This is a genomic window from Peribacillus sp. NPDC076916, from assembly GCF_050269675.1.
In the GTDB taxonomy this organism is placed as follows: domain Bacteria; phylum Bacillota; class Bacilli; order Bacillales; family DSM-1321; genus Peribacillus; species Peribacillus aracenensis.
The window spans coordinates 1-57,671 of the sequence record NZ_JBNNIU010000013.1 but is presented as its reverse complement, the minus strand read 5'-3'; the positions used below and the strand labels follow the sequence as shown (position 1 = coordinate 57,671).

Annotated in this window: 42 protein-coding genes, 1 rRNA gene and 6 pseudogenes (1 of these 49 running past the window's edge); 37 read left to right on the top strand and 12 right to left on the bottom strand. The window is 35.5% G+C overall.

Going from position 1 to position 57,671, the window contains the following annotated elements; translation table 11 throughout:
* The 4 genes from ACQKFG_RS23820 to ACQKFG_RS23805 form a co-directional block, all read left to right on the top strand.
* Nucleotides 1-1,259: the 3' portion of a VirD4-like conjugal transfer protein, CD1115 family gene (locus tag ACQKFG_RS23820; RefSeq protein ID WP_427563449.1), read on the top strand. It extends 331 nt beyond the left edge of the window; only the last 1,259 of its 1,590 coding nucleotides appear in the window; its start codon lies beyond the left edge, outside the window; its stop codon occupies nt 1,257-1,259.
* A gap of 1 nt (nt 1,260) precedes the next feature.
* Nucleotides 1,261-1,752 (top strand): hypothetical protein, encoded by a 492-nt coding sequence (locus tag ACQKFG_RS23815; RefSeq protein WP_427563447.1) that lies wholly within the window; start codon nt 1,261-1,263, stop codon nt 1,750-1,752.
* A gap of 13 nt (nt 1,753-1,765) precedes the next feature.
* Entirely contained in the window at nt 1,766-2,608 is an 843-nt protein-coding gene (locus ACQKFG_RS23810; RefSeq protein ID WP_427563445.1) for a conjugal transfer protein TrbL family protein, read from the top strand.
* 390 nt (nt 2,609-2,998) lie between these two features.
* Nucleotides 2,999-3,487: a hypothetical protein gene (locus tag ACQKFG_RS23805; RefSeq protein WP_427563443.1), complete on the top strand. Its 489-nt coding sequence runs from the start codon at nt 2,999-3,001 to the stop codon at nt 3,485-3,487.
* A gap of 1,481 nt (nt 3,488-4,968) precedes the next feature.
* Here ACQKFG_RS23805 and ACQKFG_RS23800 read toward each other — a convergent pair.
* From ACQKFG_RS23800 to ACQKFG_RS23780, 5 genes are all read right to left on the bottom strand, one after another.
* A complete protein-coding gene (locus ACQKFG_RS23800) occupies nt 4,969-5,613 on the bottom strand; it encodes a YczE/YyaS/YitT family protein (RefSeq protein WP_427563441.1) in 645 nt (214 codons plus the stop codon).
* Nucleotides 5,614-5,863: 250 nt separating this feature from the next.
* Complete coding sequence (locus ACQKFG_RS23795) at nt 5,864-7,330, bottom strand: sodium:solute symporter family protein (protein WP_427563439.1); 1,467 nt, start codon at nt 7,328-7,330, stop codon at nt 5,864-5,866.
* Complete coding sequence (locus ACQKFG_RS23790; RefSeq protein ID WP_427563437.1) at nt 7,327-7,527, bottom strand: DUF3311 domain-containing protein; 201 nt, start codon at nt 7,525-7,527, stop codon at nt 7,327-7,329. The genes ACQKFG_RS23795 and ACQKFG_RS23790 overlap by 4 nt, the downstream gene beginning before the upstream one ends.
* Nucleotides 7,528-7,544: 17 nt before the next feature.
* Nucleotides 7,545-8,906 (bottom strand): dihydroorotase, encoded by a 1,362-nt coding sequence (locus tag ACQKFG_RS23785; protein WP_427563435.1) that lies wholly within the window; start codon nt 8,904-8,906, stop codon nt 7,545-7,547.
* Between the two features lie 15 nt (nt 8,907-8,921).
* Nucleotides 8,922-9,653 (bottom strand): IclR family transcriptional regulator, encoded by a 732-nt coding sequence (locus ACQKFG_RS23780; protein ID WP_427563433.1) that lies wholly within the window; start codon nt 9,651-9,653, stop codon nt 8,922-8,924.
* 958 nt (nt 9,654-10,611) lie between these two features.
* Here ACQKFG_RS23780 and ACQKFG_RS23775 point away from each other — a divergent pair.
* The 6 genes and pseudogenes from ACQKFG_RS23775 to ACQKFG_RS23750 all read left to right on the top strand — a co-directional run bounded on the left by ACQKFG_RS23775 (nt 10,612) and on the right by ACQKFG_RS23750 (nt 17,448).
* On the top strand, nt 10,612-11,112 hold the full coding sequence (locus ACQKFG_RS23775) for a hypothetical protein (RefSeq protein ID WP_427563431.1): 501 nt from the start codon (nt 10,612-10,614) through the stop codon (nt 11,110-11,112).
* A gap of 504 nt (nt 11,113-11,616) precedes the next feature.
* On the top strand, nt 11,617-12,267 hold the full coding sequence (locus ACQKFG_RS23770; RefSeq protein ID WP_427563429.1) for an AroM family protein: 651 nt from the start codon (nt 11,617-11,619) through the stop codon (nt 12,265-12,267).
* Complete coding sequence (locus ACQKFG_RS23765; protein WP_427563427.1) at nt 12,260-13,018, top strand: IclR family transcriptional regulator; 759 nt, start codon at nt 12,260-12,262, stop codon at nt 13,016-13,018. Before ACQKFG_RS23770 ends, ACQKFG_RS23765 begins: the two co-directional genes overlap by 8 nt.
* 16 nt (nt 13,019-13,034) lie before the next feature.
* The gene (locus tag ACQKFG_RS23760) at nt 13,035-14,267 is read left to right on the top strand and encodes a M20 family metallo-hydrolase (RefSeq protein ID WP_427563425.1); all 1,233 of its coding nucleotides are present in this window, start codon (nt 13,035-13,037) and stop codon (nt 14,265-14,267) included.
* 805 nt (nt 14,268-15,072) lie between these two features.
* Nucleotides 15,073-15,534: pseudogene (locus ACQKFG_RS23755) on the top strand (peptidase dimerization domain-containing protein); the annotation flags it as partial.
* Nucleotides 15,535-16,467: 933 nt separating this feature from the next.
* Complete coding sequence (locus ACQKFG_RS23750) at nt 16,468-17,448, top strand: DMT family transporter (protein WP_427563423.1); 981 nt, start codon at nt 16,468-16,470, stop codon at nt 17,446-17,448.
* 287 nt (nt 17,449-17,735) lie between these two features.
* Here the strand turns inward: ACQKFG_RS23750 and ACQKFG_RS23745 are convergent, their stop codons facing one another.
* Both ACQKFG_RS23745 and ACQKFG_RS23740 read right to left on the bottom strand, forming a co-directional pair.
* Nucleotides 17,736-19,268, bottom strand: coding sequence for a sodium:solute symporter (locus tag ACQKFG_RS23745; RefSeq protein ID WP_427563421.1), 1,533 nt, complete (start codon nt 19,266-19,268; stop codon nt 17,736-17,738).
* Between the two features lie 162 nt (nt 19,269-19,430).
* Nucleotides 19,431-20,300: an N-acetylneuraminate lyase gene (locus tag ACQKFG_RS23740; RefSeq protein ID WP_427563419.1), complete on the bottom strand. Its 870-nt coding sequence runs from the start codon at nt 20,298-20,300 to the stop codon at nt 19,431-19,433.
* A 237-nt stretch (nt 20,301-20,537) separates the two neighbouring features.
* Here ACQKFG_RS23740 and ACQKFG_RS23735 point away from each other — a divergent pair, with 237 nt between their 5' ends.
* From ACQKFG_RS23735 to ACQKFG_RS23710, 6 genes and pseudogenes are all read left to right on the top strand, one after another.
* On the top strand, nt 20,538-21,245 hold the full coding sequence (locus ACQKFG_RS23735) for a FadR/GntR family transcriptional regulator (RefSeq protein WP_427563417.1): 708 nt from the start codon (nt 20,538-20,540) through the stop codon (nt 21,243-21,245).
* The gene (locus tag ACQKFG_RS23730) at nt 21,232-21,903 is read left to right on the top strand and encodes a FadR/GntR family transcriptional regulator (protein ID WP_427563415.1); all 672 of its coding nucleotides are present in this window, start codon (nt 21,232-21,234) and stop codon (nt 21,901-21,903) included. The genes ACQKFG_RS23735 and ACQKFG_RS23730 overlap by 14 nt, the downstream gene beginning before the upstream one ends.
* 10 nt (nt 21,904-21,913) lie before the next feature.
* The gene (locus tag ACQKFG_RS23725) at nt 21,914-22,792 is read left to right on the top strand and encodes an ROK family protein (RefSeq protein ID WP_427563413.1); all 879 of its coding nucleotides are present in this window, start codon (nt 21,914-21,916) and stop codon (nt 22,790-22,792) included.
* Nucleotides 22,786-23,460, top strand: coding sequence for an N-acetylmannosamine-6-phosphate 2-epimerase (locus ACQKFG_RS23720; protein ID WP_427563411.1), 675 nt, complete (start codon nt 22,786-22,788; stop codon nt 23,458-23,460). The genes ACQKFG_RS23725 and ACQKFG_RS23720 overlap by 7 nt, the downstream gene beginning before the upstream one ends.
* Before the next feature lie 306 nt (nt 23,461-23,766).
* Nucleotides 23,767-24,297 (top strand): annotated as a pseudogene (locus ACQKFG_RS23715) (L-lactate permease); the annotation flags it as partial.
* A 752-nt stretch (nt 24,298-25,049) separates the two neighbouring features.
* Nucleotides 25,050-25,475 carry an aldehyde dehydrogenase family protein gene (locus ACQKFG_RS23710; protein WP_427563409.1) on the top strand — a complete coding sequence of 142 codons (426 nt, stop codon included), beginning with the start codon at nt 25,050-25,052 and terminating at the stop codon, nt 25,473-25,475.
* A 671-nt stretch (nt 25,476-26,146) separates the two neighbouring features.
* On the opposite strand, the pseudogene ACQKFG_RS23705 reads toward ACQKFG_RS23710, so the two are convergent.
* Together ACQKFG_RS23705 and ACQKFG_RS23700 are read right to left on the bottom strand one after the other, a co-directional pair.
* Nucleotides 26,147-26,359 (bottom strand): annotated as a pseudogene (locus tag ACQKFG_RS23705) (glutathione-dependent formaldehyde dehydrogenase); the annotation flags it as partial.
* Nucleotides 26,360-27,138: 779 nt separating this feature from the next.
* Nucleotides 27,139-27,786: a GntR family transcriptional regulator gene (locus ACQKFG_RS23700; protein WP_427563407.1), complete on the bottom strand. Its 648-nt coding sequence runs from the start codon at nt 27,784-27,786 to the stop codon at nt 27,139-27,141.
* A 625-nt stretch (nt 27,787-28,411) separates the two neighbouring features.
* On the opposite strand from ACQKFG_RS23700, the gene ACQKFG_RS23695 reads away from it, so the two are divergent.
* The 10 genes from ACQKFG_RS23695 (at nt 28,412) to ACQKFG_RS23650 (ending at nt 41,637) form a co-directional block, all read left to right on the top strand.
* The gene (locus tag ACQKFG_RS23695) at nt 28,412-29,581 is read left to right on the top strand and encodes an iron-containing alcohol dehydrogenase (protein WP_427563405.1); all 1,170 of its coding nucleotides are present in this window, start codon (nt 28,412-28,414) and stop codon (nt 29,579-29,581) included.
* 11 nt (nt 29,582-29,592) lie between these two features.
* Nucleotides 29,593-31,053 (top strand): aldehyde dehydrogenase family protein, encoded by a 1,461-nt coding sequence (locus tag ACQKFG_RS23690; RefSeq protein WP_427563403.1) that lies wholly within the window; start codon nt 29,593-29,595, stop codon nt 31,051-31,053.
* A gap of 220 nt (nt 31,054-31,273) precedes the next feature.
* Nucleotides 31,274-32,614, top strand: coding sequence for an MFS transporter (locus ACQKFG_RS23685; protein ID WP_427563401.1), 1,341 nt, complete (start codon nt 31,274-31,276; stop codon nt 32,612-32,614).
* A 315-nt stretch (nt 32,615-32,929) separates the two neighbouring features.
* Nucleotides 32,930-34,069, top strand: a complete 1,140-nt coding sequence (locus tag ACQKFG_RS23680; RefSeq protein WP_427563399.1) for an acyl-CoA dehydrogenase family protein — start codon at nt 32,930-32,932, stop codon at nt 34,067-34,069.
* Nucleotides 34,070-34,138: 69 nt separating this feature from the next.
* Nucleotides 34,139-35,734: an acyl CoA:acetate/3-ketoacid CoA transferase gene (locus ACQKFG_RS23675; RefSeq protein ID WP_427563397.1), complete on the top strand. Its 1,596-nt coding sequence runs from the start codon at nt 34,139-34,141 to the stop codon at nt 35,732-35,734.
* 4 nt (nt 35,735-35,738) lie between these two features.
* Nucleotides 35,739-37,481: an FAD-binding protein gene (locus ACQKFG_RS23670; RefSeq protein ID WP_427563395.1), complete on the top strand. Its 1,743-nt coding sequence runs from the start codon at nt 35,739-35,741 to the stop codon at nt 37,479-37,481.
* Nucleotides 37,482-37,597: 116 nt separating this feature from the next.
* The gene (locus tag ACQKFG_RS23665; protein ID WP_377392833.1) at nt 37,598-38,308 is read left to right on the top strand and encodes an RraA family protein; all 711 of its coding nucleotides are present in this window, start codon (nt 37,598-37,600) and stop codon (nt 38,306-38,308) included.
* Complete coding sequence (locus ACQKFG_RS23660) at nt 38,309-39,289, top strand: 2-hydroxyacid dehydrogenase (protein WP_427563393.1); 981 nt, start codon at nt 38,309-38,311, stop codon at nt 39,287-39,289.
* A gap of 213 nt (nt 39,290-39,502) precedes the next feature.
* Nucleotides 39,503-40,363 carry an NAD(P)-dependent oxidoreductase gene (locus ACQKFG_RS23655; protein ID WP_427563391.1) on the top strand — a complete coding sequence of 287 codons (861 nt, stop codon included), beginning with the start codon at nt 39,503-39,505 and terminating at the stop codon, nt 40,361-40,363.
* 95 nt (nt 40,364-40,458) lie between these two features.
* Nucleotides 40,459-41,637 carry a glycerate kinase gene (locus ACQKFG_RS23650; protein WP_427563389.1) on the top strand — a complete coding sequence of 393 codons (1,179 nt, stop codon included), beginning with the start codon at nt 40,459-40,461 and terminating at the stop codon, nt 41,635-41,637.
* A 519-nt stretch (nt 41,638-42,156) separates the two neighbouring features.
* Here ACQKFG_RS23650 and ACQKFG_RS23645 read toward each other — a convergent pair.
* A complete protein-coding gene (locus ACQKFG_RS23645) occupies nt 42,157-42,396 on the bottom strand; it encodes a hypothetical protein (protein ID WP_427563387.1) in 240 nt (79 codons plus the stop codon).
* A gap of 829 nt (nt 42,397-43,225) precedes the next feature.
* A complete protein-coding gene (locus ACQKFG_RS23640; RefSeq protein ID WP_427563386.1) occupies nt 43,226-43,408 on the bottom strand; it encodes a YolD-like family protein in 183 nt (60 codons plus the stop codon).
* A gap of 1,409 nt (nt 43,409-44,817) precedes the next feature.
* On the opposite strand from ACQKFG_RS23640, the gene ACQKFG_RS23635 reads away from it, so the two are divergent.
* The 8 genes and pseudogenes from ACQKFG_RS23635 (at nt 44,818) to ACQKFG_RS23600 (ending at nt 54,035) form a co-directional block, all read left to right on the top strand.
* Nucleotides 44,818-45,852 carry a site-specific integrase gene (locus ACQKFG_RS23635; RefSeq protein ID WP_427563384.1) on the top strand — a complete coding sequence of 345 codons (1,035 nt, stop codon included), beginning with the start codon at nt 44,818-44,820 and terminating at the stop codon, nt 45,850-45,852.
* Between the two features lie 630 nt (nt 45,853-46,482).
* Nucleotides 46,483-48,561, top strand: a complete 2,079-nt coding sequence (locus tag ACQKFG_RS23630) for an ATP-dependent nuclease (protein WP_427563382.1) — start codon at nt 46,483-46,485, stop codon at nt 48,559-48,561.
* Nucleotides 48,558-50,285, top strand: coding sequence for a UvrD-helicase domain-containing protein (locus tag ACQKFG_RS23625; RefSeq protein ID WP_427563380.1), 1,728 nt, complete (start codon nt 48,558-48,560; stop codon nt 50,283-50,285). The genes ACQKFG_RS23630 and ACQKFG_RS23625 overlap by 4 nt, the downstream gene beginning before the upstream one ends.
* Nucleotides 50,286-50,868: 583 nt before the next feature.
* Nucleotides 50,869-51,345: a hypothetical protein gene (locus ACQKFG_RS23620; protein WP_427563540.1), complete on the top strand. Its 477-nt coding sequence runs from the start codon at nt 50,869-50,871 to the stop codon at nt 51,343-51,345.
* A gap of 81 nt (nt 51,346-51,426) precedes the next feature.
* Nucleotides 51,427-51,516, top strand: a pseudogene (locus tag ACQKFG_RS23615) (helix-turn-helix transcriptional regulator); the annotation flags it as partial.
* A gap of 359 nt (nt 51,517-51,875) precedes the next feature.
* Nucleotides 51,876-53,039 carry a hypothetical protein gene (locus tag ACQKFG_RS23610; RefSeq protein ID WP_427563378.1) on the top strand — a complete coding sequence of 388 codons (1,164 nt, stop codon included), beginning with the start codon at nt 51,876-51,878 and terminating at the stop codon, nt 53,037-53,039.
* A 343-nt stretch (nt 53,040-53,382) separates the two neighbouring features.
* Entirely contained in the window at nt 53,383-53,532 is a 150-nt protein-coding gene (locus ACQKFG_RS23605) for a hypothetical protein (protein WP_427563376.1), read from the top strand.
* Between the two features lie 254 nt (nt 53,533-53,786).
* On the top strand, nt 53,787-54,035 hold the full coding sequence (locus tag ACQKFG_RS23600; RefSeq protein ID WP_427563374.1) for a hypothetical protein: 249 nt from the start codon (nt 53,787-53,789) through the stop codon (nt 54,033-54,035).
* Nucleotides 54,036-54,175: 140 nt separating this feature from the next.
* Here ACQKFG_RS23600 and ACQKFG_RS23595 read toward each other — a convergent pair.
* Nucleotides 54,176-54,459, bottom strand: a pseudogene (locus ACQKFG_RS23595) (site-specific integrase); the annotation flags it as partial.
* Between the two features lie 376 nt (nt 54,460-54,835).
* Here ACQKFG_RS23595 and ACQKFG_RS23590 point away from each other — a divergent pair.
* The 3 genes and pseudogenes from ACQKFG_RS23590 to ACQKFG_RS23580 form a co-directional block, all read left to right on the top strand.
* The gene (locus ACQKFG_RS23590; RefSeq protein WP_427563372.1) at nt 54,836-55,447 is read left to right on the top strand and encodes a hypothetical protein; all 612 of its coding nucleotides are present in this window, start codon (nt 54,836-54,838) and stop codon (nt 55,445-55,447) included.
* A 270-nt stretch (nt 55,448-55,717) separates the two neighbouring features.
* Nucleotides 55,718-56,920, top strand: a pseudogene (locus ACQKFG_RS23585) (IS110 family transposase).
* A 581-nt stretch (nt 56,921-57,501) separates the two neighbouring features.
* A 16S ribosomal RNA gene (locus ACQKFG_RS23580) occupies nt 57,502-57,671 on the top strand; the annotation flags it as partial.

The window sequence follows — 57,671 nt, the reverse complement described above, 5'->3', positions numbered from 1 at the left end:
CTTCCACGGTAGCGAATGCCATTATAGCTTCAAAAAATGATCCGAAACGAAAAGATTTTTGGTACAATGCCCAATTTAGTTTGTTAAAAGCACTTATCTTATACGCCGTTCATGAATTACCACCCGAACAACGTAACATGATGGGATTGTTAGATTTCTTACAGGAATTTGACCCAGAAGAAAGTAAAGACGGAGCAAGTGAGCTAGATGGACAGTTTTTAAGAATGGAAAAAACACATCCAGCTAGAAGGGCTTATGAGTTGGGATTTAAAAAATCCCAAGAAAAAACGCGAGCGAATATTATTATTTCCTTACTTACGACGATAGGTGACTTTACTTCAAGTTCGGTCTCTCGATTTACAAGCTTTTCCGACTTCTTTTTAGGCGATGTGGGAAAAAGGAAAATGGCCTTATATGTGATTATTCCCGTTATGGATTCTACATGGGAAGGGTTAATTAATTTATTTTTTAACCAAATGTTTCAGGAGTTATACAAAGTAGGAGCTCAACACAGAGCAAAGCTGCCTCAACCAGTGATTTTTATTTTGGATGAATTTCCAAACTTAGGAAAGTTCCCCGACTATGAAAAATTCTTGGCAACCTGCCGGGGCTACGGCATTGGCGTACTTACCATCGTTCAAAGCATCACTCAATTGCAAGAGAAGTATGGCCGGGAACAAGCAGAATCCATTTTAGGGAACTGTGGAACAAAAATCTGTTTAGGGAATGTCAATGAAACGACCGCTAAATACTTTTCAGGGTTAATGGGAAAAACCACCGCAAAAATGGAAACTGGTTCAATTTCAAAATCAAAAGGACAATCATCCAGTTCGTCTTCTTCCTCAAGCTTTTCTTATTCAGCACGCAACTTGATGAATGTTGATGAAATTTTAACGATGCATAAAGATGACGCTATCGTAATCATCACTGGAAAACACCCAATAAGGGTTAAAAAAGCCTACCAATATATCCTGTTTCCAAATGTAACGAGCTCATTACGTGTAAGCCAATTACATTATCAGAATAAACCATCACAAGAGGTGTTGGATTGGCTTGAAAGGAAAAGAGAGGCATATAACGAGTATGTTAAATCAACGGAACGGCAAGAAACAGTAGAAAAAGCGGACGTTGAAATGTATGAGAAACAGGTCGAAAATGCTGAAAAAGAGGCTGAAAGACAAGAGAAACTGGCCATGAGCTTCTTTTCTCAAATGAATGCTACTTCTAGTGCCAATCCATCAAAAAAAGGGGGATCTTAATTTGAAAAAAGTACCTTTGTTTATACCATCATTCATTTTACTTCTATTACTGGCTGCTTGTAATGGAGGCGGTGAAAGCTTTGATCCACGGGTTGAGCAAGAAAAGGCGACATCAGTGATAAACAGTGTGTTAACTTCATTTGAGGATCAAGAGAAGGTGGCTGAAGCAAAAACAAGTGATGAAGCAAATGTAAACGCTTGGAAGAAGTTAAAAGAAAAAAATATGGCTGCTCTCTCAGAAGATTTAGAAGTAGAGGATCAAAAGAGGTTACTTTATCTTTTGACGCTTAATAAGGCTGAAGATCTTAGTAATGGAGAAACAAAATCTAATATTTTATTTACGCATAATACAGAAATTAAAGATGTTTCACTTGACCAAGAAAAGAAGATATTTACTTTTGATATAGAGCGCAGTGGATTTGATCACAAATTGATTACCTTAGATAAACAGGAAGACGTTTGGAAAATCGTAACCGTTCAGGATTCTGAATAAGAGGTGAATCAATTTGTTTGATTTTAAGGAAAAGATTGTAGAAGCCATTCAGGGGATGCTAGAGGATTTTATTGAATGGGCTCTGTTAATGTGTAATGATCTTTTACTGAAGCAAAATGCTGAAGTAGAGTTCCTTTCATCCGTCAATAATCTATTGCTTGCCCTGACCTCAACGATAGCTGTAACGATCATTTTATATAAGATTATAGAGGTTATGTCAAGAAATGCGGCAGGAGATGCCGTTGCGTACGGACCTGTGATTGTAAATACGTTAAAAAGCGCCCTACTGATTCCAGCGATGCCTTTCATTCAGAAGATCTTATTAGAAGAAGTTGCTTATAATATGGGGAACTGGATGATTGGGGAAGGAAGTAGGGTTAGTAAGGAAAAAATAGCAGCTATGTTAGAACCCAGAAACTTTGAAACACTTCATTTCCAAGGGGCTGCTCTTCTTATATTGTTAGCTGTCTTTGCCTTAGCGTTCATTGCATTCTTATTTTCAGTAGCGATATTTCACGCGGACGTGATGTTTTTATATTTATTAAGCCCTTTGGCATGTGTGTCGGTTATTGCCGATGATAATGAATACTTAGGGGTTTGGTGGCGTGAATTACTAAGTCTGATCGTCACGATCCTTTCCAAAATCTTTTTATTCGTTATGGCTTTAAGTATATTAATCAATGAAAATCTTACATTTCTTAATTTTCTATTACTCATGGGATGCTGCATTCTTTTGATTAAGAGCCCATCCGTTCTTAGAAACATGTGGTATTCATCTGGTTCGGGCAGAGGCATGATGGGGGCAATGGGTGGGACAACCAAATTAGCAGCTAGAAGATTTTTATTAAAACGATAGAAAAAGGCGACTTAATTGTCGTTTTTATTTTGCCCTCAGAATAAAGGTGTTGAATTACATACTCTCTTATTCAACGGGCATCGTTCTTATTCTGAAATACATAAGTAATTTGAACAAAAAAACTACTCGGTATGAGCGTTTAAAGGAACCATCATCATAGATTCCAGGAGAAAAATTTATATTGTTGCTCTAGTGAGGTTTGTTTATAAAGTATTTTAGAAATTACCTCGATAGAATATATATTTAAATCTAAAATGCAAGTATACAAGGTGATTCAAAACAAATGTTTCAAAGTGATTTGTTATGATTCGAATTGTATACAGGATGAGTTGAAGGAAGTATGGTGATGAATACAGAATAAGTCAATAAGATGATTTAGGAGGGAATTGCATGACATACTTGGAACAATTTGCACGTAATCGGAGAAGAAGAGAAAAGACCGAGGTATTAACCGCACGCATTCCAGAAAGTTTGTACGGTGATTTCAAAGGTTACTGTGAAGAACTGAATTTATCTATCAGTGAAGCGGTTTGTCTGCTGGTAGAACGTGAAATGGCAGGGAATGAAAGGGTATCTGGAGAGCTAGCAATCACGGACGAATACAAAATGAATGATGATGTAGTCAATGTGAATACAGAGGTAGTCAAAAAGGTTGTAAAAAGAAATCAATCAAATACAAATAGATTCGTCACGACACAATGGCAAGTAGACGCACAACTTCCATGTCCATATTGTGGTCAGTGGCTGGCAGCGACGAACTTCTCCAGACATGCCAAGCGACACTTAACAACCACACAGGATATTTTCACGAATGAGAAATTTAGAGAGAAAATCAAAGAAATGATCCAGGTGAAAAAAGCTGAAAGTGAATCTAAATGAAGATATAATTTTGGATTAACAATAGTATATAAGGATGAAGGGAGTTTATTCCTAGAATGAGCAATCAAATAATTAATACACATTTTCAATAAGTTAAACGCAAAGGCTGGTGAAAGAAATTATAGAGTAACTCAAAGACGATGTTCTAATGATTGACACAATGGGTCTGTACGGATGTTCAATCTGGACACGTATTACTGTGTTACTCCAGCTATCAAAGGGAGGAATCCACTGGGAAAATATCGACCCTGGGCGCACCCTGATCCTTCCTCATATCATTGAGATCATTAAAACTTACTAAACATTGTAAATCCACATTTACTTATGCTACCCGAATTATGTTTTTACTTTTTAAAAAATCTTTCAATCTACACTATTTTTTTGGATGGTCTTATTAGGAGGTGATTTATGGTGAAGAAAAATGTTCCCTTTACGATAAATTACCGTTAGATTTATTAGCTGGGTTTTATTTTGAAATAAATAAGAACATTGAAAAGGGAATTTTGTCTGATGCCATGTATCATGAAATTAGATTAATGGAACAATCAGCATTAAGAAGGGGGATCTCACTCGAATACATACATGATAAGGGTCCCCGTATAATTGAAGCTTAGAAACTACTAAGAAGAACAACCAAGCAACACTAAATCGTAGAGTAAGAATTCTAAAAATGTTTTCTAGTAATCCTTGGTAATGTAAGCGCTTTCTGTTATAATAAAAATGGGTTGGATGGCATGTGTGGCTGTCATAGTATCTGGCGTAGGCGGGGCCGATACCGGAAGAGGGCTTAGAGAAAATATCCTTTTTTAATTGAATAAAATCATACATAAACAATAAACATGAAAGACGATAAACCACTTGGATCCCAAGAGGTTTATTTTAGTGTAAAGAAAGGCAGATAATAACGCAAAATGCCCCTATACAAACTTTTTAGCTGGTACAAGGGCATTGGTAATAGTTGCGTTTTATTGATTAACCTTAGGTTATAACTACTATGCCACTGGATTGTATTTTTTATTCACAATTATTTTTAATTTGTTATAAATCATAAGAATACCCCTGCAATCAACCTTGGGAAATAGGCGAGGAACAAAGGCCTTTCATTGTTTGTGTCTACTGAATTTGCAATAAGTAAGTATCTAACCATTATTTTTTACTTTTTTCTTTAAGTAGCAAGTGAATTCGTGCTAAGTTGTATCGTAAAAACATTAGGCAAAGTCTAGTGTTTTAATGGGTCCATGAATTCTTTACAGGTGGGCTGATATGGGACCATTCCCTAATGCTCCCTTCGGTCCGCTTACCATGGACAATCGCCAATTGTAGCAACTCTCCTTTTTACAAGGAGTATGCCTGTATTTATAAAAGAAAAAACACCGATCCAATTATACGGACGGTGTTAAAAATAACTCTTATTCCACAAACGCTCCCGTTAGTGGAATAAAAGCACAAAAGGAGGTGACCAAAGGACATCCTCCTTCCAATTATAACGGAATCTCAAATTGTCCCTTTCGCTTCTGCTTCAAACTAGCGATAAAGGAACGCATCAGCTTCATGGAAAACTGAAAGATCGGGCTTTGAATAAAGGTATATGCAAACGTCATAATAAACACTGGACCTCCAAGGATGAACCCGATAATTAAGATGAGGCTCTCGACAACAATTCTTGCCCAACTGACCGATAACCCGGTTTTTTCCGAAACGGAAAGCATGAAACCATCCCTAGGACCAGCCCCGATTCCCGCAGCCACATAGATTCCTCCGCCAATTCCGGTTATGATGATACCCATCAACAAGATGAGTATATTCAACCACCAATACTCCGTTTCATGAGGAAGAATGTTGAGGTGCAAAAAGAAATCCATGATCGGGCCGATTGACAAGGCATTTAGAAAGGTACCAATATTAATATACTTCCTATCCACGACAAAGGCGATCAACACAAGTACTAAACCACACATGACACTCCACGTCCCAATTGTGAACCCGAACCGTTCGAACAGGGCGACGTTTAAAACCTCCCATGGATGCAGCCCCAAGGATTGAACATTCACCGCAATCGCATTCCCTAATCCAAAGAAAGTTAATCCAAGAAAAAAAATAAAATACCGTAATAGCCGCAATTCCATCTCTTCACCTCTACATCTTATATATATCTACTTTAATGGAAGAAACTCGTCAAAAAAAGTAATCCTTTACTCATCAGGAGCAAAGGATTTTCAACTATCGGGAGAACACTTTACTAGTTTCACCAACTTTATAGATTTATATACATCTATTTTGTGAGAGAAATTAAGAAGTGAAAAAAGCATGTATACTTTTACAAATAGGGATATGATCGTAACTAGACCTGTTTAAAAACTTTCCTTCTTCAAGCTATTAAGAAATTTTCATCACAGACGAATCAAATGATTGTTTCTTTGTGAAAAAACTTACTATAAACATAACAACAATATTGGCAGCTAGTGCTATTATTCCAATATTTAAATCTTGAATCATAACTGGAAGTGAAGGAAATAATATTGCCATTGTTGTTTTAGTAAATGTTACGTAAATAACGATCGCTACACCTATAAACATTCCAAAGCCAGAACCATATTTTGTAATCGGATTGTTCTTACTTAAGCTTAAATACAATGAAGGAGCCATTTGAGTAATTAAACTGAATGAAGTCAAATATAAAGTAGCCAACGTATTACTTTCACTCATTGAGAAAAATGCACAAACTAATGATAACAAAACGACAAAACCTTTTGCATAGACAGCTTTATTTTTATCAGAAATATTAGGCTTTAGCGGTTCTATCACGTTGGTCGTAATCATTGTTGCCGCTGACATTAACATCATCGATCCTGGAACTAGCGTTGCTAACAATCCTGTTGCACCTATAATACCGACAAACCATGGATCAAAAGTTTTCATTGAAAGTTCTAACATGGCAAAGTCTCCATTTTTTAAATCAGGAAGCTCAACAATTGCTGTATATCCAACAAAGTAAACAAATAACACCATAATAGCGTATATCGGAAGCAATACTGCATTTAATCGAAAAGCTTTTGCGTTTTTAGAGGCAAATATTGTAGGTGCATTATGAGGCCACATAAAGTACGCAAATGCACTTATTGCAACAGTTGAGACAAACCATGGAACACTTAATCCTTTCTCTGGCAGGTTTAACGCTTGAGGCTTAACTTCACTAACCGCTTGAAATAATCCCCCAAAACTTCCGTGGTAGTGGATTGGTAAATAAATTCCCAAAAATAAGATAACAAAGAATATTAAGAAATCTTTAACTACAGAAGTCCATGCCGATCCATGTATTCCTGAAACCATAACGTAAACTAACAATGCAAACATTCCCACCCATACGGCTACATTCGAAGAGATAGCTCCGTATGATGTTGCTTCGACTAATATTCCCATTGATTTAAAGAGTAACGTGATATACGGGATTAGAGCAACTACACCTACCACCGCAACAAATACTCCAAGTCCTGTACTATTATATTTTTTTGAGAAGAATTGGGATTGAGATACTACGTTATTTTCTTTGGCATATTTCCAAATAGGAGGTAATATCCAATATGACGTTATTGTTCCTAGAGCAGTAAAAGCTAATAAATAAAAAGCTGCTGCACCATTATTAAATGCTAAACCACTCGTTCCTAGCAATGTAAAAACTGAATAGGTTTCGCCGGCTAATAGTAGGAATACAAATATCCCTCCAAAGCCACGACCACCTATGGCCCATTGTTCCATACTCATATCTTTCCCACGTTTGGCTAAAAGTCCCAATGTTATACTAATAATTAAAAATAAGGTGATAATTAACAGCGCTGTATTCATTCTTCCTCATTCTCCTTATTTATAGGATCTAAACGATAAATAACGAACATGATCATTGAACACAGAATCGCCCAAAGTATTATCCAAAACAAGAAAAATGGTATACCTAATACATATGGTTCAACTTTATTTACAAAAGCAGCCCCGCCTAAAATTGCTATAAATGGTAATATGGCTAATAAGTAATATACTTTCATATTACATCCCCCTTCAATTATGTTGCTGCTGATCCGGCAATAAATTTACCGTATCCAGGGCTTTTAGTTACATTTTCCCCATCGAAAACTTCTTCTCCACGTACAATTGTAGAAATAACTTTACAATTTAACTCTTGTCCATCAAATGGCGTTAATTTCGAGTAAGATTTAAATGATTGTTGATCAATAACTGTTTTTTGATTTGGGTCAATTACAGTGAAGTCCGCATCATATCCAATACTGATTTGACCTTTTCCAGGTATAGAGAATACTTCTGCTGGATGAGTAGACATTAAATTTGCAAAGTCATTGGGGGATAATTCACCATTTGAAACTGTACTATTAAACATTAACGGTGTCATAATCTCAACACCAGGCAACCCCGACGAAGCAAGGAAAATATTATCGTTTCCTTTAGTTTTTTGTTCTGCACCCCATGGAGCATGATCAGAGGATATTAAATCTATGTTTCCTTCTTTGATATGTTTCCACAAACCTCGAACTTCTTCTTTTTCTCTTAAAGGAGGATTATTTTTAGCAATAGGCCCATATTTATCCAAATCATCCACATCCATTAATAAATATGGATAACATGTTTCACAAGACACTTTTACTCCTTGAGCTTTGAATAGATTAATCATATCTATTGTTCTCGGATGACTAACATGAACAATATGAAGTTTTACATTAGTCCAATACGCAAATTCCAATAACTTCAATACTGCACTTGTTTCCGTAACTGGCGGACGAGTCTCGTTATGTGCTTTGGGGTAAACCTTTCCATCTTTCTGATATTGATCAATCATATCTACGATTATTTCATCGTTTTCCGAATGAAAAGCTGCTCGAAGACCTGTCTCCTCAATTAGTTTCATTGCCCTTAATATTTCAGGATCCGAAATTCTTGGAAAACGATACTCATCAGTTTCAAAGGTAGACATCTTAAATGCAACAGCACCTGCTTCTGCTAAAGGAATAATCTGATCGGTTCCACCCGTTTTTGAAATCGTTCCCCATAAACAAATATCTACAACTGCTTCTTTTTCTAACTGTTCAACTTTCTTTTTGAATTGATCAACATTATTAATTGGATTAGGTAGGTCATACGGCATATCTAAAAATGTTGTAATACCACCTGCTGCTGCTGATGTACTAGTGGTAACAAATCCTTCATCGGGATTACTAAAGCAGTGCACATGTACATCAATCGTTCCTGGAAATACATATGAATCACCAAAGTCCTTAATATTTTCAGAATCTAGATTTCCTGATTCTTCATGAATACTAACTATTTTCCCTTCTGTAATTCCCACTTCACCTTTGATTACTTTATCTTTCAACACAATTTTCCCTTTTATAATGCTATCTACTTTGTTCATAATTAAAAACTCCTTTTATAATTGATTCTCTATTTTTTCAACTGCTTTTTTCATTGCACTTACAATTTCATTCTTCTCTTTTTTCTCCATTCTTTCCTTTGGGCCTGCAATACTTAAAGAAGCAACTGGTTTATTATCACTGTCAAATATCGGCATGCCATAAGATATAACTCCCTCGTCAATTTCACTATCTGAAAATGAATAACCCTTCTGACGGATGTTCTCTAAATGATTTAACATTTCGTCCAAATCTAGAATAGTTTTTTTAGTATGTTTTTTTACAATTCCTCTTTTGAAAATATCCTCAACAATCTGATCACCCATATATGCCAATAGAGCTTTAGAGGAAGCACCACCGTAAATAGGAACAATATTTCCTTGTTCAGAAGAGACTTTTATTGGATGCCCTGATGGAACGGCTGCTAAACAAACAGCTTGTAAATTCGAATGTACTAATAAAATGGATGTTTCTCCTGTGGACCTTGTCAATTCCCTCATTGCTTCTTGTGATATTACAGGTAGATCAATATCCATTTTCACAATTTTAGCTAACTTTAAGAAAACATATCCCAAACTATACAATCCCGGAGAATGTTCAATAATATACCCTTTTTCTTTTAGAATCCTCATATGTCTATATACTGAACTTTGCGGTTGTTGTAATTTAGCCGCTAGTTCAGGAACAGAAAGTGTTCTTGTTTCAAAATCAAACTGTTCCAAAATTTCTAAAGTTTTTTCTGCACTCACTATAATCCCTCCTTTCACAAAATAATGAGACAATTTTAATGAATCATTATCAATATTAGATAATGCGTTATCTAATATTGATAAATATATATTATCTAAACGGATCTTGCAAGCGCTTTATTAATTTCATTTCATAACAAAAGTGAACTTGTAGTGTACATATTGAATCTTCTTTTTCACTCACTACCGGTACAATTAGGGAAATCCATAATGAACCAAATGAATTTGGTGATAATTTGATAAATTCTATTAACAACGATAAGAATACATCTCCCCAACGAAATTGGTAGGTCAGGAGTAGATGATAAGTTGATTTTGATGTTTTAAATACAGACTAGAGTGACCTTGTGAATCACACTAATTCGTGGAATTTCATTTGTGTTTTATCCTTCGGCTTTTCATTGGTTATCTGTTAGGTGACTTGGATAATGTATAGGAGTACTTCAAAAATGATTGTTTTAAGCTCTGATTTTAATATGCTAACCAATAAATTACCTTGTTTTTTTGGAAACTCTCTGAACAAAAAATCCAATATTTCCGTACTTTTATTACAACCATAAGGTAATCGTTAATATTCAGCAGTCCAATAAGAATGTGATAGAAATGGGGAATGATGAATGTGAATACAACGAAAGCAAAAGAAATCTGCGCCCAATTGATTAAAAACTATAATGATATTTATCTAGATCGGTCAGGGGTTAGTGGAAAACGCTTAAAGCAATTCGGATTCCATTTTATCAGAAATTGGTTGTACCGAATCCGGGGGTTCTAACCGTATCGGTTTTTCAAAAGAAGAGAAACAAGCAAAACTAATTGTGATGAAATGGATGGCGGAAGCGGGGATGGAGATAAAGGAGGATGGGGCCGGTAACGTGTTTGGAAGATTCGAAGGCAGAGATAAAAATCTCCCTATTCTTTTATCATAATTGCATATAGGCCTTACCCAATGGAGGGCATTTTGACGGTACGTTGGGTGTATTGGCTGCGATTGAAGTGGTTGAAGCGCGGAAAGAAACAAGTTATCTACCGGAACGTTCCTAACGAGGTGGTTATTTTCACTGACGTAGAAGGAGCGAGATTTAAACGGTTTTACCGGAAGGCGTGCAATGGTAGGAATCGTGAGAAACAAAAGGCGTTAACTGATTATAAAGGTAGCAGTTTTGAGCAAGTACTTAGCCAGGTCAGCCTTTCCTATGAACAATTTGCTTCTGCTAGACGAGAGTTAGGGGAGGTGGAGGCGTTTAATGAAATTCATATTGAACAGGGATTTCAACTTGAAAGTTGCGGTATACCTGTTGGCATTGTTAATGGCATTGCTGGTCCAAGCTGGCTGGAAATCACCTATCTGGGAACCGCTAGACATGCAGTAAGCACTCTGATGTATCATAGAAAAGATGCTCTTGCAGCATTAGGAGAACTTGTTTACGCCATTCAATCTCTTCCAGGGCTGGTGAGTTAAACTGCTGTCGCCATCGTTGTATCGTATTAGTAATAAATACGGCAATAAGCATCTCCAAAAAACACAGGCTAGAATTGAAGTGCAACGAAATCATCAGAAACGAACCCTTGCCAGTTAGTGAAAAATTGATGCTGAAATTAAAGAAATCTGTCCAGGCCAAACAGCATTAAACCTATTCTTTTGCCAAGCGGTGCGGGTCACGACTCCATGATTCTTGGGCGTTTTATTCCGACTTTTCGCGATAGATGTGTCGTTTTTTGAACTGCCTGTCACCTCCTAATGAATTAAATTAAGTCATTACCTACTTCCTTTCAGAACGCGAAAAAACATTCTGCAACACTTTTCATGTTTAATTACGATTACAGGCCATTTTGTGCATTTTAAATTTTTATTTTATTTCAGTAAATTGACAATGTAATCTACATTAGGTAATATTCTTACTATTCATAATATAGAAATGCAGGTTTCTATATTAGAAACAATGAATAAAATTGGTGGGATATAATGATTACTTTAATTACAATTGGTCAGACTCCTAGACATGACTTGATGAAAGCGTTTAATTTAGGAGGTGTTATGGATGTTCAACTAATTGGTGCACTTGATAAAGTTTCTCTAGATGAAATTAATATGTTAGAAAAACTGTCTGGTGAAGAAAAATTATACGTCGTACTGAAAAATGGAATGGCGAATATTAATCACGAAATTATTGAACAAAAAGTTGGAAAATTAATAAAAGAATATGCGGATTCTTCTGAGGCCATTGCGCTGCTATGTATGAGCGAATTTAAATGTACATCTAATCAAACTGAAATAATTTATCCAATTAATGAAATGAAGGAAAAGGTACAAGATATAAAGCATAATGATACAACAATAATATTTGTCCCTATTAAGGAACAGTTGGAATCAGCAAAAATTAAATGGGACAGTGTGGAGGGAAAAAAACATTTTGTAGCTGTTCATCCTAAATCTGAAAGTGTACTGGATGAAATAAACAGGGAGATTAATTTGTATAATTCAAACCATGTAATTTTGGATTGCTATGGGTATGAATATGAATTGGTAGATGAAATTGAAAAAGAACATCATTGTACTTGCTATAACGCTCAAGATTTAGTTGTTAAAAAAGTTAAGGATATTACAAATGAGTAGTCAGGATATACTATCAACTTTAGATAAAGGGTTACAAGTAATAACGTATCTATCGATAATAAACAGACCAATATCCATTGGAGAATTATCGAAGGAAATGAATATAAATAAATCAACCATGTTCAGAGTATTAAAAACCTTACAAAAAAGAGGCTTTGTTTTCCAACAAGACAATGGTGATTATAGCTTACGAGTTGAGGAATTTAATATAATTGTTGATCGTTTTGATCAAAACGAAGCTTTGCAGCGTATATTAAGGTCCGAACTAGAAAAATTATCTAAACAATGTGCAGAGACCGTGACACTATCTGTTCTAGTAGATGAAAAAGTGGAATGTATTGATAAAATAGATAGTCATGAATCCGTACATGTCACCCATATCATTGGAAGATATTCCCCTTTGCACGCTGCAGCATCTGGGAAAGTAGTTTTGGCTTTTATTCCTCAACCAAAGATAGATACTATCATAAATGGAAAGGAATTAGAAAAGTTTACAGATTCCACAATAGTATCAGTGAGAATACTTGAAAAAGAATTAATAGAAATAAAGAAGAATGGTTTTGCAGTTAGTCACGGGGAATTAGATTTAGGCATCAGTGCAGTTGCAGCACCTATATTCTCAAAAACCGGAAAAATCATAGGATCTGTAAGCATATTAGGAATAAGTCAAAAATTCACGGAAGAAATAATAAATGACTTTGCAAAAAAAGTTTTAGACGCATCAAGTAAGATGTCTTTATTATTGAAATAATTAATGAGGTGAAGAAATGGAATTAATAAACAAGGAAAGATTATGGGGAACAATTCATGAATTAGCGGCAATAACTATTGAGCAGCAACCTTGGACAAGAAGGTCCTTTACTGCAAAGTATAATGAAGGTCGAGAATGGTTGATAAATCAAATGAGAGATATAGGTTTAGAAGTAGAAGTGGATGAAGCATCTAATGTAATTGGGCGATTAATTGGAACAGAACCTAATCTGCCTCCTATTGTTATTGGTTCTCATACGGATACCGTTCCAAATGGCGGAAGATTTGATGGAATCGCTGGTGTTCTAGTAGGTTTAGAGATTGTAAGATCATTAAAGGAACAAAATATTCCAATTAAACATACGGTTGAAATTGTCGATTTTACCGCTGAAGAACCATCTGAATACGGGCTATCTACAGTTGGGAGTCGTGCGTGGTCTGGTAATTTAACAGAGGAAATGCTGTCTTACACCAATTCTGAAGGGCAATCATTAACAGACGCTATATCATATGCGGGGGGAAACCCGAAAGAAATACACAAGTGTAAAAAAGAGAAAGATTCAATCGCTTTATACCTAGAATTGCACATTGAACAAGGACCTGTGTTATTAAAAAAGAATGCCAATTTAGGAGTTGTGACAGGGATTGTAGGAATTCAGCGCTATAAGGTTTCTGTAGATGGAATACCAAATCATTCTGGAACAACACCAATGGATATGAGAAATGATGCGCTAACAGCAGCATCTGAAATGACACTTTCTTTGGAAAAAGAGGCCAATGAGAAATTTGAGCAGCCTGTTGTTGGAACTGTTGGCGTATTTAATAATTTCCCTAACGCTTCGAATGTGGTCCCTGGTAAAGTAGAATTTGCAGTTGAAATTCGTAGTATTTCTGAAGACGTTATTGACAAAGTAGCCAATGAATTTTTATTAAAGGTTAATTCAATAGCAGATAAGAGAAATGTTAAAGTGAGGACTGAAAATATTTCTCGTTCTAAATCAATAGTAGTAAGGGATGAAATTAAAAATTTATTAAATAAATCATGTAGATCTATAACTGATAAAGTGATTGAATTACCAAGTGGAGCAGGTCACGATGCAAATCAAATGTCATTGTTAGCACCAGTAGGGATGATATTCATACCATGTAAAGATGGTAGAAGTCACTGTCCAGAAGAATGGGCAGAGAAAGAAGATTTATATTTAGGAGCAAAGGCAATGTTAAATGGTGTTCTGGAATTTTCAAAATAGGTTTTTAAAAACCATTTTTCATTATTAAATGATTAATGGTTTTTTTGTTGTTTAGGTAAATGCATTTATTGTGAGAGGCAAGAAAAATTCATGTTAGTAACCGGTCAGTTACCCTCCCCGCCGGTGGGGCACTTGAATATTTTCGACAGTCAAACCAACGTTTATTACTTTAAAAGATGCATTTTTAACATAGGAGAGTACTTAATTTAATCCTGTTAGAAAAGTATCTATACTAAGAAAAACGGGTGTTTGCATAGAATACATATAATATCAAGGAGGAGTTGTATAAATAAATTATCCATTTCCAAATTCATATAGAAGAAAGTAATATGATAGCCGTTAGATTTACCTACTAAGAGACTAAGATAAATTAAAAGTCCTCAAGCCTTATATCGTTCATAGATTTTGTCAGATGAAAAAATTATTAGTTCAATTTATTAGCAAGATTTTCTATGAAATTCCCTATCAAAGTTTGCCCTAATAAGCAAATAGGTGAACAACTTGTTACGTTTATATGGGGTTTAATTGGCCTTAGCTTGTTATGGGGTTCCGTTTGTTATTATGAAGTTTTTGCTCCCAGCATCAGGTATTCGGTGGATTGTGTTTCGCTGCTGTAGAGGGGGGACTTGAGCCAGAAAAGCAAACTTCCCCGCATCGTAATACAGCCACAAAAATGGAAGGTAAACAAGAAGCTGCAGCTTCAAGAGAACCAGTCAAACACCTAACGCACTGGGAAGTCCAAAAGAAGATGAGCTAAAGTATTACCTTCCATATCCGTTAAACGTTCGGAGGGCAGGAAACCCTATTAGTTATTCAAGGTAAAGGTGGACATGGATCCTCTCCACATCTAGCAAATGATGCCATTGTTGCAGCAAGTTCATTCGTCATGAATGTACAAACAATCGTTAGCCGCCGTATCAACCCATTTGATACAGCTTCGATTACCATTGGTAATTTTGATGGAAAAGGTACATTCAATGTAATCAAAGATGCAGTTACAATTGAAGGAGATGTTCGAACAATGTCTCCTGAGACTCGAGAAATCATACAAACACAAGTGCGTATCTTTGCGGAAGGATTAGAAAAATCATATGGAGTAAAATCTATTCTTGAATATATCAATGACTATCCTGTTCTATATAATGATCCTGAAGTAACTGAACATGTACGTCAAGCTCTAGAACATGCATCCATACCAGAAGTTGAAGCTATTTTGGAAACACTCCCACAGCCACCTTCAGAAGATTTTGCCTACTACCTTGAAAAAGCAGCATTCCTGAAATGAATAAAAATGAGTTTTGGGTATCAAAAAGACATCTGGGTATGATTAAAAGGTTCTGGTGCAAATATGACCTGTTAGAAACATAGAATCTCAAAATCCTTTTCATCTATGAATTATGTGGTTACTCCAAATAATTTATGTATAAGTTAAGTTCAATCTCGCTTTGGACAGACTTCACCCCTTCTTGAAGTTGTCCTTTGTTCAGCATTTGCATCACTTCCACCTCACAGATGATTTGTTCGGCTTAAAGTTATTTTATTTGCAAAACCTGTTTGCATGCTTTCCTCACATATACATCTTCCTTCAAACATTGTGGCTCTTGTTCACCTGCTCTTCATTCCTGGATGGATTCATTGTGGAAAGCATTCAGATAATGGACTCCCTTGCTATCCATTAAAGTTACACAAAAATTATCGTCGTTTAGCATTCCCGCAACCCCATTTCCTCGATATTTTTTATACGTACTACCCTAAGTTTCCAAGGAATTTCGAGAAGCTGGGGAATCCATAACAGCTAGATTAAGGTTTTACATTCATTTTTCCCCTTTCTTCATTGAACATATAAGAATCTTTTTCTCTGTCTGATATTTATTTTTGGTGAGGTACAGGCTAATCTCTATCAGGGAAAAGGGACTTCAGAAGGCATTTGAGTTTAATATTGCTTTGCTTGAAGACGAATAAACTCTATTCTAGATGGCCAAATTAAATATACATTGACAGCTGACACCGAAAAGGGATAAGCAAAAGAACATGTATAATCACTGCTAGCTGGGAGTAGTAAGGTGACCTGTTTCTAAGTCCTAACCACACAATGAATCTAAAATATCTGAACTTTATGTGGTTTGATCGATAACTGAGTGATATTATTCATTACATTTTAAAATAAAGATGTTTCTTCATTTTGCTGGCTTCCGGGGAAGTGAATTTTGAAAAAGAGGTTGAGCTAATGAATGTAAAATGTATTAAAAAAGCTCGAATGGGTATAGGCCTAGGGGCTACTTCAGCTGTTGCTTGGGGAATAGATACAGTGGTAATTGGCGTTATAATCGCAAGTTCACCTTTTAAACAGGAGATTGTACTTGCACCAATTATAGCCGCTTTCATGCATGACTTTTTCTCTGCTTTATGGGTATCCTTATTCATGATTGTAAAAGGTGAATATATTAATGTATTAAAGTTGTTTAAAACAAAGAGTGGTGCGATTTTAGTTTTAGGGGCATTGTCAGGCGGACCTTTGGCAATGACCTTTTATTTTCTCGGAATTCAATATTTAGGAGCAACTTATGCCGCAAGTATTTCCTCTATATTTCCTGGTATAGGAGCTGTGCTGGCTTTCACTTTTTTGAAGGAAAAAATGAACAGAAGAACTTGGTTCGGTGTTGTTTTAAGTATCATCGGAGTGATTATATTAGCATATATGCCATCGAAGTTTAACGTCGATAGTCACTTTTTCATTGGAATATTGTTTTCATTAGGGGCCGCCATATTTTGGGGGCTAGAAGGGGTAATCGGTGCTTGGGGAATGAAAGGAAAAGAGGTCGTTCCCCTATATGCCATTAATATAAGACAGATGACCTCTGCACTATGTTATGGGCTATTTATTGTATCATTTATTCATGGCTATCCTTTAGTACTTGAAGCAGCATCATCAAAGATAGTATGGTTAATAGTCATTGCAGGTTTATTAGGGGCTGCTAATTATTCTTTATACTACATGTCCATTAATTTAATCGGTGCTGCTAGAGGTCAGTCTCTTAACAATACTTATGTTTTTTGGGCTATCGTAACCGAAATTATATTTATAGGTACTCCAGTTAGCTTACACTTTGTAATAGGCGCGGTAATCGTACTTTTCGGTTCTATTCTCGTTTCAGGAAATCTAAAAGAGTCAAATAGGTAATTAGTATATCTAATGAAGAGGGGTTTAAGACAACGAGCTGGAAGGATGCCTTAGCAATACATTAATTTTCTTCAATAATATCGCCCGTTCTGTAAGGTCGTTATTAGTAAAGGATAACCTAAAAAGGAAACTTTGATAAAAGCCCCCTTATTTTGCATAGCAAAGATTTTAGGCTTTCCTTCTTCTCAAGAACAATAGACAACGATGCTTTTTATCATTAGACAGAAACAAAAAAGCACTCGCAAACCGCCACTACTAGGTGGTTTGCAGGTGCAATATTTCATTTACTACAGTGCTTTCGAATACTGCTCATTTGTATTCGGTTTTACGTATGTTTCATTCTTCGTGTATATGGTTAGACCAGTTGTATTTTTGTAATATTTAGGGAAGAAAAAGCTGAAAACATATCCAAAAATAAAGGAGCTAAAGAATGCTACCATACTAACCACAAATGGTGTTAAGCTTGTTTTTTGTACAAAATAAGCGGTGATGGCACTTAATATCAGACCAAACCAGACACCTGGTGTATTGGCGCGCTTGGTGAATATCCCAAGTGCAAAGATCCCAGCGATTGGCACACCGAACAATCCAGTTATCGCCAAAAACAGATTCCACGTTTCTGCACGGTTCGTCGATACTAAATAAAGGGATACTCCCACTCCGAGAAGACCAGCAATAATAATCGCTAGACGTGCAAGCCTGACATCACTTTTCCCTTGGTCTTTGCCAAAGAAACGTTGTTTGAAATCGGTAACGATACATGCCGAAATACTATTTAAGCTAGATGAAATAGTAGATTGACAAGCAGCAAAAATCGCTGCAATGATTAAACCTGCTATCCCTACAGGAAGACTTGTAACAATAAAATATGGAACGACAGCAGAAGTATTGAAACCAGCGGGTAATGCTTCAACGTTTTGATAATAGCTATAGAGAACCGTTCCCATTCCATAGAAGATCGGAATTGTAATCAAGGCCAATATACCATTTGTCCATAATGATTTGTTGGTTTCTTTAATAGAGCTTGTTGTTTGATAGCGTTGAACCACATCTTGACTCGCAGTATATTGATGTAAGCTATTAAAAATCGAGCCTAAAAAGATAATCGGAATAGCCGCTGCTGCACCTCCAAATTCAAAGTTGTCTGATGTGATAAACTTTCCATCTTTTGCTGCATCATGGATGATAGTAGATAATCCGCCATCAACCAAGAAGATTCCCAAAACGACAACTAAAATGGCACCGCCAAGTAGTAGGATCCCCTGAATTACATCGCTCCAAATAACCCCTTCTATACCACCGAGGAATGTATAAATAATACATAAGATTCCTACCGCAGCTGCGATTAAAACGGGATTGATATCAGAAACAGAGGCAATCGCAAGTGTAGGTAAATACACAACAATGGCCACACGACCGATATGGAATAGAATGAATAGCAAACTACTAATGGTCCGCATGGAGACTCCAAAGCGATCTTCTAAATATTCATAAGCAGTTGTTACATTCAATTTCCTGAAAAAAGGTATATAGAAATAAATCAAAACAGGAATTATTGCAAAAATGGCTAAGTTACCAGCTGCATACGACCAATCTGTCAGGAATGCCTGCTCTGGTGTAGACATAAAAGTGATCGCACTAAGCGTTGTTGCATAAATACTGAAACCTGCTGCCCATGCCGGAATTTTTCCGCTAGCAGTAAAAAATGCATCCGTGTTTTTGCCCGCCCGCTTCGTAAAATAAATACCGACCGCAAGCATTGCAAGCAGATAAACAATTAAAACAATCCAGTTAACTGTACCAAGACCTACTTTATCCATTGTACTTCCCCCTTTAGTTAAAAACTTGCAATCTTCGATTCCGAAAAAAAAGCACGAATACTAAAGCGTTTTCAAATCAAGCTGAAAATCCTTAACAATGAAAGTGAGCCTCCCGCCATATTACTACAAGCAGGAGTTTACTAGTTTTCTAAAAAAGGCCTATTACAAATTGAAATCTTCCACTAACTTCTTCACTTCAGCAATCTTGCTGCTGTCAAACGGACTCATCGGTTTTTTGCAGGTTCCCGCATCGATGCCCTTTTGATTCAATACTTCTTTCAACGTTTGATACAGTCCAAGTTCCAATACCTTCTCAATCAAGTCATTTGTTTCATGCTGCACTTCATATGCGGCTTCAATTTCTCCTTCATGACAGAAATCCATGATTTTTCTAGCACGTTGTCCATTGATGTTGTATGTACTGCCAATCGCACCGTCCACCCCAGAAATAACACCGTAAATCAACATTTCATCGAATCCGGAATAGATTAGTTTGTTTGGATATCTTTTACGCAAACGCTCTAACATGTAAAAGTTTCCGTCCGTATATTTGACACCAATTACTTTTTCATTTTGGAAAAGCTCATCAAACTGTCTCATATCCATTGATACACCCGTTAAGGCAGGGATCGCATAAATAATCATATTGTTATCCGTTGCTTCAATGATTGTTTTATAGTAATTCTTAATTTCATCGAAGCTAAAACGATAATAGAATGGTGTGACCGCTGATAAACTATCATATCCAAGTTTTGTAGCATATCGCCCGAGCTCCACTGCCTCATTTAAATTGAGGGATCCAACTTGGGCAATGAGCTTAACCTGTCCATTATTTTCCTCACTAACAATCTTAAAGATTTGTTTTTTCTGTTCAGTGGATAGCATGAAGTTTTCTCCAGAGCTTCCATTGACATATAATCCATCGATTTTTTGTACATCGATGTTATTTCTTACAACCTGACGCAATCCTTGTTCTTTAATGTTGCCACTTTCATCAAATGGAACGAGCAATGCTGAAAATAAACCTTTCATATTGTATTCCTCCTTGTAAATTTAATCAGACAATCTTTGACATCATACTGATACTCTTGCATATTGCTAAAGTCAATAATCAAAGATATAATATTGTCAGACCAATTTTTAATATATGTTCATCATAAAAACGTTTTATTTAAATGTCAACTATTTTCGTAAGGGGGTTTCATTTGGAATTTTCTCTTATGTTATGATGAAATAAAAGCGTCATAGAACATTTAAGAGGTGAATGACTTGTCTATCCAAAAGGAATCATTAGTTGATATTGCAATCAAAAGGATTAAGGACCATATTACAACAAGCGGTCTGAAACCGAATGATAAATATTTATCGGAAAAGGAACTTATCAGCCAGCTGCAAGTAAGCCGGACCGTCGTCAGAGAAGCATTAATTTCGTTGCAGTCAATTGGAATCGTAAACATTAAGCCTGGAGGCGGCGTATATATTGGTGATCCAAACCTGGATACCATCAAAGAAATTTTAAAACATCATTATGATACCTATGGTGTTAAATTAAGGGAATTGACGGAGCTCAGGAAAGTGATTGAGCTAGGAGCCTTAAGGCTTATCATTGAAAATGATATCGATGTGGATTTTTTGCAACTGGAAGAAATAAATGAATCCTACTATAAAGCGATCATCCAAAAGCAGGACACAAGAAAAGACGACCGTTTATTTCATCAGACTTTAATCAAAATGACACACAACGAAACATTTTACAGCTTCAGTGAAATTATCCATGAATACTTTTCATTAACGAAAATCGATCTTGTTCAAAAAGAAGCAAAGCTCATCAAATCCTATCACCAACATACTGGGATGATCGATGCATTAAAAGAAAAAGACTTGTCAATAGCACAGAAAATTATGACCCTGCATTTTGAACCTGTGTTCGAATTTATCAATCAAATGGAGGACAAAACAAGAGATGGAACCTATTAATTTATCGGAACGCAAATCGCTAAAGCAAACGGTGATCCAGGAAATCAAACAATACATTATTGATCATCAAATAAAGGCAGGTGACAAATTACCGACTGAACGTAAATTTATGGAGGTCTTTGGCGTTAGTCGATCCGTCGTTCGCGAGGCATTGAGCTATCTAGAAAATACGGAGGTCATTCGTGTTCGCCAAGGGCAAGGTGCCTTTCTAAATGAATCCAATATTGAAAACCTATTAAATAATTTTTTCTTCCTTTGGCAAATTAATAATGGAAATATCCGTGACATTTTGGGATTGCGGGTCATTTTTGAAGCCAGTGCAATTGATGAAATTATTATGAAAGATCGGACAGAGGAAATAGCATCACTTGAAAAAATGGTAAAGAAAAATATGCAATCAACAACTGTGGAAGCATATAGGGAAGCTGACATCCTGTTCCACAAGCAAATTCTAAAGGCAACCCAAAACCAACTATTCATCCAAATGACCAGTATGATTACAAGTTATTTTTTCCAGGTCCAGCACATTCATATGACAGTAGCTGAATACAAGGCTTCGATGGATGAACATATGGAAATTGTAAAAGCGCTAAAGGAAAAAGATGCTGCAAAAGCAAAATCGATACTGACAAAACATATTAACAATGCAAAGGCCTAAGGAGGTAGCGATGGCTTATTTATCCATTGATATTGGTGGAACATTTATTAAATTTGCCCTGATTGATGAACAGCAGCAATTGATCCACCAACAAAAAACAGCAACCAAAGAGAATCTTGATCATGCCATCTTAAAGCAAGTAGAAGAAATCGTCATAAATGCAATGTCTAGGTATACGATTTCCGGTATCGGGATTAGCACAGCGGGAATTGTCGATCGGGATAAGGGGAGAATCATCTATGCCGGCCCAACTATTAAAAACTATCGTGGAACTAATTTTAAAAAATATATAAGTGATACATTCCATTTACCTGTCCATGTTGAAAATGATGTGAATGCCGCATTGCTCGGAGAACGTTGGAAAGGGGCAGCAATGAACGATCAAGATGTTTTTTGCATTACATTAGGAACAGGTATTGGCGGGGCATACTATCATGAAGGGTTAATGGTCGGGAGTTATCATCAAGCCAATTCTGTCGGCTACTTACTGTATGATTCGGAAACGGAAACCAATTTTGAAATGAAGGCATCGACTTCCGCCTTGAATGCTAGAATTCAGTCAGAGCTTGGTGACGATTTAACAGCAAAGCAAGTGTTTGATCGTGCCAAACAAGGCGATAATACCTGTAATACCGTTATTGCTTCCTGGGCAAGGGAAGTTGCAAAGGGACTCGCACAAATCATTTTGATTGTCGATCCAAGCTCCATCATTATTGGGGGCGGTATATCTGCACAAGGGCCATTTTTATTGAAATATATCCAACAGTTTATTCCACAATATTTACCTATTAACTTTATGAAAACCAAAATAAAGGTTGCAAAGTTAGGTAACGATGCTGCACTATATGGTGCTGTTTACCCATTTTTCAGGGAGGAATCAACATGTTAAATCAAGTAAAAGAAGAACTAATCGTGTCTTGCCAGGCACTACCTGAGGAACCTTTACATAGTCCATTCATTATATCCAAAATGGCACTAGCCGCGATGGAAGGCGGAGCTAAAGGAATCCGCGCAAATACAAAAGAAGATATATTAGCGATAAAAAATGAAATAGTTTTGCCTGTTATCGGCATTGTAAAAAGGGATTATGAAGATAGTGATATCTTTATTACGGCAACACACAAAGAAATAGATGAATTGATTGAAAGTGGTTGTGAGATGATTGCCGTGGATGCAACCCATCGCATTCGCCCAAATGGTATTTCACTGCAGGAGCTTATCCATTATGCCAAAGAAAAGGCACCAAATGTCGAACTTATGGCAGATATCGCGACAGTAGAAGACGCCATACAAGCTGAAAAATTGGGATTTGATTGCGTATCGACTACCCTACATGGATACACAGCAGATACCTCTGATCATAAACTATACCATGACGACTTTTCACTTTTGAAAAATATCTTGGATCAAGTCAGCATTCCTGTCATCGCAGAAGGCAATGTCATGACACCGGAAATGTATAAAAGGTGTCTGACACTCGGCGCACACTCGGTTGTTGTTGGTGGTGCCATCACTCGTCCTCGTGATATCACACGCCGATTTGTGGAATGTAAATAATAGGGGAACATTCAGCCAATTTACTAAGGCGTTAAAGTGGTGTGACTGTTCAAGGTTACTGAAAAACACTTCTAAGTAATTCGTGTAGAAAAATATTTTTTAAATCAACAAAGCCGTATCAGCTATTGTTATGTGGTACGGCTTGTTTTCTTTCCTCTTATTCTTTAGCCTATAAAATAGAATATCCCAATAATTGAATATCCTTAATAGGGGTAGAAGTGCAATTTATCTAAATAATAGAAATTGTACTGGCCCATGCTTAAGAATCAGTTCTTTTTATTTTGAAAGTCGTTAATCCGGATTCATGCTGGTACAGCGGTTCTGATTGCAGCAATCATTACGAAATACACTATAAAAATTTCCTGGAAGGGTTGGATAGTTACATTCGGTGAAACACTAAACGAACTTAAATTTTCCATTATCACAATAGCCTCTGTTGTAGGATACGCTTATGTAACAAACTCTTCAGGAATGTGCACATCTATGGGTATGGTATTGGCGAAAACAGGACTTTTATTCCCTTTCTTCTCTCCTATACTAGGCTGGCTAGGAGTGTTCATTACTGGTTCTGATACTTCAGCCAACTTACTATTTGGTAACATGCAAAAAGTTACAGCTACTTCAATAGGCATGAATCCAGTGCTCGCAGTGGCAGCGAACTCTTCAGTCGGAGTTACCGGAATGATGATTTCGCCAGTAGCTTGCGCCGCAGTAGGCCTAGCAGGGAAAGAATCTGATTTGTTTCGCTTCACTATAAAGCATAGTATTATACTGGTTATTATTGTTGGAATCATGACATATTTACAGAATGGGGTGTTATCCTGGATGATTCCTTAAGTAAGATTGCAAAGCAAATATCTTTATTTAGAGTCAATATGAGTTGATAAAAATAAGAAAAACACCATTTAAAAGTCGCAAGTATGTCAAACGACTTTAAGGTGGTGTTTTTTTTCATAGGAAATGAAAGGTAGCCTTCTGAGTTGACGATCATAATAGTTAGGTAGATCAATTTAGAACAAATACCTATCTTCGTGAATAATAAAGGCTTAGCTGGCGCAACGACCAGATAAGAAATTATCAAAGATTTTATATAGAATAAACTGCCAATGGGGAAAAGCATCAAATATGGATAGAAAACCGATCGGGCTTCGACTTAACCTGATAATGCAAAATCACTAATGCTGTGTTTTACATTGGATCAGACATACCTGCATTTGGGGTTACTTCATTTTAGTCAATAGTTTAACATAACAACCTTTGGAAAAGATGGAGGTTGTTTTTATGTAATTAAAAATAACAGATTTCAGATTATTATTTACAACTGTCTTAAAGTTATTGCACCCCGACCAGATTACAAATAATCTAATTGATTCAAAAGACCTGGAATTATCTACTTAAAAGTTACGCAATACATCAGAATGTTACAGTAACCAGTTTAAGAATAATGCAAAATGGGTTAATTTGTTAACATATTTTCACTGATTTTCCTGTTTATAATAGCATTAAATTCGAAAGTGGAAAAAATGGATAATCTGATTTGTCCACAGTTTTATATAAAATAAAAAAGATGATTATGGAGGAGATACTAAATGGAGACTATTGTACAAAATAACACTAATACTATTAAATTCAAAAAAAAATATGAGCCGATTATCAACGGTGAAATGGTAGAGCCTATAAATGGATATATTGATGTGGTTGATGCGGCTTCTGGTAAATTTCTTTCACAAATTGGGCGTGGAGGGAATGAAGATATAGATCGTGCTGTAAAAGCAGCAAGAGCAGCATTTCCTGTATGGTCTAAGACAACAATTGAAAAACGGGCTCTGCTACTTAACAAAATTGCCATCTTTTACTTTTATTTTTTTCTGTATAACAGGGAATTTGTAGAGGGGAAAATACTTGAATATCAATCATCCTGGAACTCCTTGTATTCCTTGAGGTCCTTGATGAACAGGAGGACAACAACAGATCCTATTGAAGCAGCGAGGACAGCAAAAATTAAAATTAGATGACATAAAATTCACCTCCTTTCTATTAATATATTTTTTGCTTTTTAATATTGCTTGAATGTTTGTCCATATAGTTTTAACTAAAGAAATATAGCTTTTACTAGCGTTCTAATCTTGTTCCGGTATTAAGTTTCTCCCTGGATGAATTGTTAGGCATTTTCGCAATGTTTCTTGTGTGTAACATTAGACCATCTTTCCTTGTTCATCTAAACTGCCCCTTTAGTTCAAAGAAATCCAACAACACCTTAAACAGAGCTTCAACAAAAAAATAGCCCCTACTCAATACGAGTAAGGGCATTAAATCGTACACTTAGGGGGTAGCACAATAATATCATAGCCCCCATTCAATAACAAAATATTCCTATTTAATAAAAAAACTCTTCTCGATTTTGAGAAGGGTATCAAGAGAAAGAGATGGTTTTCCAAGGTTATTGAAAGTGTATTCATTCAATTAATTTATATTCATTCTACAAAGCAAAAAAGCCCCTACTCACCAGAAGTAAAGCTATTGCTAGTAAACCATTCAAATGAAAAAGTTAAGATGGTCTATATGGAGGACTCATGGCCAATGTCTAAAATAGCCCTTAGACCACCATACTATTGCTACCCAAGTTACGTGCTGAATTATCCAATAATCTAAAAAATAACAGAAAAAAAGACTTCTATGGGTTTGACAACTTTAAATTTTGTTCAAGAATCTCCAAAAATGATTTATTCCCGTCCATGCCTATACAATCAATGACTACATCTGCCCCGCCATGGGTGAATTCTTCAAATTCTCACCCATATCTGGATATCTGTAAATTTAAAAACCTCAACATTGCTCAATATTTTGCATGTTTAATCCGATAATCTAAATAATTAACAGCTATCACACGTTCTGCCTCTTTCATCATATGCAATTTTTTTGACGGTGGAAATGCATATTGTAGATAATGGCGCGTTAATGAAACAACTAAAAAAAGCTTAATTTCTTAATTTAATACTGAGAAATTGAGCTTATTTATATTGGGATTTCCTAACATGTCCGTTTTATTGGTAGGTGGCGGTACCCCTTTTAAGATTTTTTAACTTATATTAGAGAGGGCCTTTTACGTATAGTGGCCCTGGCAAATGGAATGGAAGAATAACATATAATCCAATCGATTCCCGGTAAGGAGAAGAACTTTCTCAGTAAGTGGTTTAACAAGCGGAGCAGAAGCCCGACTAGTGTGTTTCCTTTTATCTTCGAGGAGCTTAGGGATTGGTTATGTTTACTGTCCGATGTAAATAAAACAAGATCTCGGGAAATGCTTAGCTCCTGACTTGAACCTGCAAATGTCTGAGAAAAGTTACTTTAGAAGGGTTATCATATTACCGGATACTTTAAAAAGTAAAATACGTGGTCGTGTTACCGTAAATATTTATTAGTCAGTATATAACGTTTTTATTATTTCTCTAATGGCGGGTAATGGTTGTTATAGTGCATCCCAGAAAAAGTGTAATGATTATATAGAAAATACTAGGTCAATGTGTGTAACGGTGTATATCGAAACACACTGTTGACTAGTTTTTACTCCGAAGTCATATTCGTATGTTTACCTATTACTGGGTGTATACACTATTTTCCACTTTCGATTAAACACCAGAAATCACTGTGCCAATGTCGCTCTAACCGACTAACATTTTACTCGTTAGTTATTTTTTCCCACACGTAATGTGTATGAGTATTAAATGCTTTAATACATCCTTCTACATCACGTTTATATAAAGCATCTAATATAGGCTTATGAAGTTTTGCAATTTCATCTAAATTATCAAAATAAATTTGGCTTGTTATATACCAGATTCGATTCGATACCGCACTTAAATCTTCCCATACCTGGTACATATAATCATGATCGGCTAGTTTATAAATATGGCTATGAAAAGCTACATCTATTTCTCTAACTTTCTCAAGGTCACCATTTTTACCTGCTTTAAGCATTTCTTGATATAAATCACTAAGTTCTCTTAAATCTTCATCTTTTATTTTTTGTATAGCTCTTGCTATAGCTAAGGGCTCTATTGCTTCACGGAAGCTATAAATTTCATCAATATTCTTTTTAGAGAAGTTGGATACAAAAGTTCCTTTATGACGATGGTGAATGACGAAACCTTCTTTTCTAAGACGTGAAAGAGCTTCCCGAACTGGAGCTTGACTAACATTATAAGATTTTGCTATTTCCATTTCTATAATTCGATCTCCAGGTTTTAATTCTCCTTTAATAATTGATTCTTTTAGAAGATCACATACTTGATCAGGCAAAGAATAATTTGTAACTTTTTTTTCCATAGAAATAACACCCCTTTATTCTTTAATTATTTTTAATCTCTATAGTATTTATAGGAAGTTTACTTATTAAACTATTTCAATCTATTTTAACAATAATTAGATGATTCTAAAATATTTTGGCAATCGCAGTTAAATGTATTACTATTGATTATATATTATCGATAATAAACAGTAAACTATTTGTAATAATAATTAGAGGAAGTAAAGGAAAAAACTTATTGTGTCGAAGAGAAGTTTTTTCACAGGGTAATTTTTATTAACATTAATTTTTAAATTATTTTGACAATTAAACAAGAAGTTGCTATCTTTATTATAGATTATCGATAATCTATAATAAATAAACTATCTTCAAGGAGTGGATACGTGTAAGAGAAATTTGAATAATCGTCTGTCTAATAATAGGATCTGAAGGTAAAGTACTAAAAAGAATAATCGATTCGGGTATGTAACACATCACACATGTAAATTTTAATATTAAAGAAATACAAATATCGGTGATTTCTCAGATTAAATAGGATAAGAACTAAAATTAATTTTGAAAGCGGTTACTTTAGTGGTGGTAAAGCATGTCAAACCATCGAGAAATATAAAATCATTAATAAATTTAGTTACCAGGGGGATACTTATGAATTTATTAACAGACTCATTTGAATTTGGGTTGCATACACAGATCCATTTTGGAGTTGACCGTATTCAGGAATTACCTAGCATCATTAAAAAATATAACTATCAAAAAATACTTGTTTGTACGGATAAAGGAATTGTTGATTCAGGTACTCTTGATCGTTTAGAATCCGTTCTTAAGAGTGGAGAAGTTAATTATGAAGTATTTACTGAAGTTGAACCTGATCCGACTTTAAGGGTGGTAAAAAAAGTGGAAGAGCTCTTCATAATGAAAAATTGTGATGCCCTTATTGGATTAGGTGGTGGAAGCTCGATTGATACAGCGAAGGGGGTTTCTGTAGCTGTAGCAAATCCAGGTGATTTAAGTCTGTTTGAAGGGAAGAATCAAATTCCAAACCGTGGTCCAGATATTATTGCCATCCCTACAACGGCGGGCACTGGATCCGAAGTTACCCACGCAACTGTATTAAAGGATGAAAAAAGGAAATACAAAATGGGTATTGTTAGTGAACATTTACATCCAAAAGTGGCAATATTGGACCCTCGCTTACTTACCACTTTGCCAAAAGGATCTTCCGCGATTACGGGAATGGATGCATTAAGCCATGCCATTGAATCTTATACTTCTAATCAAGCACAGCCAATTACGGAAGCTTTAGGCTTACATGCCATTGAGCTGATTGGTAAATGGTTAAGACCATTTGTTGCAGATCGATCCAATTTAGAAGCTGCATCTAATATGATGTTGGCAAGCACCATTGCAGGGATTGCCTTTATTTGGGGTAGGATTGCGGCTGTTCATGCTTTATCTCATCCACTGGGTGGCCGATACAAAATCGCCCACGGTTTAGCCAATTCTATGATGTTACCAGTAGTTATGAAATATAATTTAAGTTCAGACTTTGAAAAGTTTAAAAATATCGCTGCTTTACTCGGAGAAAATGTTCATGACTTAAGCCTTCGAAGTGCTGCTGAAAAATCAGTGAAAGCTGTAGAAGAGTTAATTTCAGATTTAGAAATTCCAACAACTTTGAAGGATATCAACATTGAATTATCAGAGGCAGAAATTCAAGAGGTGGCACAGGAAGCGTTTGATAGTGGCATGACAAATGCAAATCCTAAAAAAGTTTCTGTTAAAGATTTAGTTTCCATCATCAATTCTATTAAATAAGGGGTGTAAAAATGGTAGTTGTTAAGAGTTCTCCTATTACGGTAAAAAACTATATTGGAGGCAAATGGGTTCCATCTTCAAATAACCAGACTTACAAAAGGGAAAATCCAGCGAATATTAAGGAAATTATTTGGATAGCTCCAAATTCTACGGAAGAGGATGCAAACAATGCTGTCGATGCAGCTCAAGAAGCATTCAAATCCTGGTCTAAAATGTCTCCTATTAATCGTGGTAAATACCTTTATCGCTTTGCCGAAATTTTAGAATCACAAAAAGATGAGGTAGCAGATTTATTGACAAAAGAACAAGGTAAACCATTTAGTGAATCTTTAGGAGAAGTAAATAAAACTATAAGCGAGGTTCGTTTCACAGCTGGGGAAGCATCAAGGTTATCGGGAGAGACTTTACCTAGTGAGCGTGAGAATGTAAACATTCGTACGATTAGGGTTCCTAAGGGGGTAATCGCTGCTATTTCACCATGGAATTTCCCATTGGTAACACCTTTACGAAAAATTGCGCCTGCATTAGTTGCTGGGAATACGGTTGTCTTTAAGCCAGCAAGTGTAACGGTAGGAATGGGATATAAAATAGCTGAATTATTTGAACAGGCAGGACTGCCAGAGGGTGTATTAAATTTAATAATTGGTTCAGGAAGAAATGTTGGAAACCAACTAGTCAAACACCCAAAGGTTAGAGGAGTTACATTTACTGGTTCAACAGGGGTGGGATCAAACATCTATGAACTAGCATCAAAACGTTTGATCCATGTTCAACTGGAAATGGGGGGGAAAAACGCAGCCATTATTTATGAGTACCCGGATATAGAAAAGGCCATTAATCAAATAGTTCCGGCTGCCTTTGCTGCTACAGGGCAAAGATGTACTTCTATTAGCCGAATAATCGTTAACAAGCAAGATAGAGATCGCGTAGTAGCAGCCTTAAAGGAAAAAACTGAAGCATATGTTATTGGTGATGGTTTAGACAAACAAACTACATTGGGACCTTTAGTATCTAAAGATCAGTTAGAAACTACACAAAAGTATGTTCAAATTGGTTTGGGGGAAGGGGCCACATTAATAACAGGCGGAAAAGCCTCGGATCAGGAAAAAAAAGGATATTTCTTCGAACCTACCATTTTCGCTGATGTTAAGCCTAATTCAAGAATAGCGAAAGAAGAAATTTTTGGACCTGTACTTGTCATATTGACAGCAAATAGCTTCAACGAAGCACTAGAAATATGCAATGACAGTGAATATGGGCTTGCAGCAGCTTGTTTTACCCAAAATAAATCATATCAAGATCTATTTGTTAACCAAGTAGAAGCAGGTATGATTCATGTGAATAATGGCACTATCAGTGAATCCCATGTACCATTTGGAGGTTTAAAACATTCAGCAATTGGACCTTATTCTATTGGCAGTACAGCAAAAGATTTCTTTACGGAATTAAAAGTGATTTATGATGCTAATTAATAATAGACATTTGTTATTAACATAGTAAACAAAGCAAGCACTAAGGAACATAAAAGGCAGGGCTTATTCCCAAAGAAGTTTCTCTTTACTTCATAAGCAGTGTGTTTAAAAGATTATCCGGACTAGTGCGAAAAAGGTAACGACAAAAATTTTAACCGAGATAAGTGGTCCTACGTTTTCAAAGAAGGTACGAAAATTACTCTTAGTGGGGGATTATAAAATGTCACTACAACGTAAGGATTCAGACCTGGAATTATCCAACAGTAAACCATTGTCACATGAATTAGATAAACCTACCAATGTACGTTGGCAAGTGTTTGTTGCTCTACTTGGTCTCACTACAATCAATTATATTGATCGGGCTGTTTTATCTGTCGCCATGCCAGCACTCCAAAAGGATTTAGCTTTGGACCCTGCCATTGTAGGGCTTGTACTAAGTTCCTTTTTCTGGGGATATGCCCTTATGCAAATTCCGGTTGGCTTAATTGCGGACCGTTATAGACCTGATAAATTAATAGTGGGTTCGGCACTTGCATGGGGATTGGCACAAACTTTAACTGGGTTTGTTAGTACCAGTAAAATGCTTATCTTCTTACGGGTGTTACTTGGAATAGCGGAATCACCTATGTTTCCAAGTGGATCTAAAATGCAATCCGTATGGCTAACTTCCAAAGAAAGAGGACGTGGTGCTACTTTACTTGATAGCGGTGCGTCCCTAGGAACGGCCCTTGGTGGACCTTTAACAATAGCCTTCATGGCATGGCTCGGAGGATGGCGTGGTGCTTTAATTGGAGTGGGTCTTCTTACGATCGTAATTGGCTTAATCAGTTGGAAAGTTATAAAGGGAACGCCAGAAACTAATCCAAGGGTGAACAAAGCTGAGCGAGAATATCTAAAAATAGCACATTTAGAGGAATACAACTCAGATTCCCAAGGGAAAACCCAAACGACTATGATCAAACATTACTTTAAAAATCGAAACTTTTGGTGCATGTGCCTAGGTTTTTATTCGTTAAACACGATTTTTTTCGGTCTCATGACTTGGGGACCTAATTACTTGGCAAAAACACAAGGCTTAGATATAACAACCATTGGAGGTGCGATATTGCTTATCTTTGGTGCAGGTGTTGTAGGTGAATTGACTGGGGGATGGATTGCAGACAAATGGAGGGAAAAAGGCGGTAAATTTAATACGGTTATGCATACTCTCTTAGTCATATCAGGGTTAATTAGTGCCTCTTGCATATTATTATTAACGCTCTCAACATCTCCTACCATGGCTGTTACTTTACTGTGTATCGCATTATTCTTCCTACGGTGGGCTGGCTTGTATTGGAGTGTTCCAGCCACCATTGCCCAGCGTGAACACGTTGGTACGATAGGAGGATGTATGAATTTTGCAGGGAACATGGCTGGTGTCATCACTCCTATTGTAATCGGTTTTATTGTATCGTTTACAGGTTCATATTTTATGGGACTGGTTTTATTTAGTATCTTTGGTTTAATCTTAGCTGGAGCATCCCTTTTTATTGACTTTACTAAGAAAGTAGAAGCGATATAACTAGATCATGAGTTCCTTTTGTTATGAATAGAAAGAGAGAGCCCTTTATTTAGCCCTTTGTTTATGTAAACCTTGCGATTGTAAGAGTAGTAACTATTTTTTTAGATAACAAGTTAAAAATGTAATCAGGTGAGTCGCTTGTTTTACGAAAGGGACCTCCTTATAAAAACATCTATCTATTTTTTATTCTTATCTATATTTTTGATAGATGGATAGATGATATTTCATTATTTCAAATTATCGATAATCTATTATTGATAAAATGGATAATTTGATGGTTGTAACATCTTTTACTAACAAGAAAGGGGAATATATATGCAAATAACAGAAACTCAACAAAATTGGAGAGATCTTGCAAGAGATTTTGCCAAACGTAAATTAGAACCTGCAACTGAATGGCTAGAAGGCAAGAAGTTTTGGGATAATGCAAAAAAATTAGCCGATCACGGATTTTTAGGCTTAACTCTTCCGGAAAAATATGGAGGAATGGGTTTGGATTTATTTGACGCATTACTGATCATCGAAGAATTATGCAGGGTGTGTCCAACTAGCGGGCGTCATGCTTATCATGCAAGTATGGGTATTGCTTCATATATTAATCATTTAGGTAATGAGGAACAAAAGAAAAAATATTTACCAATGGTAACATCCGGGAAATTGTTTGTTGCACTTGGAATGAGTGAACCAGAAGCAGGCAGTGCAGCAACTGATTTAACTACAACAGCCATTAAAGAAGGAGATTACTTCCGTTTAAATGGTTCAAAAGTTTTTATTAGTGATGCTCATCTTGCTGATGTATTTGTTGTCTATGCTCGATTCGGAAATACAGGACGTACGTCAGATATAGGCGCACTCTTAGTAGAACGTGGAACTCCTGGTTTTACGGTAGGACCGAAAGAAGAAAATATGAGCGGTGAAATACAATGTGCTTTATATTTTGAAGATGCCCTGGTACCAAAAGAAAATGTCCTTGTAACAGATAACGCCTTCAAAAAGTTAATGGGAGTATACAATGGTGTGCGTTTAGGGTTTTTAGCCCAAACCATAGGGATTACACAAGCTGCTTTTGATCGCACAATCAATCATGTAAAACAACGTAAACAATTTGGTAAGGAAATTTGTGAATTTCAAGGGTTGCAATGGTTGATATCCGATATGTATGTCCAACTTGAAGCTGCTCGTACTTTACTTTATCGTGCAGGGGAAGCGGCATCTGACAATAAACCTGATAAAAATGCAGTTAGTGTTGCCAAACTGTTTGTAGCTGAGGCTGCTCAAAAAATCACTGATACATGCATTCAACTTCATGGTGGCTATGGATTTTCTAAGCAATATCCACTCGAATGGTATTATCGATGTGTTCGTTCTGCCTCAATTGCGGGTGGTACGTTACAAGTTCATAAGACCATGTTAGCTTCAGATGTACTTGAAAAAAAATTCAACCAACGACAATAGTAATGTAAAAGTACTTAAATATTGAAGTCCTTGAGGAATTTTAATCAAGAAAACTAGGAGGTAAATGGGATGAGCATAGCATCTTACAACCAAATTAGTAACTCCAAAGTAGTTTCTGTTGAAGAAGCAGTTAAAAATATACCAAGTAATGCGTCCATTACGATTGGTGGTTTAATCTCGATCTTATGTCCAGAAAAAGTTCTAGCTGCGCTTGAGGAACGTTTTTTAACTGAAGATGAACCTAAAAATCTATCTGTTATTACACCAGTCAGAGTAGGATGGGACCCTAAAAGAAGGACAGGACTTGAGCATTTTGCTCACAAAGGCATGTTAAAACGCCTAATAAGCGGTAGCTTTCATATTAAAGAAAATCAAAAAGTGGCAGGCATGGTTCGTAACAATGAAATAGAGGCGTACAATTTTTCTATGGGGACCTTATTTCAATTAATTAGATCAATTGCAGGAGGGCATCCAGGGCTCTTGACAAAAGCTGGTTTACATACCTATGTGGACCCTAGATATGATGGAGGCAAATTAAATGAGCATACAAAAGATGAGCTTGTTCGGTTGCTTGAGATTGATGGAGATGAACATTTATTCTACCCGTCTTTCCCAATAGACGTGGCAATAATAAGAGGTACTACCGCCGATGAAAGTGGAAATATTACCTTAGAAGAAGAACCGGCGACGTTAAGTGGACTGGAAATGGCCATGGCAGCAAAGGCTAATGGGGGATATGTCATTGTTCAAGTTAAGCGTGTGACCGGAAAAAATACCCTTCACCCTCGTTCGGTAGAAATTCCCGGTATTTTGGTAGATGCCATAGTAATAGACGAAGAACAAAAACAAAGTCTACTTCCAGATTATAACCCTAGCTGGACAGGAGAAATTAAACAGCCTATTAGTCAATTAAAAAAACACTTACCATTAGATGCTAAAAAGGTGATTCTTCGCAGAGCAGCAAAAGAAATTGTTCCAGGAGCTATCGTTAATTTAGGAGTAGGTATTCCTGTAGATTTACCTCAATTGGCTCTGGAAGGAGATTTCTTCAGGGAAATTACCTTTTCTTTAGAGCATGGGGCTATTGGTGGTGTTCCAATGGGGGTAGAAGTATTTGGAGCTCATAATAACCCAGAGGCTTTTGTAACTTCACCTCAAATCTTTGATTTTTATCAAGCCGGGGGATTATCTGCAACCCTTCTAGGATTTGCACAAATTGATGGTAGTGGAAATGTAAACGTAAGTAAGTTTAATGGTATCTACCGGGGTTCCGGTGGATTCATCGATATTACTCATAAAACTCCGAAAATTATCTTTTGTGGGACATTAACAAGTGGAGGGCTAAAGGTATCTGTGGAAGAAGGTAAGATAAAAATCGAAAAAGAGGGACGATATAAAAAATTTATCCAATCCATCGAACATATGACCTTTAACGCTAATCAAGCTTTGAAAAAAGGACAAGAAATTCTGTATATTACGGAACGCTGTGTTTTCCGTTTAGAGGAGAAAGGCTTGGTCCTTATTGAACATGCACCCGGGATTGATGTGAAAAAAGATATACTTTCGAATGTGGATTGTGAAATTACTATTTCTTCTAATCTAAAGTTGATGGAGCCATCGATTTTCATGGAATCTAAAAATGAAGTTTTAATGGAAAGGGTGTAACGGAGTGTCTTACTTAAAAATTGGTCGAATCATTGAAACGGATGTATTAGTTGTGGGAGGTGGTGGAGCTGCAGCAAGAGCTGCTCTTTCTTCGGTCGAATCGGGTGTAAGTGTTCGAATCGCTGTAAAATCAAAATGGCTTGGGAGTGGCTCTACTGCAACAGCATTTTCGGAATTGTTAGCGATTGCGGCAGCGATTGGCCATGCAGATGAACGAGATCATCCTGAAATCCACTATGAAGATACGTTAGATGCTGGAAGAGGTTTTATTGATCCTGAACTTGTTTGGACACTTGCCTCAGAAGTTCCTGATCGTATACAAGATCTTAGGAACATAGGGTTAAACTTTGATAAAGAAGAAAACGGAAAGCTAGTACAAGGTATGAGTGATTTTGCCACATATCCAAGAACATGCCGTGTAAATGGCGTAACAGCACGTCACATTTTAGTTGCGCTAGCAAAGCAAATTAAAAAACATAACGTGCCTATTGATGAAAATATTATGGTGTTTAAATTATTAATCGATAAAAACAAAAGCATTTCAGGAGCACTTGGTATAAATAGGGATACAAAAGAGATCATTCTTTACAAAACACCGTCCATTATCCTTGCGTGTGGAGGGGCTCATCATGTTTATAAATATGGTGTAGGGACTCCAGATATGACCGGAAATGGATATGCAATGGCCTATGAACTAGGTATCCCTCTCATCAATATGGAATTTATTCAAATCGGACCAGGAGTGATTAATCCTTCCATCACATTATTATCTGGACCGGTGTGGAAGCCGAAACCTATACTCACAAACATCAATGGAGAAAATATTCTCAAAAAGCATGTACCTCCACATGTCAAACTTGAGGATGTTTATAACCATAAAGTATTTCCATTCACCATTTCAACAGCTGCGTTTTACTTAGATACTTCCATTCAGAAAGAAATGGAGTTAAATCCCACCCCTAACGGGGGAGTTTGGTGTACGATGCCTGATGGTTCTGAAGGCATTGTAGAACAAAAAATGCCAAAGACAAAAGGTGTACTGAATTCAAAAGGGATTGATGTGTTTAAAGACCAGTTCGAGATAGCGCTTGTAGCTCAGTGTATGAATGGAGGAGCCTTAATCGAAAGCCCAGATGGTACCACAAATATATCCGGTTTATTTATCGCAGGGGAAACAGCAGGAGGTGTGCGTGGTCCGGACCGTCCTGGTGGAAACTCTCTGGCCGAGGGACAAGTTTTTGGATACCGTACTGGAAAAGCAGCTGCCGCTCATGCAGACAAAAAAGAAATTACTGAAAATCCTGAAAAAGAATCCCTAGCTGTATTAGATGATTTAAGCGAATTAATTTCAATCAGCAAAGGAGAAAAGGAACTTAATGATGCCATCCATTTACTTAAAGAAACTATGTATAAAAATTGTTTGGTTATCCGTAACGATAAGCGCTTGAATGTAGCGCTTACACTTATTGATGAACTCGAGCGTTCTATAGTAAATGGAGATTTTAATATTGATGAGAGTAATCTCCTTACTGCCATTGACCTTAAACATATGCTCGTCACTTCCCGAGCGATTGTAATCTCTGCAAAAGCACGTACAGAAAGTAGAAGTTGCCATTATCGAGAGGATTACCCTGAAAAAGACGATTTAAATTGGATAAACAGTATTTATGTCACTCAATTAGATGGAGAAATGCAAATAAATACTCGACAATGGCCAAAGAAACGAAAAAGTGAAGTACAGCTATGATTGTGAAAGCCTTAATGTAGGGGAGCTTCATATCAATCGGATAGTATTCCTTTTAAAAGTTGGCAAGGGAAACTCACAAATAATTGGAAGCTAATTAAAAAGGGGAGATTAGGAAAATGAATATCGGTTTTAGAGTATTTCCAGTTGAAAATCGTGTTGATAAAAGGATAGTCGAGGAGTTCCAAAACGTTGTCACCCCTCATATCAGTGATAATATGAGCCGGCTGCAAGGTGCGATTTCTGACTTAAGACCCTATCATAAAGGGGGAAAACTTGTAGGTACAGCTGTAACAGTCAAAACAAGACCGGGGGATAACTTAATGGTCCATAAAGCAATTGATCTAGCACAACCTGGTGATGTTATTGTAGTTGATGCAGGCGGGGATACAACAAACGCAATTGTTGGGGAGATTATGCAAAGAATAGCCAAAAAAAATGGTATAGCAGGATTTGTGATTCACGGTGCTATTCGGGATTCACTAGCTTTCAAACATGATTCATTTCCTATCTATGCAAAAGGAGTAACTCATCGTGGCCCATATAAAGATGGACCAGGTGAAATCAATGTCCGCATCTCTCTTGGTGGTATGATTATCAACCCAGGTGACCTTATCGTAGGGGATGAAGATGGTCTTATAGTTGTCCCTATAGAAAATGTAGAAGAAATCCTTCAAAAAGTAAAAATTCAAGCTCAAAGAGAGGAAGAGATTTTTCAATCAATTGAGCAAGGGACAGTAGATAGAAGTTGGGTTGATAGTACTTTGAAGGAAAAGGGCTGTGAAATTTTTAGTACTTCTGAATCTTTAATAAGTAGGGAGGGACATTAAATGAAGCCAAAAGTTTATATAACAAGGCGAATCCCAGAACACATCGTAAAGAGAATTAACAAGACTTGCGAGGTACGAATGTGGGATCACGAAGATATTCCCATACCCTATGAGATTCTTGAAAAAGAAATTGGAAAGATTGATGGTTTATTATGTTTATTAACAGAAACAATAGACGATGCACTGTTAAGAAAAGCAAAAAAACTTAAAATCATCGCTAATATGGCAGTTGGCTATAACAATATTGATATTAACAGTGCGACTACACATGGAATTATGGTCACGAATACACCAGATGTTTTAACAGAAACCACAGCAGATTTAACGTTTGGTCTTTTAATGGCAACAGCTCGCCGTCTAATAGAGGCATCTGATTATTTGAAAAGTGGTGAATGGAAAACATGGTCTCCTATGCAACTGACTGGCCTGGACATACATGGAGCTACTTTGGGGATAATTGGCTTAGGTAGGATTGGAGAGGCATTAGTAAGAAGAGCAAAAGGGTTTGATATGAAGGTCCTGTATTCTAGTAGAAGCCGTAAATATGAACAAGAGTTTGAATTAGGCATAAACTATACCTCACTTGAAAACCTTTTACTAGAATCAGATTTTGTATGTGTCATGGTTCCTTACACTACAGAAACCAAAAATCTAATTGGATCGAAGCAACTTTCGTTAATGAAAGAGAATGCTGTACTTATTAATACGGCTAGAGGTGGAATTGTTAATGAAATAGCTTTATATAAAGCTATAAAAAATAGAGAGATTTGGGGGGCAGGTATTGATGTGTTTGAAAATGAGCCTGTTTCTTTAGATCACCCCCTTTTAACATTACCAAATGTGGTTACTCTTCCGCATATAGGTAGCGCGAGTATTGCAACTAGAACGAAAATGGCTAATCTCGCCGTGACTAATTTAATGACAGCTTTACAAAATGAAAAACCTCAAAACTTGTTAAACGATATTTGTTTTAATAACTAGTTAAAAAAATTGCTACTCAATTGAAATGGGAAATTACATGATTTAAAATAAAAATCGGTTTTTTTATGATGATACGGATAATACAACAGATGAGCTTTAACTATATCAATCTTCCGACTTAAACAGAAGTGGGGGAAGGTACTTACTTATGTGCTTCCACACCTCGCTTCTTGTATTTAGGTAATAACTATTATAACTGGAGGAGTTTGCTGAATGGAATTAAAAAGTGTAGGCTTTATCGGACTTGGAGCAATGGGAATGCCTATGGCAAAGAATGTTCTAAAAAAAGGCTATGAATTGCATGTGTCATCTCATAAAAATCGAAAACCTATAGAAGAATTAAAAAAGTATGGAGCGATTGAGCACATCTCGATAGCAGATATCATTTCACATAGCCAGGTTTTGATTAGTATTCTACCTACGGACAATGAAATGGAAAATGTGCTGCTTTCTGATCAAGTGCTGAAGAGTTTCAGCTCTGACAAGATATTAATTGAAATGACTTCAGGTTCTCCTGGAATGATGAAAAAGATTCATGCTGCTTATCAGGAAAAAAGGATTCGTGTTTTGGATGCACCGGTTAGCGGGGGAACATTTGGGGCTGAACAAGGAAATTTGACAGTAATAGCAGGTGGAGATTCAGAAGTACTGGAAAAAGCCAGACCAGTGTTGGAGGCAATTGCACAAAGTATTTATTTGGTAGGCTCTATTGGTGCAGGAAAAGCAATTAAAGCTATCAATCAAATGTTGGCAGGTATTCAGATGATTGCTTCGGCCGAAGCCGTGGCTTTAGCTGAACAACTAGATGTTGATATGGATATGCTGAAACAAGTGATAGGGAACAGTTCAGGGGCTTCTTGGATGTTGATGAACAAGTTGGATAGCTTGTTAAAAAGGGATTTTGCACCAGGATTTAAACTTAGCTTAATGAAAAAAGATATCCAGATCGCTGTGGACGAGGGGAAAAATAAGGAATTGCCGCTTTCTTCTTTCGCGCTTCAACTTTATAAGACTTCGGAGAAGGAGTTTGGAGAACAGGACTTCTCAGCAATTGGTAAAAACATTCTATCTTAAAAGTGTAAGGAAGTTAACGAAGATCTATAGGATATCATAAGGTACTGTAATTCAGTGGCTACATTCATAATGATTATGGGAAGGGTGTGATTAATATGGAGAAGGATTTAGTCATAGTCTTAGCACCGGATTCATTTAAGGAAAGCATGACAGCCAAAGAGGCTTGTGAAGCAATTGAAAGAGGTATAAAAAAAGTAAATGATAAGATTACTTGCATTCATGTACCGATGGCAGATGGAGGCGAAGGTACAATGCAATCTTTGGTCGATGCTACTGGAGGAGAATTTCATCCGTTAAATGTAATTGGGCCACTTGGAAACGAAGTGGAAGCACGCTATGGGATTCTAAGAGATGGGGTAACCGGAGTAATAGAGATGGCTAGCGCAAGTGGAATCCAATTAGTCCCATTAGAAAAAAGAAATCCGCTAATTACAACAACATATGGAACGGGACAGCTTATAAAAGCCTGTTTAGATCACGGAGTTAAAAAATTATTGATAGGCATAGGAGGAAGTGCGACTAATGATGGCGGAGCAGGTGTTGTACAGGCATTAGGTGGGAAGTTGTTAGATAAAGAAGGAAAGGAACTCAGGTTTGGTGGCAGTGAGTTAGGAAAGTTAGCTAGAATAAACTTAACAGAACTTGATCCTCGTTTGAAACATGTAGTTGTCGAAATAGCCTGTGATGTGACCAATCCTCTTTGTGGAGAAAGTGGAGCATCACGTATTTTTGGCCCTCAAAAGGGAGCCAATCCAGAAATGGTTGAAATACTAGAAAGTAACTTAAGAAAATATGCCAATGTCATAAAAGAACAATTGAACAAGGAAGTTTTAGATATTCCCGGTGCAGGAGCAGCTGGGGGACTGGGAGCTGGACTTATTGTATTTTTAAATGGAGTATTGAAAAGAGGCATTGATATGGTAATAGAATATACCGGTTTAGAAGAAAAAATAAAAGTCGCTGACATGGTCTGGACTGGTGAAGGAAGTATTGATTTTCAAACACAATACGGGAAAACGCCATATGGAGTTGCAACTATGGCCAAGAAATATAATAAACGGGTAATAGCGCTGGCAGGAAGAGTAAGTGGTGATATTGATATACTATATGAAAAAGGGATTGACTCCTTATTTAGTATACAGCAAGGGGCATCTTCTTTAGAAGAAGCATTAGCTAATGGAAAGGAAAACTTGGAGAAAACGGCTGAGAGCATTATAAGGTTTTATGAAATTATTAAAGTAAAAAATTCAATTGAAATAAACACAAAGTTTTAAAGACGGTAATCCCCTTTTCGAAGTCTAAAGAAAAGCTGTATGCGCTGCTTGGTCCCTATCAAAATAGAATTTACAATCAATTAAAGGATTGTGTGTTTGTAACATTTAAAACGCTGTGTAAGTCCTTTTTTTTGAAGTTTACGACATGCTACAAAAACAAAAGTAAGGTACCTGCAAATCATTGTATACTTGTTTAGGAATTTACAAAAAAAGAATAGTACCTTTTCTCGTTTCTTTTTCATTTTTTTGTTTCTGAGAAAGGAACCGCAATTCATTCATAGTTAGGTGGTTGTTATATTTGAAAGATAAGTGTATGGGTATTGATATTGGTGGAACCAGCATAAAGTTAGCTTTATAAAATTAGATGAATGACGTTAGCGAAGTGGGAAATACCGACAGATATCTCCTTTGGTAGCCAAGAGGGTTAATTAAAATGGAATCTATTCTATATACTGTTCCAGGTATTGGCCTCACCTGGGGTAGACTAGAAAAACATCATTGGACTTCTTATTCTACTATTTAGGGTTGCAGGGTTGTTTCTCTTAGTAGTTTCTCGGTTTCAATTAAACAAGCACCCTTGTCATGTAGGTATTCAAGTGAGATACCCCTTTTTAATGCTGTTTGTTCCATTAATCTAATTTCATGATACATAGCCGTAGACAAGATTCCTTTTTCAATGTTCCTATTTATTTCATAATAAAATCCTGCCAATAATTCTAACGGTAATTCATCGTAAAGGGAACTTTTTTTGTTCACCATAAAGCACCTCCTCTTTCTACAACAATAAAACTAGCATACATATTTGTAATAAAAACATAAGGGATCTTAAGGGGAGCGTTCAGCTAGGGAAACCCTGAATTTGACCGAATACAGAGTTTTTTTTGTATTTGAATAACATGATTGATGAATCACTGTTTCTTATTCGGAAGAAGCTAGCTGTAGCATAAAATAGGGTATTTCTTCTATGTACTGTTCCGAGTATTGGCCCCAACTACGCCAGATACTATGACGGCCACGCATGCCATCCAACCTATTATCATCATAAAAGAAAGCGCTTACATTGTCAAGGGTTTGGTTTTGAAAAACTAGTAAAAAACCTTTGGTATGATAAAGGTGTTCCCAGGCTGAGAGGAGTAAGAAAGGTACGCCCTATAATAAAAGATGATTTACCTTTTTAGAAAAATCAACTAAAAATAATTTAGGGATCTCTTTAGAGGTTCTGACTACATTTTGGATCAGCTAGCACCTGCCAAGTTGAAACGTTCCATGATGCTTAAACAATTGCTGCATCTTCACGTAATGGATTATCAGCAATAATTGTTGTTAATCAATCGTTTGATTAAAATGGATAACCATTTCGAAATGGGGGAGGAGATGAAGTTAAGCCAAAAAGTAGTTTCCTGCCTCATGACATTGTATAGTTGAAACCAACATACCGAAGAATTAGTATGTATGGATGTTTCCCCATCTGGTTAGATGGGAAAGTCCATATCGGAGGAGATTGACGCTTATCTAGCTCTATAAGCATCAATATAAAAATAAATCTTCTTGAAAGCCGGATTTTCCTCTAAGGCTATTTCTAGCTAAGTTAATGTATTTCCTTGATGAGAGATAAACGAATGGAGAAGATCTTTTGGTTATTATCCTTTATGGACAGGGTTTGTTCATTAAGGTTAAGTTTATACATATCGCCTTTGCATGTTTCTAATAGCCCATCTTTAAAATAAGTGATTGTCATTATTCCATTTTTTTTTAATGATTTTAAGATCAATTGATCATCTCCTTCCTGTTTGGCTTTACTAAAGTTACTTTAATGCTAGAAATCAGTTTTTTATGATGATTAGTAAAAATGAAACAATAGAGAGTATAGCATATAGTATACACCAATAATTGAAAGCGTTTTCATTCATATTTGAACGTTGTGTGAAAATATCAATATGTGTCTGTTGGATACTATAAAGGATATAGGAAAAAATAATAATGGCTGCCATTAATTCGAGGGCATGCATTGCGAGCTGTCTATGTATTTCATATGAGACTAAAGGAAGATAGTACGATTTTTAGAGGAGACCTTGAAGAAGAGGTAATTCAAAAGGGGAATATCATTCAGAAGGAAAAGCTTCATTTAAGATTCAAAGCTTGGGAACATGGCTAATTCAATGGATTGTAGCGTCAGTTAGTTCAAAACTATGCTGCTATTTGCTGGTATTAGAAATCGGGACGTTTTTACACAAATGGTGGATTCAGGGATAATTCGTTTAATAATATATTTCAAGTCAAAACGGGTGAGGAGGAGTGAGCATGAAAAAGTTTAAAGTGAGTGCTATGACATTGGTAGCTGCATTGTTGTTCCCTTCTTCCACATTTGCAAGTGGCTGGGATTACTTAGGAGAATAATCGCTTTATTCTAATGGTGCTGAAAGTGATGTGTTTGCCTCTACTGGTGGAGATTATAATATTTGTAGGGATTCTTACGTGGGTCCAGCTGGTAAGTTAAAAGTTGAATTATGGGAGTATGATCCTGACAGTTATAATGATTATGTATGGGTAAGATATTTAAATCGAGGCCAATGTGGTATTTTCCGGGGTATTGGTAATTTTGTTGATGGAGGAAATGAAGCGGAATTTTTGCGAAATCAAGGACTAACAGTGATATGCATTTAATCTGTTATGATTAATTCACTAACTGAATGAAAAAAACTGGGATTGATTTGTAAAGGCTAGAGACCCTTTTTTCACCCAAACAAATTCTTTTAAATAAAACGCGACTATTGCCCTTGTATCAGCCTGAAAAGTTGGTGCGGGAGGGTTATTTTGTTTGTTGACCATTTCAAATAAATGGGGTATTTCTACAACATTCTGTATGTGTCGCTTCGGCATTAAATGATTTGATAAACTACGAACTATACGTCTCATGCTCGCCTAAATTCTGTAGGTTCCTGTACCATTTACTGCTTGCGGCCATACCGAACGAGCCGGAAACCATAAGAATAAGGGATTAAAGGATTAAAAGAATAAAAGGTCACAAGGATAGCAGCCACCCGGCAGCTTTTTTTATTATTTTTTCCCTTTGCCTTCCGAATCGTAAAACAGCGCAGGCCGGCTAACCTTCCTGCCGGTAGGACACCCGAACCTTTCCGGCAGGAAGCTAAGGCGGCCAGCCCATGGCTGGTATCTACATTGGAAAAAATCCCTAATTCAAAGGGAGTTAAATCAAGTCTATTTAATTTTTTAATTAAGGAAGGTTATTTAAGCTTTAACGCAGATGAGGGAATTCTTAAGGGCATTAGAGAGCTTTTAAAGCAAGTCCCAAAAGGATTTATGCGTCTATGGGAGATATATTTCAACGAAAGAATGGAGCTTAGGAATAGGCAAGTAAAGTTTAATGCGAGGAATCCATTATCCCTTTTAACAGTAAAGGAAGATATAGAAATATTTGTAAGGTTAGTCCGGTGGTTACAAATCAACTGTAAACATATAGAATCTTGGGATAATGTTCAACAAGAAGATATACATGAATTTCTATTAACTTTGACACCTAAGCATCGTGAGATTGTGAGGAAAGATTTATTAGTTCTCTTCAAGTTAGCCAAAAGAAAAAGACAAATAACCCTTATACCTGTCTTGGATATAAAATCTAGAGAGCTTCCTCCAACTATCGAGCCTTTAACCTTTGATGAGCAAGTAAGAGTGGCTAAAGTAATAAAAAGTCGCCTCTATGAACAACCCTTAGAGTGTTTATTGACAACCCTATGTTTTTATCATGGGTTATCTTCATCACATATTAGAAATATAAAAATAAGTGACATAAAGGTTGATTTGAAGGCAATTTACCTTAATGAGAGATCCCCTGTTTATTTATCTAATGATGAACTAATAGTAATAAATGAATACATTAAACAAAGATCGAACATTAGAAATGTACAGAATAAGTCTTTTTTAATTTTAGGTTCGAGTTCATCAGAGGTATATCAGGATCGTCCAATCAATAGCACCTTCATTGCAAGAAAGGTAAAGGCTTTTTGTGGTTTTACACCTAAGTCTCTAAGAATTACTTGTTTTAGTATGATAGCAAGCAATTTTGGACCACAAATACTCGTCGAAGGGTTTGGCCTATCATTAACGCAAGCTTCAAGATATGGGAAGCTAGAGGATTATCTTTTAGAAGAACAAATAAGATCTGAACGTGATTTTATTAAGGAAAATGGGACTTAACTTTTAATTAAGAGGTGATCTAGTTAATGGGGAAATCAGTAATGATTGAACAGTATAACCCGTTTTATATGCTGTTTTTTGATAATGTAGGATTTTTTCTTATTTAGCAATCGGCCAGATTGTTGAGTAAGGAGGTATGTTAGGACTAACGGGTGCTTTACTTCATTAAGGGAGTTGCTTAGGCAGCTCTCTTTCTTATGGCACTAACGGGGCAGGATAGTTCCATAAGGAATACAGTTAAGTGACATTAAATTTAAAACATAATAAAGTTGTTTAAAAACGTCAGTCATGTTATTCCATTAAATGGCCAGATTGTTGAGGAACGTTTTCAATAAAATTGGATATTTCTGTTGAAATATAGAGTGAGATTGTAAAGTTTCTCACTTAATGTCTGCGAATAATAAAGTTGTTTAAAACGTAATAAAGTCCTATAAAAAACAAAATAGTTGTTAAAAAAAGTGGTGTATAATTGGGGTTTTATACCACTTTTTAATTTTTTCTTTGTATAATAAAAATATGAATAATAGACTCATCTATACAAAGTAAAAAGAGCCATTTATCAAAATGATTATCGAAAAAGCTAAGAATAAACAATAGTTATAAATCATCATTAAAGGGAGATTAATTTTAATGTATATTTCAAATATCAATATAACTAATTATAAAAACTTCCGTACCAACTCTATAGATTTTAATAATGGTATAAACGTTATTTTAGGACATAATAATGCTGGTAAATCAAATTTATTACGAGCATTAGCATTAATTTTTAATTCTAATAGTAAAAAGCATTTATCAATTGATGATTTTAATAAAAATATACCAATTGAAGAATTAAAAGAATATCCACCTAGTATTAAAATAACTGCTACTTTAAAGCAAGACGACTGTGAAGAATTAATGAGTGATGACTTAGTGACTGTAAGTAACTGGCTAACTAAGTTAGAAGAACCTTATGAAGCTAAACTGCAATATGAATTTTACCTCCCAACTAAGTTTCATGAAAAGTATCAGAGCGTAATAAATGAAGCGAAAAATATATTTGAAGTATGGCAAGTTATTCAAGATGAATTTCTGAGACTATATACATATAAAATTTGGGGTGGAGAATCTACTAATCAAATAACTGCTGATAGTGAATCATTAAATAAATTTGATTTTCAATTTTTAGATGCAATAAGAGATGTCGAAAGGGATATGTTTAGCGGAAAAAACACGCTATTAAAAAATGTATTAGATTTCTTCATGGACTATAACATAAAATCTGATAACTCTTTAGAAAAGGAACAAAAGGAAGCTGCTATTAAAGAGAAAAAGAAAGAATTCGGAGATTTTGCGGGGAATTTAATTACACTATTGAACGAGCGAATGACAGAAGGTAAAAAACACATTTTATCATATGCAAATGATATAGGTGCTTCATTTGACAAGTCTACTCCTAACTTTGACGGTAGTATAACAGATATCGAACTTTATTCTGCTTTAAAATTAATTGTTGAATATGAAACAGGTATTAAGATGCCTATTATTAATAATGGACTTGGCTACAATAATTTAATATTTATGTCGCTCTTACTTTCAAAAATGCAGGTTGATGCAAATGAAGAATATTTAGGTAGTAATGCTAAAGTATATCCGATGTTAATAATTGAAGAGCCTGAAGCACATTTACATCCTACAATGCAAAGGCAATTACTAAATTTTCTTAAAAAAAATTTAAAGAACAAAAAAGTGAGACAAATTTTCGTTACTACACATTCTACTCATATAACAGGTGCTGTGAATTTGGATGAATTAATTTGTATCTATAAAAATGGCAGCGAAACTTTAATTGGTTATCCAGGAAAGTCTTTCGGTGAAAATGAAGAGAGTAAAAAATATGTTCAAAGATTTTTAGATGCTACTAAATCAAATATGCTATTTGCTGAAAAAATCATCTTAGTAGAAGGGTTAGCAGAACAGCTATTAATGTCGATATTCGCTGAATATCTAGATACTTCTTTAGAAGATTGTCATATTGCTGTGATTAACGTAGGAGGTAAATATTTCAATCATTTTTTAAACCTATTTAATGTTTCTAATCCATACTCTATTAAAAGAAAAGTAGTATGTATAACAGATAGGGATCCTGAGCGAAAACAGTTAACTTCTAGTGATAAGACTGCAAAAAAATCATTTAAAAAATGTTATCCATTTGAAATGTATATAGAGGAAACTGGATATGATTATAAAAGAAATGAAGAGATAAAAATTTATCCTGATAATATTAGATTCCTTCTACAAGATGAAAAATATGGAAAAACTTTAGAGTACGATTTGATTCGTTTTAACCCAAACTTTAAGGGGTTGGTTACAGAGTCTACAGCCAATAAAGACGAGATTTTTAAGCTAATGGATCAATATAGTAATGGTGAATCATTGGATTTAATGCTTAAAAATGTAAATGCTTCAAAAGAAAACGAACGAATTGGACAAGCATTAACAGACGAACGGTTAAAATGGGAAGACGAAGATAAGAAAATAGCATTAATCGCTGCAAGATATTTAAATTCAGTAGGAAAAGGGGTTAACGCATTAGAGTTAGCTTATGTACTAGAGGAAAACTTATTGAAAAAGAAAATTGCTGGAGAAAAAGAAAGCACTGAATTTAAAAAGTTTATCGTACCAGATTATATTAAAGAAGCAATAGAATGGATGTGTGAAGAATGATTCTTATTTCTTCTGAAGATACAATAGATATTGAGCAACATTTCAAAGTTACTGCGGGGCCAGGCGCCGGCAAAACTCACTGGCTAATAAATCATATTAAAAACACATTGAAAAATTCTGAGAGACTAGAGAAGACACGGAAAATAGCATGTATAACATATACCAATGTAGCTGTAGAAACCATTTTGAACAGGCTAGGAACGCAATCCGTCAATCAAGTAGAAGTTTCAACTATTCATAGTTTTTTATATAGTCATATTGTTAAACCATATCTTACGCATATAGCAGAATTATTTGACATAGAATTTCAAAAAATAAAGGGTCATGATAACATCGAACCTAAATATAATAAAGTTCAATTTTGGTTAGAAAATCATTCTATGACTGAAAAGTTAAGGCATCCTTATACAATAAATCAATTGCTAAAACTACCAGAAAACAAAGATGCGCTATTCAATTGGTTATCTAGTGTTAAATATAGTTTTAATAGTGAACTAACATTATATTTAAGAGGTGAGGAAAGTAAGGCTAAACAGTTACGTAAGATAGTTAAAATCTTAGAAACAGACTTATTTAGTTATAAAAAATTATATTGGCAGGATGGTAAAATTGATCATGATGATGTGCTGTATTTTAGTTATGAGTTGATTACAAGATACCCATTTATTTTAAACGTGTTACGTGCTAAATTTCCTTATTTTTTTATAGATGAATTTCAGGATACTAATCCGATTCAAGCTAAGATAGTATCCTTATTAGCAGAAGAAGAAACTATTGTAGGGGTAATTGGAGATCCTGCACAATCAATATATTCATTTCAAGGTGCTAGTATAGAAGATTATCTTAAATTCAAAATTGATAATCTTTGTGAATATACTATTACTGAAAATAGACGAAGTTCTAATCAAATAATTGATTTATTAAATGAAGTTAGAACAGATATTGATCAAACTAAATTTAGAAATGTAGACCATGATAGACCTGTCTTATTTGTAGGGAATAGTATAGAGGCATATAATGAAATCCAAGAGATATATGGTGATGATATGTTCATTCAAACCTTAGCTAGAGATAATCCAACCGCAAATGCAATGAAATTTGAGGTAGACAATAGTAAGTTAAATACTAAACTATTGGTTGAATTAGCTTCAAAAGATAATCCAAAACGATATAGTATTATAAAAAGTTCAATGGAAGCTCTAGAGTTCGCTAAACATAGTGATTATAAAAATGCTATAAAAATAATGAGTACAAATTTTAGTTGTTATTCTGAAAAAGAACAATTCAATAAATCTGTATCAATTTTACAAAAATTAATAAAAAAACAAGGGACGTTTTTTGAAGAACCTTTAATGGAATTCTATCAATTAGTTAGAGAAGATATAGAAATGCCCGGTTTTAGAAAAGGTGCTACCCAAGATTTTTATAATACATATTCTTATAAAGAGGTAGCATTATGTATAAGCTATAAAGAAGATATCAGTCACCATAGGACTATTCATAAATCCAAAGGGGATGAGTTTCAAAATGTCTTATTGATAGCAGGCACGATAGAGTTTCTTACTAATCCAAACTTAGCTGAAGACGAAGAACAACGAATTTATTATGTAGGTATAAGTAGAGCTATGGATAGATTATTTATAGTGACGCCCAAATTATCAAAAGCGAATCGAGCAAAAATAGAGTCTAAATTCAACTTTCAAATAATAGATTTAGAAAAATAACCTCAATTAATTTAAGGTTAAATATAATCGGAATCTTAGATAGTATAAAGGGAGCTATGTTTAATTATTCGCTTTGTGAAATTAAGCAACTTTATTATTCTAAAAAATTACACGATGAAATAAGAAATATAGTTTTTAAACAACTTTAATAACCTTCCATCAATCGCTTTGATAGAAGGTTACTTTTTTTAGAGATAAAATTAAACAACTTTATTGTTTCCAAACACCTAAACTAACAGAGCAGGATAGTTCAAGAATGGAGGTAGCTGAGGCACCTCTTTTTCTTATTGAACAAACGGGCAGTTAGTTGAAGGACGAAAATAAAAGAACCTTTAGCTTGGACTACACAAAAGGGATAATTGTGGCTTTGAAATAAAGTTGAACTGTTTATAAAAAAGTCGCACCGTTTTGAAAAAAGTTTAACCGTTTGCATAAAAGATGAACCGGAATTCCTATCTCTTTAAAGATTGCGAGACTACTTACTATTTTATAGGTGGTCTTTTTAGTTTTCAGGAAAATAAAAAAGACATCAAATTATTCAAGAGAGAGTATAATGGTACGTATTAAAAATAAGGAGTTAAAAATGAATCTAGAAGAATTATTTAAAAAGTGGGTAAATCATACAAAAGAAGGAAGTCGTAGAAGTAATTTAGACAAAACAGATGAATGTTGGAAAAAGGTAATACAAGATATTCGTAATTGGGAGAACAGTGAAGATAAAGAAATAAATGAGTATGCAAAAGATCTACTGTATACAGGGAAAATAAAAAGAGTTCATTTAGACCTTGATGAAGTGAATTACGATAATCATTATGTTTCATGGACATTAGCTGAAAAATTTGAAGATTTATATTGGTTCAGTCCATCGTATCCTCATACAATAATCACAGCAGAAGCAACAAAAGATAATCCAGGAATTAGTATTATAGGATTTATAGAAGCTATGAAGAAATTTGTGGATGAAGATTATGAATTAATCTCACCAGCTATCAGAAAAGAACAAGAAGTGATTTTTCTGTTACAAGAAAAATCAATATTAAGCATTAAAAAAATAAAATAGAGATGAAAAATGACATTAAATTCTTAGGGAACAGAAGGGTTTTTGGATGTTAAATAATAGTTCTAGTACCACTTACTCTATGGGAAATATAACTCTTCATTCAAACTTACTTATGATATTGCAAAGGTTTTAAAAGTACCTATTGAAGTTCTGTTTTGGTTTGAAGAATAGGTTAGGTATAAGTAAACAGTTAAAATAGATATGTTCATAAGTTTTGATCAATCTTTTTTATAAAAACTAAATGCAGATTTCTAACAAAAGACTCCATTTTGATTAAACTTTATTTCAATTCAACAATAATTTCATATGCGAGATGCACTGCTATTATAGACTTTTAATATAATTACTTATTTATGGGTACTTCAAAAGAGAACAGCTTATAACATTCGTTGAAATCATTTTTAGATTCAGATCTTAAGACATTTGATTGACATACAGTAAAATAACAGGAATTGCTTCGTTTTTTGTCGAATTTTTTTCTTTGAAAAGAAAGGTCGGTTTGACAATGAAAACTCCAGGAGGACTAAATTATGTTGGATATATTTGACGGTAATTCTAAAATCTATAAAAAAATTGTCCACGAAGTGTTAGATATTGTTGTTAAACATTTCATGGAAGTGGGAAGCAGCCTTGAATACGATGAAATATACGGAAATGTATTTCCACTACATAAGCAGGATGAAGAAGATAGAGAAAATCAAGGATTGGCTTTTCTAAAAAAATTGCATAGGGAAATCATTGATAACTTTTCCCATGAATTTTCTCCTTTAAAAGAATATGTTTTATATCATATTCTGTTGTTTGTTCATGAAGGTTCAGAAGGAACCTTTTTACTTTCCGACACGATTCAAAAATCCTTAAAGAAAAGAGAGACAAGCATCCTGGATGAAGATGAATTAAATGTACTAAATTCTATTAAAACGCCTAAAGATTTAATTGGAGTTTGTTTTGAGGATTTGGATTTCCTTGGTGTTGAGGAGATATTTGACATATACAAAACCAATCCCAAAATTGTAACCGATTTTCTCCATGTCGATTTAGAATATTATAAAGACTTGCTGCCTGATGACATCTTATCTGAGTACAACCAAATTCAAGAATACCTCAATCCTGAAGAAAGGAGCACCAAACAGGATACAGACGTTAAAACAGTAACAGAAACTATAAATAGCAAAGATGATTTTTATAAAAAAGTGGATTATTTAATTGCTACGTTCAAGCATTATATTGAACACAAAAAGGGACATACTCTTTTCAATAATAAAATGGGACAAGCTAAAGAAAAGCAGGTTCAAGTAGCATTCGGTATGGTGGCTAATCTAGCTCTACAAGAATCTGGAATTGTAATCTCACCAGAAGTTGACACAGGGAGAGGAACCGTTGATTTTCAACTTTCGAAAGGCGCAGATTTCCAAGCACTCATAGAACTTAAGTTAGGAAATCACGGAAGGTATAAAGATGGTTTAACTTACCAGTTACCTACCTACTTATTGACTGAACAAGTTGACTACGGTTTTTTTGTTTTGGTTTGTTATACGCAGGAAATCTATGAAGAGGCGAAATCTTTGCACCACAAAGCTGAAGAACTTAGTCAAAAATACAACAGGAAAATCCGATTCGAGAGAATCGATGCCAGTGGAACATTAGACTCCGCATCAAAAATTCGAACAGAGAAATATATGGGTTTTAACTAGTACCTCTTCTTGATAAAGTAGCAACCAAATATGAGAATTAGGATAGACTCTATCCAAAATGTTACACCTATATGAGTAAATAATGAAGAAGTGTACATAAACTAACGGGTGGCGTTAGTGAAAGAAGGACTAATCTATTTCTTATAACAATTTTGTAGTTCTGATCTTCAGCAATCGCTTGTCTTAATGAACTAACGGGTGCGTTAGCTGAAGATGTGAGCTGTCTTTATGGCAGCTCTTTCTTTATGCAACTATCGGGGCAGGTTAGTTCCATAAGAAACTGTTATAATTTGGAGATAGGTAGTGCATGAAAGAACATGCGAGGAAATGGGAGACAATTTTAGTGAATAAAAAAATGGGTCTATTAGGATTATTGGGGTTATTGTTATTTATGTTCGGTATTTACATTTCACAATGGACACTTTTTGGCATAGTGATTGGTATTGGTGGAGGTTATGTTATGGGGTTTAGTTCATTCAAATTATTTAATTAGTTATTGAACAAACGGGTGCGTTAATTGAACAAGGAGACATCTTAAAGGACCAAAAGGTGGTCCTTTTCTCTTTGTTAACAATGAATGAAATCCAAGTCTTAGTGAAAGACACTAAAGGTTTTCAAGCCATTATTCGTTTCTTCTTCGGTAATACCGATAATAAAGGTTTATGTAAACTGTTTAACCCACTAATAAATGGGTATAAAATATGAACGTTAATCAGTTATTAAAGTAAAAGGGAAGGAATGGGATAGATGAGCAAAGGACATTACATAATAAAAAGATCGACAATGTACTGTCACTATACCCAACGCCATGTGAATCAAGAAATCTCTTTTGTAGAAACGGATGAAAAGAAAGATATGATTAGTACTTGTACAGGCATACAGGGTAGCTGCAGTGATTGTTTGTTTCTTCTTGGTTATTCCCAAGCCAGAAAGGAACCAGAAAAGAAGCAATCAATGTTATTTATTCAAATCTCAAAAACAAATGATTTTTTATAATTAATGAGGAAATGAAATTCCATTTCTAATTTTATTTTAGAATCGTCCCAAAAGTGGACGGTTCTTTTGTCTTTAAGAAAGAAAAGAAGATAGATTAGTGAAAAACGCTAAAATGTTTCAATATGTTGTTGGTTTCTTCTTTTAGCGTACTCATAGACCTCCTGGAAGCAATTCGCGATATACATGTCGCGGATTTTTTGCGTTTTGCCTTCCTTGACCCGGAGAATCTTGTGTTGTTTGCCTTTAAGGTCCAGGATCTGCTTCGTAGCTTGAGTAGGTCCCCGACACGTAGGCCGGTTTCGCAGCCTACAACAAACAGGATGTAATCACGTTCCGAACAATGGCGCTTCAGCGCCCATTTCATATCTTCCAACTGCTGCTGATCACGGATCGGCTGCACATCTTTTGGTTGCGTTATCTTCATCGACCTTTCTTCTCTATTTAAAAATCCGGCTCAAAATCCTTATGTACTAATGATTTGAATGTACGATTTTTTCTCTTTTATCAGTATAAAGAGAAAAAAAGAAAAAAGTCAATGAAATCAAGGATTCGAATGTACGATAATTTATATTATCATACATTCGGAAGAAGAGAAAAAACCTTAATGAACTAACGGGGCAGGTTAGTGGATTTGCATACTAAAAGTGTAACTATTTAAACAAGAATTTGTTCTAAACCATATTGACACGTTATGTGTATTATGGGTATAGTACATCTATGGTATGTATGAACTACTTAGTACATACACTGGATGTCAGAGGAACAATAGGAGTTGTTTGAATGAATAGGAAGGTGATTTTTTGAAGGAGAACCAAGAATATAGAGTGCAGTGGAAGTTTGTTACCTTTACATTAGTCGTTGGTTTAATTGTTGCGGTTTTTTCAGTTATTTCTGATTATTTATCATTTTTAGTTGACGGTGTAACAGTTCTTGAATTCGTCATTGCGTATTTAGCGGTAATGATTAATTCTTTACCAATGTGGTTTATTGTAGCAATGCTTGTTGGCTATATATTTGCGAGGAACATTAAGAAGGCTGCGTTACTTGGGGCCATTTATACAATCACTGCAATTACGTTTTATTTCGTTATTGGAAACTTTTATACGGATATTCCAGTAACAGTAACGATATCATTCAAAGAACTTGCGATTTCATATGTGAACTGGTATGGGGCGTCAACCATTGGTGGTATCCTGGGTGGGGCTTTTGGATACTTAGTAAAAAAAACACCATTTGCATTACTGAGTTTACTTGTAGGATTAATCTTGCAGTTGTTTGTATATGGTACAAGTAGCTGGAGTGACCTCCTTGGTATTGCACAAAATGTTACCTTTTGTCTAATGATTATAAGCATTTTTATTTATTTAGTGATTGTGAAGAGAAATGATAGAAGTCAATATTTTGGAATGTGAAAAGATGTACTTAAACTAACGGGTGCGTTCGTATTATAAGGTTAGCCAGTTTTTACTGGTTGACCATTTTTTAATAGAATCTATTATATCAGTAGCCAGGGTAGGACGTACGGGTGCGTGGGACTTGATCCCGTGAACTAAACTGTCCGCCCCCTACTTGTAGAAACATGTTTGAGGCTGGTTGGGACGTAGATCTCGTATAACAAGCGAAGCTATGACACTACATGGAGGACTAGGGGTACTGGTTAGTAAGTAGAGGAGGGAAAACCAATGAATCCAGTTGTTGGTCTGGATGTGGCAAAAGGAGAGAGTCAAGTTCAGGCATTTTTAGATCAATCAAAACCGTATGGAAAGAGCTGCTCAATAAAGCATACTAGAGAGGAATTAGATCATTTTATTGGATTTCTAAAAGAAATCGAAGAGGTGACAGGGCAGATGCCTATGGTCATTTTAGAATCTACAGGGCATTACCATACTCCCGTTATTCAATTCTTGGAGGAACAAGGAGTTCTATATATCTTACTAAATCCGATTATTTCTTATCAGGCAAAGAAGTCCGGTTTACGAAAGGTAAAAACAGACGCAATCGATGCGTACCAGTTGTGTGTGCTGTATTACAAAGAGGATTTTGAATCTCATAAAATTAGAGGAATTCGGCTTTTAGACCTTCGGAATTTGTCCAGACAACAGGAAATCGTAACGAATATGTATGTGGAATCTAAACTTCAGTTTCACACCATTTTAGATTAACTGTTTCCTGAATAACGAAAAGTTTTTGGCGATTTATTCTCAAATGTTTCATTATTGATGTTAAAGGAATACCCTACTTCAGAGGCCGTAATAAAAGCCGGGGAAAGTAAACTAGCAGAGAGTGTAATGGAGTTCTGTCCTAGCCGATCGGGTCAATGGGCGTGGGGAAAAGCCAAAAAAATAATGGACTCCGCATCTCGAAATCCATTTCAAAAAAACGTGTATGAAAGTCACGTAATCAATCTACGTATGTATATTGAGTTGCTTTTTCATTACCAGGGACACCTCTCTGAGTTGGAAGATCGTATAGTGGCCCTGGCAAATGAACTGGAAGAATATAAGATCATCCAATCGATTCCCGGTATCGGAGAAAAAATCGCAGCCACGATTATCTCTGAAATTGGTGAAATCGATCGGTTTAATCACCCGAAAAAACTAGTTGCCTTCGCTGGAGTAGATCCAAGTGTTCACTCATCAGGTAAGTTTACGGCAACCATTAATCGTATTACTAAAAGGGGTTCGAGCAGACTACGTCATTCTCTGTATCTTGCCGTACTGTGCGGCATAAGAAGTTCAAGGAACAAAAAGCTTAAAGCATTCTATGATAAGAAAAAATCAGAAGGAAAACCGGCCAAAGTTTCAATCGTTGCCTGTATGAATAAGTTGCTTCATTGGATTTATGCTTTATTAAGCAGAAAAGAAACGTTCCTAGATTTAGCCTAATTAACGGTTTTGTGAAACAAAGAAAAATCCTTCCAAAAGGATTTTGGAGGGTTATTTGGCATGGCCAAAAATAGTATATCATAAGGGAAATGAAAATTTTAGAGAAAGATATTGACATCCTATTAGCTGGTTTAGTTGATTAAGGAACATTAAAATGATCAATCTTTTTTATAAAAAGAATAATCCAATTAAATAGTATAAGGGCATGTTTTGATAAAATCTTCAGTTTAGTGCATCCCAGTTGATTAATTTAATGATGAAACACGTACGGTGTTTTTTTGTATTCATTAACAAGATGGTTTCAAGAGGAAAGTGCTATTAGAAATTCTTATTTTACGGATTAAATGTTGACACTAAAGAAAAATAGCAGTATGATAATGAAGTCGCCTAAATTAATGAGCGATTTTAAAAAAAGAAACACTTCGTAGAAGTTGACAACTATTCAACGCTATGTTAAGATGAATTAGTTGAAAAAAACCTACAACAAATTGCTCTTTGAAAACTGAACAAAACAAAGCGCCAACGTTAAATTTTAAGTGAGCACACACTATTAAAAAAGCAAAATGAGCAAGTCAAACATTTCTTCGGAGAGTTTGATCCTGGCTCAGGACGAACGCTGGCGGCGTGCCTAATACATGCAAGTCGAGCGAATCTCAGGGAGCTTGCTCCCTGAGATTAGCGGCGGACGGGTGAGTAACACGTGGGCAACCTGCCTATAAGACTGGGATAACTTCGGGAAACCGGAGCTAAT

Coding starts and splice junctions, on each gene's coding strand:
- ACQKFG_RS23630 (WP_427563382.1), top strand. CDS start 46,483: ATGTATATTTCAAATATCAATATAACTAATTATAAAAACTTCCGTACC.
- ACQKFG_RS23625 (WP_427563380.1), top strand. CDS start 48,558: ATGATTCTTATTTCTTCTGAAGATACAATAGATATTGAGCAACATTTC.
- ACQKFG_RS23665 (WP_377392833.1), top strand. CDS start 37,598: ATGAATATCGGTTTTAGAGTATTTCCAGTTGAAAATCGTGTTGATAAA.
- ACQKFG_RS23740 (WP_427563419.1), bottom strand. CDS start 20,300: ATGAAAGGTTTATTTTCAGCATTGCTCGTTCCATTTGATGAAAGTGGC.
- ACQKFG_RS23600 (WP_427563374.1), top strand. CDS start 53,787: ATGAGCAAAGGACATTACATAATAAAAAGATCGACAATGTACTGTCAC.
- ACQKFG_RS23700 (WP_427563407.1), bottom strand. CDS start 27,786: ATGGAAAAAAAAGTTACAAATTATTCTTTGCCTGATCAAGTATGTGAT.
- ACQKFG_RS23745 (WP_427563421.1), bottom strand. CDS start 19,268: ATGGATAAAGTAGGTCTTGGTACAGTTAACTGGATTGTTTTAATTGTT.
- ACQKFG_RS23655 (WP_427563391.1), top strand. CDS start 39,503: ATGGAATTAAAAAGTGTAGGCTTTATCGGACTTGGAGCAATGGGAATG.
- ACQKFG_RS23770 (WP_427563429.1), top strand. CDS start 11,617: ATGATTACTTTAATTACAATTGGTCAGACTCCTAGACATGACTTGATG.
- ACQKFG_RS23730 (WP_427563415.1), top strand. CDS start 21,232: ATGGAACCTATTAATTTATCGGAACGCAAATCGCTAAAGCAAACGGTG.
- ACQKFG_RS23675 (WP_427563397.1), top strand. CDS start 34,139: ATGAGCATAGCATCTTACAACCAAATTAGTAACTCCAAAGTAGTTTCT.
- ACQKFG_RS23685 (WP_427563401.1), top strand. CDS start 31,274: ATGTCACTACAACGTAAGGATTCAGACCTGGAATTATCCAACAGTAAA.
- ACQKFG_RS23710 (WP_427563409.1), top strand. CDS start 25,050: ATGGAGACTATTGTACAAAATAACACTAATACTATTAAATTCAAAAAA.
- ACQKFG_RS23790 (WP_427563437.1), bottom strand. CDS start 7,527: ATGAAAGTATATTACTTATTAGCCATATTACCATTTATAGCAATTTTA.
- ACQKFG_RS23720 (WP_427563411.1), top strand. CDS start 22,786: ATGTTAAATCAAGTAAAAGAAGAACTAATCGTGTCTTGCCAGGCACTA.
- ACQKFG_RS23620 (WP_427563540.1), top strand. CDS start 50,869: ATGAATCTAGAAGAATTATTTAAAAAGTGGGTAAATCATACAAAAGAA.
- ACQKFG_RS23660 (WP_427563393.1), top strand. CDS start 38,309: ATGAAGCCAAAAGTTTATATAACAAGGCGAATCCCAGAACACATCGTA.
- ACQKFG_RS23760 (WP_427563425.1), top strand. CDS start 13,035: ATGGAATTAATAAACAAGGAAAGATTATGGGGAACAATTCATGAATTA.
- ACQKFG_RS23650 (WP_427563389.1), top strand. CDS start 40,459: ATGGAGAAGGATTTAGTCATAGTCTTAGCACCGGATTCATTTAAGGAA.
- ACQKFG_RS23805 (WP_427563443.1), top strand. CDS start 2,999: ATGACATACTTGGAACAATTTGCACGTAATCGGAGAAGAAGAGAAAAG.
- ACQKFG_RS23610 (WP_427563378.1), top strand. CDS start 51,876: ATGTTGGATATATTTGACGGTAATTCTAAAATCTATAAAAAAATTGTC.
- ACQKFG_RS23645 (WP_427563387.1), bottom strand. CDS start 42,396: ATGGTGAACAAAAAAAGTTCCCTTTACGATGAATTACCGTTAGAATTA.
- ACQKFG_RS23690 (WP_427563403.1), top strand. CDS start 29,593: ATGGTAGTTGTTAAGAGTTCTCCTATTACGGTAAAAAACTATATTGGA.
- ACQKFG_RS23695 (WP_427563405.1), top strand. CDS start 28,412: ATGAATTTATTAACAGACTCATTTGAATTTGGGTTGCATACACAGATC.
- ACQKFG_RS23800 (WP_427563441.1), bottom strand. CDS start 5,613: ATGGAATTGCGGCTATTACGGTATTTTATTTTTTTTCTTGGATTAACT.
- ACQKFG_RS23725 (WP_427563413.1), top strand. CDS start 21,914: ATGGCTTATTTATCCATTGATATTGGTGGAACATTTATTAAATTTGCC.
- ACQKFG_RS23795 (WP_427563439.1), bottom strand. CDS start 7,330: ATGAATACAGCGCTGTTAATTATCACCTTATTTTTAATTATTAGTATA.
- ACQKFG_RS23765 (WP_427563427.1), top strand. CDS start 12,260: ATGAGTAGTCAGGATATACTATCAACTTTAGATAAAGGGTTACAAGTA.
- ACQKFG_RS23785 (WP_427563435.1), bottom strand. CDS start 8,906: ATGAACAAAGTAGATAGCATTATAAAAGGGAAAATTGTGTTGAAAGAT.
- ACQKFG_RS23680 (WP_427563399.1), top strand. CDS start 32,930: ATGCAAATAACAGAAACTCAACAAAATTGGAGAGATCTTGCAAGAGAT.